At 69.8% G+C, this 48282-nt stretch carries 48 protein-coding genes; 23 read left to right on the plus strand and 25 right to left on the minus strand.

Going from position 1 to position 48282, the window contains the following annotated elements:
• Positions 1–225 precede the first annotated feature (225 nt).
• On the minus strand, positions 226–2160 hold the full coding sequence (gene acs / locus ASG73_RS17050; protein WP_055998297.1) for an acetate--CoA ligase: 1935 nt from the start codon (positions 2158–2160) through the stop codon (positions 226–228).
• A gap of 305 nt (positions 2161–2465) precedes the next feature.
• Here acs and ASG73_RS17055 point away from each other — a divergent pair, with 305 nt between their 5' ends.
• Together ASG73_RS17055 and ASG73_RS18015 are read left to right on the plus strand one after the other, a co-directional pair.
• Positions 2466–3356, plus strand: coding sequence for a phenylalanine 4-monooxygenase (locus ASG73_RS17055; protein WP_235499502.1), 891 nt, complete (start codon positions 2466–2468; stop codon positions 3354–3356).
• 65 nt (positions 3357–3421) lie between these two features.
• A complete protein-coding gene (locus tag ASG73_RS18015; RefSeq protein ID WP_156466374.1) occupies positions 3422–4129 on the plus strand; it encodes a hypothetical protein in 708 nt (235 codons plus the stop codon).
• A 61-nt stretch (positions 4130–4190) separates the two neighbouring features.
• On the opposite strand, the gene ASG73_RS17065 is transcribed toward ASG73_RS18015, so the two are convergent.
• Positions 4191–4769, minus strand: coding sequence for a TetR/AcrR family transcriptional regulator C-terminal domain-containing protein (locus ASG73_RS17065; protein ID WP_055998307.1), 579 nt, complete (start codon positions 4767–4769; stop codon positions 4191–4193).
• Positions 4770–4920: 151 nt separating this feature from the next.
• On the opposite strand from ASG73_RS17065, the gene bioB reads away from it, so the two are divergent.
• Complete coding sequence (gene bioB, locus ASG73_RS17070; protein ID WP_055998310.1) at positions 4921–5982, plus strand: biotin synthase BioB; 1062 nt, start codon at positions 4921–4923, stop codon at positions 5980–5982.
• A gap of 81 nt (positions 5983–6063) precedes the next feature.
• Here the strand turns inward: bioB and ASG73_RS17075 are convergent, their stop codons facing one another.
• From ASG73_RS17075 to ASG73_RS17100, 6 genes are all read right to left on the minus strand, one after another.
• Complete coding sequence (locus ASG73_RS17075) at positions 6064–7671, minus strand: solute symporter family protein (protein WP_055998314.1); 1608 nt, start codon at positions 7669–7671, stop codon at positions 6064–6066.
• Positions 7671–8018 carry a DUF485 domain-containing protein gene (locus ASG73_RS17080; RefSeq protein WP_055998317.1) on the minus strand — a complete coding sequence of 116 codons (348 nt, stop codon included), beginning with the start codon at positions 8016–8018 and terminating at the stop codon, positions 7671–7673. The genes ASG73_RS17075 and ASG73_RS17080 overlap by 1 nt, the downstream gene beginning before the upstream one ends.
• A gap of 208 nt (positions 8019–8226) precedes the next feature.
• Positions 8227–9750 (minus strand): sodium/solute symporter, encoded by a 1524-nt coding sequence (locus ASG73_RS17085; RefSeq protein WP_055998320.1) that lies wholly within the window; start codon positions 9748–9750, stop codon positions 8227–8229.
• Positions 9747–10118, minus strand: a complete 372-nt coding sequence (locus ASG73_RS17090; protein WP_055998323.1) for a hypothetical protein — start codon at positions 10116–10118, stop codon at positions 9747–9749. Before ASG73_RS17090 ends, ASG73_RS17085 begins: the two co-directional genes overlap by 4 nt.
• On the minus strand, positions 10115–10879 hold the full coding sequence (locus tag ASG73_RS17095) for a LytR/AlgR family response regulator transcription factor (RefSeq protein WP_055998431.1): 765 nt from the start codon (positions 10877–10879) through the stop codon (positions 10115–10117). The genes ASG73_RS17090 and ASG73_RS17095 overlap by 4 nt, the downstream gene beginning before the upstream one ends.
• 10 nt (positions 10880–10889) lie before the next feature.
• On the minus strand, positions 10890–12089 hold the full coding sequence (locus ASG73_RS17100) for a histidine kinase (protein WP_200946943.1): 1200 nt from the start codon (positions 12087–12089) through the stop codon (positions 10890–10892).
• A gap of 32 nt (positions 12090–12121) precedes the next feature.
• Here ASG73_RS17100 and ASG73_RS17105 point away from each other — a divergent pair, with 32 nt between their 5' ends.
• From ASG73_RS17105 to ASG73_RS17125, 5 genes are all read left to right on the plus strand, one after another.
• Positions 12122–12976: a Fic family protein gene (locus tag ASG73_RS17105; protein ID WP_055998326.1), complete on the plus strand. Its 855-nt coding sequence runs from the start codon at positions 12122–12124 to the stop codon at positions 12974–12976.
• Between the two features lie 297 nt (positions 12977–13273).
• Positions 13274–13990, plus strand: a complete 717-nt coding sequence (locus ASG73_RS17110) for a hypothetical protein (RefSeq protein WP_055998329.1) — start codon at positions 13274–13276, stop codon at positions 13988–13990.
• A complete protein-coding gene (locus tag ASG73_RS17115) occupies positions 13987–15024 on the plus strand; it encodes a TadA family conjugal transfer-associated ATPase (RefSeq protein WP_055998333.1) in 1038 nt (345 codons plus the stop codon). The genes ASG73_RS17110 and ASG73_RS17115 overlap by 4 nt, the downstream gene beginning before the upstream one ends.
• The gene (locus tag ASG73_RS17120) at positions 15021–15698 is read left to right on the plus strand and encodes a type II secretion system F family protein (RefSeq protein ID WP_055998336.1); all 678 of its coding nucleotides are present in this window, start codon (positions 15021–15023) and stop codon (positions 15696–15698) included. The genes ASG73_RS17115 and ASG73_RS17120 overlap by 4 nt, the downstream gene beginning before the upstream one ends.
• A complete protein-coding gene (locus tag ASG73_RS17125) occupies positions 15695–16246 on the plus strand; it encodes a type II secretion system F family protein (protein ID WP_156466375.1) in 552 nt (183 codons plus the stop codon). Before ASG73_RS17120 ends, ASG73_RS17125 begins: the two co-directional genes overlap by 4 nt.
• Here the strand turns inward: ASG73_RS17125 and ASG73_RS17130 are convergent.
• Positions 16234–16716 (minus strand): polyketide cyclase, encoded by a 483-nt coding sequence (locus ASG73_RS17130; RefSeq protein ID WP_055998342.1) that lies wholly within the window; start codon positions 16714–16716, stop codon positions 16234–16236. The two genes, ASG73_RS17125 and ASG73_RS17130, sit on opposite strands and share 13 nt — an antisense overlap.
• 150 nt (positions 16717–16866) lie before the next feature.
• On the opposite strand from ASG73_RS17130, the gene ASG73_RS17135 reads away from it, so the two are divergent.
• From ASG73_RS17135 to ASG73_RS17145, 3 genes are read left to right on the plus strand one after another with little or no spacing between them, the layout of a single operon-like run.
• A complete protein-coding gene (locus tag ASG73_RS17135) occupies positions 16867–17058 on the plus strand; it encodes a DUF4244 domain-containing protein (RefSeq protein WP_055998345.1) in 192 nt (63 codons plus the stop codon).
• A gap of 19 nt (positions 17059–17077) precedes the next feature.
• The gene (locus ASG73_RS17140) at positions 17078–17410 is read left to right on the plus strand and encodes a TadE family type IV pilus minor pilin (protein ID WP_055998348.1); all 333 of its coding nucleotides are present in this window, start codon (positions 17078–17080) and stop codon (positions 17408–17410) included.
• The gene (locus ASG73_RS17145; RefSeq protein ID WP_055998351.1) at positions 17397–17768 is read left to right on the plus strand and encodes an Rv3654c family TadE-like protein; all 372 of its coding nucleotides are present in this window, start codon (positions 17397–17399) and stop codon (positions 17766–17768) included. Before ASG73_RS17140 ends, ASG73_RS17145 begins: the two co-directional genes overlap by 14 nt.
• Positions 17769–17783: 15 nt before the next feature.
• Here ASG73_RS17145 and ASG73_RS17150 read toward each other — a convergent pair whose 3' ends face one another.
• From ASG73_RS17150 to ASG73_RS17170, 5 genes are read right to left on the minus strand one after another with little or no spacing between them, the layout of a single operon-like run.
• The gene (locus tag ASG73_RS17150; protein ID WP_162253997.1) at positions 17784–18503 is read right to left on the minus strand and encodes a GAF and ANTAR domain-containing protein; all 720 of its coding nucleotides are present in this window, start codon (positions 18501–18503) and stop codon (positions 17784–17786) included.
• 16 nt (positions 18504–18519) lie between these two features.
• Complete coding sequence (locus ASG73_RS17155) at positions 18520–19230, minus strand: GAF and ANTAR domain-containing protein (RefSeq protein WP_055998357.1); 711 nt, start codon at positions 19228–19230, stop codon at positions 18520–18522.
• Complete coding sequence (locus ASG73_RS17160; RefSeq protein WP_055998360.1) at positions 19227–19940, minus strand: GAF and ANTAR domain-containing protein; 714 nt, start codon at positions 19938–19940, stop codon at positions 19227–19229. Before ASG73_RS17160 ends, ASG73_RS17155 begins: the two co-directional genes overlap by 4 nt.
• A 7-nt stretch (positions 19941–19947) precedes the next feature.
• The gene (locus ASG73_RS17165) at positions 19948–20451 is read right to left on the minus strand and encodes a hypothetical protein (RefSeq protein WP_055998363.1); all 504 of its coding nucleotides are present in this window, start codon (positions 20449–20451) and stop codon (positions 19948–19950) included.
• A gap of 19 nt (positions 20452–20470) precedes the next feature.
• Positions 20471–22795 carry a DEAD/DEAH box helicase gene (locus ASG73_RS17170; protein WP_055998365.1) on the minus strand — a complete coding sequence of 775 codons (2325 nt, stop codon included), beginning with the start codon at positions 22793–22795 and terminating at the stop codon, positions 20471–20473.
• A gap of 18 nt (positions 22796–22813) precedes the next feature.
• On the opposite strand from ASG73_RS17170, the gene ASG73_RS17175 reads away from it, so the two are divergent.
• The 5 genes from ASG73_RS17175 to ASG73_RS17195 all read left to right on the plus strand — a co-directional run bounded on the left by ASG73_RS17175 (position 22814) and on the right by ASG73_RS17195 (position 28874).
• Entirely contained in the window at positions 22814–23167 is a 354-nt protein-coding gene (locus ASG73_RS17175; protein WP_055998368.1) for an STAS domain-containing protein, read from the plus strand.
• A 72-nt stretch (positions 23168–23239) separates the two neighbouring features.
• Positions 23240–24208 carry a 2-hydroxyacid dehydrogenase gene (locus ASG73_RS17180; protein WP_055998371.1) on the plus strand — a complete coding sequence of 323 codons (969 nt, stop codon included), beginning with the start codon at positions 23240–23242 and terminating at the stop codon, positions 24206–24208.
• The gene (locus tag ASG73_RS17185) at positions 24205–24873 is read left to right on the plus strand and encodes a hypothetical protein (protein WP_055998374.1); all 669 of its coding nucleotides are present in this window, start codon (positions 24205–24207) and stop codon (positions 24871–24873) included. The genes ASG73_RS17180 and ASG73_RS17185 overlap by 4 nt, the downstream gene beginning before the upstream one ends.
• A 68-nt stretch (positions 24874–24941) precedes the next feature.
• A complete protein-coding gene (locus ASG73_RS17190; protein WP_055998377.1) occupies positions 24942–27278 on the plus strand; it encodes a sodium-translocating pyrophosphatase in 2337 nt (778 codons plus the stop codon).
• Positions 27279–27362: 84 nt separating this feature from the next.
• Positions 27363–28874: a DUF7059 domain-containing protein gene (locus ASG73_RS17195; RefSeq protein WP_055998380.1), complete on the plus strand. Its 1512-nt coding sequence runs from the start codon at positions 27363–27365 to the stop codon at positions 28872–28874.
• Positions 28875–28947: 73 nt separating this feature from the next.
• Here ASG73_RS17195 and ASG73_RS17200 read toward each other — a convergent pair whose 3' ends face one another.
• Positions 28948–29337, minus strand: a complete 390-nt coding sequence (locus ASG73_RS17200) for a DUF4878 domain-containing protein (RefSeq protein ID WP_055998383.1) — start codon at positions 29335–29337, stop codon at positions 28948–28950.
• A gap of 124 nt (positions 29338–29461) precedes the next feature.
• Complete coding sequence (locus tag ASG73_RS17205; RefSeq protein ID WP_055998386.1) at positions 29462–30247, minus strand: dioxygenase family protein; 786 nt, start codon at positions 30245–30247, stop codon at positions 29462–29464.
• A 167-nt stretch (positions 30248–30414) separates the two neighbouring features.
• Between ASG73_RS17205 and topA the strand changes: the two genes are divergently transcribed.
• From topA to ASG73_RS17225, 4 genes are all read left to right on the plus strand, one after another.
• Complete coding sequence (gene topA, locus ASG73_RS17210) at positions 30415–33195, plus strand: type I DNA topoisomerase (RefSeq protein WP_055998389.1); 2781 nt, start codon at positions 30415–30417, stop codon at positions 33193–33195.
• An 88-nt stretch (positions 33196–33283) separates the two neighbouring features.
• A complete protein-coding gene (locus ASG73_RS17215) occupies positions 33284–33736 on the plus strand; it encodes an SCP2 sterol-binding domain-containing protein (protein WP_055998392.1) in 453 nt (150 codons plus the stop codon).
• 8 nt (positions 33737–33744) lie between these two features.
• Positions 33745–35313, plus strand: coding sequence for an AMP-binding protein (locus ASG73_RS17220; RefSeq protein ID WP_055998395.1), 1569 nt, complete (start codon positions 33745–33747; stop codon positions 35311–35313).
• A gap of 293 nt (positions 35314–35606) precedes the next feature.
• Positions 35607–36044 carry a pyrimidine dimer DNA glycosylase/endonuclease V gene (locus ASG73_RS17225; protein ID WP_055998398.1) on the plus strand — a complete coding sequence of 146 codons (438 nt, stop codon included), beginning with the start codon at positions 35607–35609 and terminating at the stop codon, positions 36042–36044.
• Between the two features lie 30 nt (positions 36045–36074).
• Here the strand turns inward: ASG73_RS17225 and ASG73_RS17230 are convergent, their stop codons facing one another.
• From ASG73_RS17230 to ASG73_RS17250, 5 genes are read right to left on the minus strand one after another with little or no spacing between them, the layout of a single operon-like run.
• Positions 36075–37415, minus strand: coding sequence for a serine hydrolase domain-containing protein (locus ASG73_RS17230; RefSeq protein WP_055998401.1), 1341 nt, complete (start codon positions 37413–37415; stop codon positions 36075–36077).
• Between the two features lie 42 nt (positions 37416–37457).
• The gene (locus ASG73_RS17235) at positions 37458–38465 is read right to left on the minus strand and encodes a glycine betaine ABC transporter substrate-binding protein (protein WP_055998403.1); all 1008 of its coding nucleotides are present in this window, start codon (positions 38463–38465) and stop codon (positions 37458–37460) included.
• The gene (locus ASG73_RS17240) at positions 38465–39244 is read right to left on the minus strand and encodes an ABC transporter permease (protein WP_082567368.1); all 780 of its coding nucleotides are present in this window, start codon (positions 39242–39244) and stop codon (positions 38465–38467) included. Before ASG73_RS17240 ends, ASG73_RS17235 begins: the two co-directional genes overlap by 1 nt.
• Positions 39241–40428 (minus strand): ABC transporter ATP-binding protein, encoded by a 1188-nt coding sequence (locus tag ASG73_RS17245; RefSeq protein ID WP_055998405.1) that lies wholly within the window; start codon positions 40426–40428, stop codon positions 39241–39243. Before ASG73_RS17245 ends, ASG73_RS17240 begins: the two co-directional genes overlap by 4 nt.
• Complete coding sequence (locus ASG73_RS17250; protein WP_055998408.1) at positions 40428–41069, minus strand: ABC transporter permease; 642 nt, start codon at positions 41067–41069, stop codon at positions 40428–40430. Before ASG73_RS17250 ends, ASG73_RS17245 begins: the two co-directional genes overlap by 1 nt.
• Before the next feature lie 141 nt (positions 41070–41210).
• Between ASG73_RS17250 and tmk the strand changes: the two genes are divergently transcribed.
• The 3 genes from tmk (at position 41211) to ASG73_RS17265 (ending at position 44616) form a co-directional block, all read left to right on the plus strand.
• On the plus strand, positions 41211–41828 hold the full coding sequence (gene tmk, locus ASG73_RS17255; RefSeq protein WP_055998411.1) for a dTMP kinase: 618 nt from the start codon (positions 41211–41213) through the stop codon (positions 41826–41828).
• A complete protein-coding gene (locus tag ASG73_RS17260) occupies positions 41825–42997 on the plus strand; it encodes a DNA polymerase III subunit delta' (protein ID WP_055998414.1) in 1173 nt (390 codons plus the stop codon). The genes tmk and ASG73_RS17260 overlap by 4 nt, the downstream gene beginning before the upstream one ends.
• Before the next feature lie 86 nt (positions 42998–43083).
• Positions 43084–44616 (plus strand): alpha/beta hydrolase, encoded by a 1533-nt coding sequence (locus tag ASG73_RS17265; RefSeq protein WP_055998418.1) that lies wholly within the window; start codon positions 43084–43086, stop codon positions 44614–44616.
• A gap of 68 nt (positions 44617–44684) precedes the next feature.
• Here ASG73_RS17265 and ASG73_RS17270 read toward each other — a convergent pair whose 3' ends face one another.
• From ASG73_RS17270 to ASG73_RS17285, 4 genes are read right to left on the minus strand one after another with little or no spacing between them, the layout of a single operon-like run.
• Positions 44685–45242 carry a MarR family winged helix-turn-helix transcriptional regulator gene (locus tag ASG73_RS17270; RefSeq protein ID WP_055998421.1) on the minus strand — a complete coding sequence of 186 codons (558 nt, stop codon included), beginning with the start codon at positions 45240–45242 and terminating at the stop codon, positions 44685–44687.
• A 34-nt stretch (positions 45243–45276) separates the two neighbouring features.
• Positions 45277–46131, minus strand: a complete 855-nt coding sequence (locus ASG73_RS17275) for an ABC transporter permease (RefSeq protein ID WP_055998424.1) — start codon at positions 46129–46131, stop codon at positions 45277–45279.
• A 14-nt stretch (positions 46132–46145) separates the two neighbouring features.
• Complete coding sequence (locus ASG73_RS17280) at positions 46146–46961, minus strand: ABC transporter ATP-binding protein (RefSeq protein WP_235499503.1); 816 nt, start codon at positions 46959–46961, stop codon at positions 46146–46148.
• Entirely contained in the window at positions 46958–48010 is a 1053-nt protein-coding gene (locus ASG73_RS17285) for an ABC transporter substrate-binding protein (RefSeq protein ID WP_055998428.1), read from the minus strand. Before ASG73_RS17285 ends, ASG73_RS17280 begins: the two co-directional genes overlap by 4 nt.
• Between the last annotated feature and the right edge of the window lie 272 nt (positions 48011–48282).

A 48282-nucleotide genomic window follows, 5' to 3' on the forward strand; every position in this document is an offset into this window, starting at 1 on the left:
CACTGGGAACGGTGTGGGAGAGTAGGACGCAGCCGGACAACCATTGAGCCGAGAGCCCCCAACGAGTCGTTGGGGGCTCTCGCGCGTTCCACGACAAAAGTGTTGCCATGTGTGGTCTGGATGATCCCTGGCATCTGTGTCGGGGATCTGCAGTGAATGCAATCGGACTCAAGAATGGGCCCCGCCGATTACCGGTGGGGCCCATTCTGTGTTGCCGTCGTGAGGTCAGTCCTCGGCCGGCTTGTTCATGCCGTCCTGGATGAAGTTCATGACGGACGAGTCGGCAAGCGTGGTGACATCGCCGATCTCGCGGTTCTCAGCGACGTCTTTCAGCAGCCGGCGCATGATCTTGCCCGAGCGGGTTTTGGGCAGCTCGTCGACGACCATGATCGAGCGGGGCTTGGCGATCGGGCCGATCTGCTGCCCGACGTGGTTGCGCAGCTCCTGGACGAGCTCGTCTCCTGCGGAGCCGCCCTCAGCGCCGTCTTCGCGCAGGATGACGAAGGCGACGACAGCCTGGCCGGTCGTCTCGTCCGCGGCGCCGACCACTGCTGCCTCGGCCACCCGCGGGTGGGAGACCAGAGCTGACTCGATCTCGGCAGTGGACAGACGGTGGCCAGAGACGTTCATGACGTCGTCGACGCGTCCGAGGATCCAGATGTTGCCCTTGTCGTCGTACTTGGCGCCGTCGCCAGCGAAGTAGTACTCGGGGCCGAAGCGACTCCAGTAGGTGTCCTTGTACCGCTCCGGGTCGCCCCACACTCCGCGGAGCATGGCCGGCCAGGGCTTGGTGAGCACGAGATAGCCCACCTGCTCGGGCTCGGTGAGCGGCTTGCCCTCGTCGTCGAGGATCTCGGCGGAGATGCCGGGGATCGGCTTCTGCGAGCTGCCGGGCTCGAGGTCCGTGACACCGGGCAGGGGGGAGTTCATGATGGCTCCCGTCTCGGTCTGCCACCAGGTGTCGACGATGGGAGTGGTTCCGGCACCGATGTGCTCGCGGTACCAGCGCCAGGCCTCCGGGTTGATCGGCTCACCGACCGAGCCGAGGACGCGCAGCGAGCTGAGGTCGAACTTGGCCGGGATGTCGGCACCCCACTTCATGAAGGTGCGGATGGCCGTGGGCGCTGTGTAGAGGATCGAGACCTTGTACTTCTCGATGATCTCCCAGAAGATCCCCTGGTGCGGGCTGTCGGGAGTGCCCTCGAAGAGCACCTGGGTCGCGCCATTGGCCAGTGGTCCGTAGACGATGTAGCTGTGGCCCGTCACCCAGCCGATGTCGGCGGTGCACCAGTAGACATCGGTCTCGGGGTGGAGGTCGTGGACGACGGCGTTGGTGTAGGCGTTCTGCACCAGGTAGCCGCCGGTGGTGTGCAGGATGCCCTTGGGCTTACCGGTGGTCCCGGACGTGTAGAGGATGAAGAGCGGGTGCTCGCTGTCGTGCGGCTGCGCCTCGTGCTGGTCGGACGCGGAGTCGACGGCCTCGTGCCACCACACATCACGCTGGTCGTCCCACGCGACGTCGATGCCCGTGCGCTGGACGACGAGCACCTTGTTCGCGGTCGTCCCCACCACGGCCTGGTCGACCGCGGTCTTGAGCGGCATCGCCTTGCCCTTGCGGAACTGGCCATCACTGGTGATGACGAGCTTGGCCTCGCCGTCCTCGATCCGTGCCTTGAGCGCCTCTGAGGAGAATCCACCGAAGACGACGGAGTGCGGGGCGCCGATGCGGGCACAGGCAAGCATGGCGATGACGGCCTCGGGGATCATCGGCATGTAGATGGCGACGCGGTCGCCCTTGGCCACACCGAGGGCCTCGATGGCGTTGGCTGCCTTGGAGACCTCGCGCAGCAGGTCGGAGTAGGTGATGGCTCGGCCTTCACCATTGGTGTCGACCGCGTGGATCGCCACGCGGTCGCCGTTGCCGGCCTCGACGTGCCGGTCGACGCAGTTGTACGCGGCGTTGAGCTGTCCACCGCCGTACCACTTGGCGAAGGGGGCATCGCTCCAGTCGAGCGTGGTGTCGAAGTCGGTGCTCCAGGTGACGTACTCCCTGGCCCGGGCGGCCCAGAAGGCCTCATGGTCAGCGGCGGCCTCGTCGTAGAGCTCGGCCTTGCCGATCGCCTGCTCGGTGAACGCGGGGGTGGGGGCGTAGTCCGTCACATGTCCTCCTCGTCGAGTGTCGCGCGTCGTCGCGCGAACCTGTGTCGGCACCCACCTTTCACCCATGTCGTCTCGAGCACAACGGCGGGGTCCCCCTTCGTCGCCGGGCGAGGGACGCGGGGCGACGAGCGGTCTGCGACAGGCCTGGGCACAGTGCACAGCGATGCGCCGCCAGGGCCGCTCGAAGGTTGCGCAGTCTGATCAGTGATCGGCCCATCCGTGGTGCTGATCACCGAGATCTGGGACGGTGGGATGACCACAAGGAGGTGGTTTTCGTGTTCACCGAGGGGCAGTTGTACTCACCCGTGACCACACACGAGGACGGCACCGTCGAGGTGCACCTCGCCGACACGCACCCGGGTCGTGACGATGCGCGGTACCTGCGCCGTCGTGGCGAGATCGCCGGGGCGGCTCTGGCCTGGACGCGGGGGAGCGAGGCCGTGCCCCACATCGAGTACACCTCGCAGGAGCACTCGGTGTGGAGTCGCGTCAGCGATGAGCTCGCGCCACTCCACGCGCGGTTCGCACACCGTGAGTACCTGGACGCCAAGGAGCGCCTTAACCTCCCGACCGAGCACGTGCCCCAGCTCGCCGAGGTGACCGAGCGGCTCCTCCCGCTCACCGGCTGGAGCTATGTGTGCGCGCCGGGGCTGGTCCCCCTTCGCGACTTCTACGCGGACCTCGGCAGCCGCACCTTCAACTCCACCCAGTACCTGCGTCACGGTTCCCAGCCGCTCTACACGCCGGAGCCGGACATCATCCACGAGGTCATCGGGCACGCCAACCAGCTGGCCAGCCCGCGCCTTGCCGCGATCACCGAGGCCGCCGGGCGGGCCTCGCTGCGCCTCGAGACCGAGGAGGCGATGAAGCTCGTCGCCGACATCTTCTGGTTCTCCATCGAGTTCGGCGTCATGTACGAAGGCACGGATCTGAAGGCCTACGGCGCGGGGATCCTGTCGAGCTATGGGGAGATCCAGGAGTTTGCCCACATGGAGATCCGCGATCTCGACCTGGCCGCCATGGGCACGCTCAACTACGACATCACCGCCTACCAGCCGGTGCTCTTCGCCGCGCGATCGATGACCCACCTCGAGGACGTCGTCGGAGCCTTCTTCGCCACCGTCGACGACGATGCGGCGGCTGCCCTGCGAGCCGAGGCGGGCCGACGGGGACTGCTCCCCATGGCCCCGCACTGACGTCGCTCATAGGCTCCCCGACAGGGGAGGAGGAGGTCTTCCTCGCGACACGAGGGGAGACCATCATGACCAGTCGACGCATGAGCATCGCCGGCCTGCTGACGGGTGCGGCGCTCGCACTGTCCGCCTGCGGCGGGTCCGGGGCGGACACGACGACCACGGACACGAGCAGCACGTCCACGTCCAGCACATCCGAGGCCAGCGCGTCCGAGAGTGCCGGCACCACGACCTCGACGACCGAGACACCGACCGAGGAGTCCACCGCGTCCGCGTCCGACGGCGACGCCGAGGGGGGCGATGCTCCCGCCGGTCTGACCGACCCGGGCACCGAGCTCGCCATCGGCAAGACTGCGACGCTCCCGCAGGGGAAGGACGACGCCACCGTGACGGTGGCCGTCACCAAGATCACCAAGGGTTCATCGGCTGACCTGGCCAAGCTCAAGGACGCCAGCAAGTACGCGGAGTACACGCCCGTCTACGTGCAGTACGAGATGACGGGAACCGACAGCTCGAGCGAGCTCGGTGGCGACCTCCTCGACGACGTCGATCCGATCCTCGCCAACGGCAGCAAGGCGTCCACGCTCGCCATCATCGGCACCTCGCCCTTCACGAAGTGCGACCGCAACTCCATCCCCGAGGACTTCGCTCCCGGCGACACCGAGACCACCTGCCAGGTGGCCATGGTTCGCTCCGGCCAAGAGGTCACGGGTGCGCAGTACGCGCCCTACGAGGGGGACTACTCAGATGACGGTGCGGTCGTCTGGACCTCGTGACACCCAGGGGACGAAGGGGGGAGGGCTGCGGCCCTGCCCCCTTCGTCATGACGTCGGTGGTTCAGCGCCGGAGCTGGTCCGCGATGCCCGTGACGACGATCTGGAGGCCGGTGCCGAAGTCGCTCGGTGTGCGCTGTGCGGTGGTGATCCCTGAGCGGGTCGCGTGGGCGTGCGACTGCTCGTCGTAGGCATGGCCGTAGACGAAGTGCAGGAGCGTGCGGGCGGCGGTCGGCACGATGTCCTCGGGCAGTCCCGCGCCGGTCAGCACGCTGCGCAGCTCCTCGAAGGGGGCCTGCGCGCCCATCCCGAAGGCCCACATGCTCATGACGAGGTCGGCTCCGTCCGGGTAGCCGGTCACCGCGGCGTGGAGGTCCTCGCAGTGCAGGCGGACCCGCTCCTGCCAGGCCATGTCGTGGCTCGGTGTCCGCGGCCCGCGGGCAAGGATCTCGTCGGCGACGGAGCCGAGCAGGGCCTGCTTGTTGGCGTAGTGGTGGTACAGCGCGCTCTGCTGCACGCCGAGGTCGGTGCCGATGGCCCGCATCGTGAGGTCGGGCAGGCCGACCCGGGCGAGGATCTTCAGCGCAGTGTCGACGACCTGCTCGCGGGTGAGGGGGGAGCGGGGGTTGCGCGGGGGTGGCACAGGAGCTCCCTTCGAGGTGGTGGGCCGAGCGGTTTGACCCTACCTGCCGCCCCATCTAACCTGAACTTCGTTCACCTACTGAACGGCGTTCAGTAGCCACGGCCCGGCTGGTGCTCCACCCAGCCACCGACACCGCCCACCGGAGGAACCCATGACCGCCCACGACCAGCTCGTCGATCGTGTCCTCGCGGGCGAGGACGCCACCGCGCAGGATGCGCTCACCGTCTTGCGCACCCCCGACGACGAGGTGATGAGCCTCGTTGCGGCGGTCTCCCGGCTGCGGCGAGAGCACTTCGGCATGTCGGTCAAGGTCAACTACCTCGTCAACCTCAAGTCAGGTCTGTGCCCCGAGGACTGCGGGTACTGCTCGCAGGCGCTCGGCTCGACGAGCGAGATCCTGCGCTACACCTGGCTCAAGGCTGACGAGGCCCTCGCCCAGGCCCGGGCGGGGCTGCGCGGTGGCGCGACCCGCGTCTGCATGGTGGCGAGTGGCCGCGGGCCGAGCGACCGCGACATCGACCGGGTCGCCGGGATGGTGGATGCGATCAAGGGCGAGCACCCACAGGTCGAGGTCTGCGCCTGCCTCGGGCTGCTGAAGGACGGGCAGGCCGAGCGGTTGCGCGAGGCGGGCGTCGACGCCTACAACCACAACATCAACACGGCGGAGTCCCACCACGACTCGATCGTCACGACGCACACCTACGAGGACCGGGTGCGCACGGTGGCCAAGGCGCAGGGCGCCGGGCTGTCCGCCTGCAGCGGCCTGATCGCCGGGCTGGGGGAGAGCGACGACCAGCTCGTCGAGGCACTGGTCGCCCTGCGCGAGCTGGGCTCGGAGTCGATCCCGATCAACTTCCTCATCCCCTTCGACGGGACGCCCAAGCAGCAGACCTGGGAGCTGTCGCCCCTGCGGTGCATCAAGATCCTTGCCACGGCTCGGGTGCTCGCCCCGACCGCGGAGATCCGCATCGCTGCCGGACGGGAGATGCACCTGCGCAGCCTGCAGGCCATGGCCCTGCACCTCGCCAACTCGATCTTCCTCGGTGACTACCTCACCGCAGAGGGGCAGGCGGCGCAGGACGACCTGATGATGTTGGCGGACAACGGCTTCGTCGTGCTGGGGTCGCAGGAGCCTGATGGCTCGACACCCCGGGAGGACCATCCCGTGATCCGTCGCCGCGGAGCGGGCACGGCCGCCCCGGCCAACGCCTGACGGCAGGATGTCTGAGGCCTGAGGACATGACGAAGGGGGCAGAGCCGCGGCTCTCCCCCCTTCGTCATGCCGTGCGGACGATCAGTGATCGACTGTCTCGGCGACACCGTGACCGGTGAGGCTGCGCACCTCCATCTCGGCGTACTTCGCGCGGTTGAACTCCTTGCTCGTCACCGAGCCGAGCCAGCCGAGGAAGAAGCCCAGCGGGATGGAGATCAGGCCGGGGTTGGCCAGCGGGAAGATCGAGAAGTCAGCGCCCGGGATCATCGCGGTCTCGGACCCGGAGACGACCGGCGAGAGGGCGATGAGGACGAGCGCCGAACCGAGACCGCCGTACATCGACCACAGTGCACCACGGGTGTTGAAGCGCTTCCAGAAGAGGCTGTAGAGGATGGTCGGCAGGTTGGCGCTCGCCGCGACGGCGAAGGCCAGCGCCACGAGGAAGGCGATGTTCTGGTCCTTGGCGAACATGCCGCCGAAGATCGCCACCAGACCGATACCGACCACGGCGTACCGCGAGACCTTCACCTCTTCCTCCTGGGTGGCTTCGCCGTTCCTGAAGACCTGGTTGTACAGGTCGTGAGCGAAGCTGGCACTGGCGGTGATCGTCAGGCCGGCGACGACCGCGAGGATCGTCGCGAAGGCGATTCCGGAGACGATGCCGAGCAGCCACGATCCGCCGAGCTCGAAGGCGAGCAGCGGGGCGGCCGCGTTCGCCTTGCCGGGCGCTGCGTTGATCGCGTCCGCGCCGACGAGGGCGCCGGCACCGTAGCCGATGACCAGGGTCAGCAGGTAGAAGCCACCGATGAGCCAGATGGCCCACTCAACGGACTTGCGAGCCTGCTTGCTCGTCGGGACGGTGTAGAAGCGCTGCAGGACGTGGGGGAGTCCTGCGGTACCGAGGACGAGCGCGAGGCTGAGCGAGATGAAGTCGATCTGGGTCGTGAGGCTCTTGCCGTACTTCAGGCCCGGCTCGAGGAGCTTGTCGCCGGCTGCGGGGTTCTTGTCGACGGCGCCCTGCATGAGGCTCGAGAGGTTCATCCCGAACTGCGCGAGCACCATGACCGTCATGAGTGCCACGGCGAAGATCAGCAGGACGGCCTTGATCATCTGGACCCAGGTGGTGCCCTTCATGCCGCCGATCATCACGTAGGCCACCATGACGACGCCGACGACGGCGATGACGATGTTTTGCGCCGCGGCGCCGTCAACGCCGAGGAGGAGTGAGACCAGACCACCGGCGCCGGCCATCTGGGCCAGGAGGTAGAAGAAGGAGACCGCCAGCACAGAAGTGGCCGTGGCAATGCGCATCGGGCGCTGCTTGAGGCGGTAGGACAGCACGTCCGCGAGCGTGAAACGGCCGGTGTTGCGGAAGAGCTCCGCGACGAGGAGCAGGGCCACGAGCCAGGCGACGAGGAAGCCGATGGAGTAGAGGAAGCCGTCGTACCCCTGAAGGGCGATGGCGCCGGCGATGCCGAGGAAGCTCGCGGCCGAGAGGTAGTCGCCGGCGATGGCCAGTCCGTTCTGCCGGCCGGAGAAGGCGGCGCCGCCGGTGTACATCTGGCTGGCGGTCTTCTTGCCGCCGGCCACCTTGATGACGATCGCCAGCGTCGCGACGACGAAGACGACGAAGATCGTGATGTTGAGTGCGGGCGAACCAGTGGAGGTCGCTGCAGCGAGGGTGGTCATCAGTCCTTCGCCTCCGGGGTGTCGATGGTGGTGATCGTCGCGGCCAGGGCCTCAGCCTTGGGGTCGAAGGACTTCGCGGCCCAGCGGACGTAGATGATCGTGATGGCGAAGGTCGTCACGAACTGACCCAGGCCCATGATGAGGCCGATGTTGATGTTGCCGAAGACCTTGGTGCCCATGAAGTCGGACGCAAAGATCGACAGCAGGACATACAGGAAGTACCACGCGAGGAAGAACGCGGTGACAGGGAAGACGAAGCCGCGGAAGGTGCGGCGCAGATCGCCGAACTCCTCGGATTCCTGGACGGCGATGTAGCGCTCGCCGAGCGGTTGAGCATCGTTGCTCATGGCTCACCTCCGGGTTGTGGTGGGCCCGGACAGCATTGGCCGGACCCGCTACAGAGTGGCCCGGATCACCCACGGCCAACGGGTGCGCCGTGCGTGGCGCGGTCGGCGGGTGCTGCCGTCGCTGTGCGGGTCGCCCGGACGCGACGAGCGGCAGGTTGTGCAGGACGAGCGGTCGGCGGCCGGTGGCTGTCGTGCCCGACCTCGCAGGTCAGGTGCCGTCGACGAGCACGTCCTCGGGGGTGTGCAGCCTCGTCATCGTCCGGGCCCAGCGTCGTGGCCGGGAGGCGGGCGTGAGCAGCGAGACGATGATCGTCACGGCGAAGGCCAGGGGTGTCGCCCACGCCGTGGGCGCCGCGACCAGTGCCCCCGGCCAGCCGGCAGGGGCGAGGTCCATGACGGACACGATCGCGGCCGCGGTCGTGGTCAGCCCACCCACCGCCACTCCAGCGGCTGCTCCCTTCGCCGTCAGTCGGGTCCACCAGACACCGAGGATGAGCAGCGGCGCGAAGGTCGCGGCCGCGATGGCGAAGGCATGCCCGACCGCGGAGGAGATGCCGATCGGCTCGGCCGTGCAGGCGGCGACGAAGGGGGCCAGTACACCGACGAGAGCAGCGAGGCGGAAGGAGGTGGCTGGGGCGACCTCGCCCCGGGACAGCCGGGCAGTGAGTGGCCGCAGGACGTCCTGGTCGATGGCGCCGGCGACCGACATCGCCACACCGGAGGCGGTGGCGAGGAAGGCGGCGAAGGCGCCGCCGGCGATCAGCGCGGTGAGCAGCTGACCGTCGAGCCCGGAGAGCATGGCGCCGGGGAGGGCGAGGACGACGGTGCGGCTGGCATCGCCCCCGACGTCACCGTGGTCGAGGTAGGCCCGGCCGAGGTAGCCGTAGACCGGCGGGAAGACGTAGAAGATGCTCAGCAGCGCCAGCACCGAGACGGTCGTGCGGCGGGCGGCGACGCCATCGGGGTTGGTGTAGAAGCGCACGGCGATGTGGGGCAGGCCCATCGTGCCCAGGCACAGTGCGGCGAGGGTGCTGTAGGTCGTGAAGAGCGCGCGGCTCGTCGGTCCGTCGCTCGTGAGCGGCTCCCACCAGGACGCGGCGGCCTGCGGGGTGGGCCCGCCGGAGCGCTGCCACACCAGGAGCAGGACGAAGGCGGGGACGGCGATCGCCGTGAGCTTGATCCAGTACTGCACGGACTGGACCAGGGTGACCGAGCGCATGCCACCGGCGGCGACGTTGAGGACGACGATCACCGTGAGCACGGTGGCCCCGACCCAGGTGGGCAGGCCGCTGACGTGACGAAGGGCGAGGCCGGCGCCCTGCATCTGCGGCAGCAGGTAGAGCCAGCCGATCCCGACGACGAGCAGGGCGCAGCCACGTCGCAGGGTGCGCGACTCCAGTCGGGACTCAGCGAAGTCGGGGAGCGTGTACGCGCCGGAGCGCCGGAGGGGAGCGGCGATGAGGATGAGCAGGACGAGGTAGCCGACGGTGTAGCCGATCGGCATCCACAGCATGTCGATGCCGCGGTCGTAGACGAGACCGGCCACACCCAGGTAGCTCGCGGCAGAGAGGTACTCGCCGCTGATGGCGCTCGCGTTGCGCCATGGCGTGATGGCACGTCCCGCGACGTAGAAGTCGCTGGTGCCCTTGGCCAGGCGCAGGCCGAGAGCCCCGAGGGTGAGGGTGGTGAAGCAGACGAGGGCGATCGCCAGGACGCTGAGCGGCTGGCTCACCGGCGGCCCACGAGGTCGCCGAACTCCGCCTCGATCCGCTCGCTGGAGCGGGTGTACCACTGGGCGGTGAGGACGACTCCCGGGTAGACGAGGACTCCGAGGACGATCCACGGGAGGGGCAGGTCGAAGAGGCTGGACCGACGTGTCGCCGGGACGAGGGCGAAGAGGAGGGGGAGCGCGCCGAGAGTCACGACGCCGAAGGCCAGGGTGGTCAGGGACAGCTGCAGCTGGGCACGCACCAGTGAGCTGACATAGGCGGTGCCCAGCGGGGAGTTGCCAGCGATCTCGTCGCGGACGGTGCGGGGGCGGTCGCGACGGCTGGGACGTCGGGTGCGGGTGACGCGCACGCGCACGGGCGGGGTGCTCATCCGTCGTCGGTGGCGGTGCGCGGCCGCAGCAGGGTGCCGCGCAGATGCCGGGTGTGGCGCCGGCTGACCTGAAGCTCGATGTCGTCGACGATGACCGTGCACCGCCCGCCGTCGTTGTGGATCTCGCTGATGTGACGTGTGGAGACGAGTGTCGAGCGGTGGATGCGCACGAACCCCGCGTCGGCCCACTGCTCCTCGAGGGTCGCCAGGGGGATCCGGACGAGGTGTGACCCCGTGGGGGTGTGCAGTCGGGCGTAGTCACCCTGGGCCTGGACCCAGCGGATGTCGCTGCGGGGGACGAAGCGAGTGACGCCGCCGAGCTCGACGGGGATCGTCTCGTCGTCCTCGGGAGTGGCGGAGGCCGGGGTGTCGCGCTCGCTGGAGGCCAGGCACCGGCGCACGGCCTCACCGATCCGCTCCGGGCGGACCGGCTTCATGATGTAGTCGACGGCATCGAGGTCGAAGGCGTCGACCGCGTGGGTGTCGTGCGCGGTGACGAAGACGACCTGCGGTCGCTCGGTGAAGCGCCGGATGACCCGGGCCAGCTGCATGCCGTCCAGACCGGGCATCGAGATGTCGCTGAAGACCACGTCGATGGGCTCACGCTCGAGTGCGGCAAGGGCGGCTGTGCCGCTCGACGCGGTGAGGACTCGCCCCACGCGCTCGTCCTGGTCGAGCAGCCAGGCAACTTCGTTGCGTGCTGGCGCCTCGTCATCGACGACGAGCACGGTGAGCGCTGCGGGCTGGGGCGGACGCGGCATGGCCACCAGACTAGGCCGGTTCCTCGAGCGCGGGGGAGTACTTGGGTACCCGGAAGGAGACCCTCATCCCTGCACCCGGTGCCGTGTCGACGACCAGACCGAACTCTTCGCCGTAGACCTGACGCAGCCGGGCGTCGACATTGCCCAGTCCCACGGAGTCGGCGCGCGACTGGCCGTCGAGGATCTTGCGGATCGCTTCGGGTCGGGCTCCGACTCCGTCGTCGTCGACGCTGATCTCGGCTTCGTTGCCGTGGTCGGTCGCGCTCAGCGTGACGTGGCCCGGCCCTTCCTTGGGTGCGAGCCCGTGGCGCACCGCGTTCTCGACGAGTGGCTGGATGGCGAGGTAGGGGACCCTCACGGACAGCACCTCCGGAGCGATCTTGAGCGTGATGGCGAGCCGGTCACCGAAGCGCGCCTGCTCCAGAACGAGGTAGCGCTCGACATTGCGCAGCTCCTCGCTGACGGTGGTGAAGGCGCCGCCGCGGCGCAGCGCATAGCGGGTGAAGTCGGCGAACTCGAGTAGCAGCTCGCGGGCCCGGGCGGGGTCGGTGCGCACGAAGGAGGCGATCGCTGCGAGCGAGTTGTAGATGAAGTGCGGGGAGATCTGGGCTCGCAGGGCCCGCAGCTCGGCCTCCATCGCGCGGGTCCGCTCGTAGCCGAGATCAGCCAGCTCGACCTGGGTGGCCACCCAGGACGCGACCTCCTCCGCTGCCCGGGCCAGACCGGCGGACACGGCCGGGCCGTAGCCGGCGATGGCCCCGATGACCCGGTCGTCGACGACCACGGGGGCGATGACGGCGGCCCGGATCGGGCAGTCGGTGCTGGTGCAGGTCACGACATCCGGCCCGAGGACCACGGTCTGCCCTGAGGCGAGGACCTGCGCTGCCTGGTCCATGACGACAGGCAGGTGGTGCCTCCCTTCGCCCTCCCAGACGATGACGCTGGAGGCATCGCAGATCGCCAGACCGGGGGTCGCGAGCATCGCCTTGAGATAGGGGGCCGCGCGCTCGCAGCCGTCGTCGGTGAAGCCGTCGGCGAGGTGTCTGGCGGCCTCGGAGGCGGTGTGCAGGGTCTCGTAGGTCGCTTGGTCGGTGACCGAGATGAAGCCGGGGCGGGCCCGGCGCCACCGCACGAGGGTGACGACCAGCCAGAGCGCGAGGAAGGCGCCCGTGACCACCACCACAGTGGGGAGGTGCAGGCCGGCAGTCATGGCGGCACCCTAGTGCGGCCTACGCTGGGAAGGTGTCTGACTCCAGCCCTCTCGTTGCCGCACTGACCCAGCTCGCCGCCCTGCCCGAGGTGGCGGCGGCCTCCGATCACGCCCGAGAGGTGTGTACCCAGCTGCGCTGGCACGAGGCACTACGCCGGCGGATCCCCGAGGCCTCGGCCGAGTCACGGGTGCGCGGCGCCTGGGCGAGCGCGGAGCTCGACGGCGCGCGCTCGACCGCGTCGATCGTGCGCGAGATCATGATGGGGAGCCGGGAGCGCAGTGCCGACCCGGACCCGGCAGAGCGCGTGATCCACGGCGCGATCGCGGCCACGGCCGAGAGCGAGCACCTGCGTGATCTGGTGACGCGGTCACCCGGTCAGGCACTGGCGCGTCTGCACACCGCCGCCGCCGCGCAGCTCGTGGGCGATCGCGACCAGCTCGGCCGGCCGCGGATCGAGGGGGAGGGGTGCGAGGAGTTCGCCGACCTCGGTCCTGCGCCGACGGGAGCCGAGCTGCGACGGCGTCTCGACGGGATCATCGAGCTGATGCGCTCGGCCAGCGAGGCTCCTGCCCTCGTGGTCGCGTCGATCGTCCACGCCGAGATCGCGACCGTCCGTCCCTTCGTCGTCGGCAACGGTCTCGTCGCCCGCGCCGTCGAGCGCACGCTCATCGCCGCCACGGGACTGGACCCGACCGGTGTCGCGGTGCCCGAGGCCGGCCACGGGCACGAAGGGGGGCCGGCCTACCTCGGCTCGCTCAACGGGTACGTGCACGGCGGGTCTCCGGGGGTCTCGCTGTGGCTGAAGCATTGCGGCGACTCGCTCGTGGCGGGTGCCGAGGAGGGCTGGCGGGTGGCCGAGTCGGTCCGGGCCGGGCGGCTCGGCTGAGGCTGGACGCGTCCTGAGAGCGCGTCGAATTGCGCTCACAGAAATCACGATTAGAGTTCTTCTCAGTTGCTCCCTTCGGGTTGAGCAGCCAACGCACGGCTCCCTCCCCCCCGGAGTCCGCGCGTTGACGGCCCCGGCGCTCCCCCGCCGGGGCCGTCCCCTTTTCCGGCCGCGGTGCTCCGGTGTCCGACCACGGTGGTCCGGTGCTCGTCCACAGGCGCTGCGGGACGAAGGGGGTTGTCCCCAGTCGTGTGACCAGCCAGCCGGAGGGCCGGGCGGCGCGGCAGGGTCGCGGGCATGCATCCAGTCGTCGTCATCACCGCAGCCTCGGGTGGGCTGGGCGTCTCCACCCTCGCGGCCGTCACCGCCACCGTGCTCGCCCGGGACTCCTCGCCGACCCTCGTCGATGGCGCCTTCGGTGCCGGAGGGCTGGACGCCACGGTCGCCGCGGAGCACGTCGAGGGACTGCGCTGGGGAGATCTCGCCGAGCACGAGGGCACGGTCGACGCCGCGCGTCTACGAGAGGCGCTGCCCCGGGGAGCGGTGCCGACGCTCGCGGTCCGAGGGCCGCGGCCGACGCCTGCGACCGTGCGTGATGTCGTCACCGGGCTCGCAGGACTGGGGCCCGTGGTCGTGGACCTGCCCTGCTCGGGTCGGGTGCCGCCGGTCTGGGCAGAGCTCGCGGACGTCGTGGTCGTCCTGGTCGGGCTGCGACCGCGCTGGTTGCGCGACGGGGAGGCCTGGGCCGCGGCGCTGGGGGAGCGACGGGAGTCCGCGCTGCTGGTCACCCGTGGCCCGCGACGGGCGCAGCGGGTCTCCGAGCGGGCCGCGGACCACCTCGGGGTGCCCCTGCTCGACCATCTCGCAGACGACGCCGGGGTGCTGCGCGACGAGGCGCGCGGGCGCGGGCCGCGGCCCAAGGGGCCGGTCGGGGAGGTCGCCCGCACTCTCGCCGCGGCGCTGCCGACCTCGACCGGTCCCTTGGTCGAGCACGTGCTGGGGCTGGCCTCATGAAGTGGTCGAGTGCCATCGACGCGCACGTGCAGGCCGGTCGCGCTCCCGACGAGCGGGTGATCGAGGAGGTTGCCCGCTCGGAGGGGGTGCGGCTGGGCGGCTCCGGAGCGTTGCGCAGGTCGGGTGAGCTGCGGGCCGACCTCATGGGTCTGGGCGCGCTCGAGCCGCTCGTCCGTGACGAGCGGGTCACGGACGTGCTCGTCAACGGAGACGGGTCGGTGTGGGTCGACCGGGGCTGCGGGGTCACCCGCGCCGATGTCGAGGTGGGCGACGAGGAGGCCGTGCGGCGCTTGGCGACCCGACTGTCCGCGCTCGCGGGTCGCCGGCTCGACGACGCCCAGCCGTGGGTGGACGGGCTGCTGCCGCGAGGGATCCGCCTGCACGCGGTCCTGCCGCCCCTGGTCGCTGGCGGGGCACATGTCAGCCTGCGCATCCCACGGCACCGGGGTGGCGGGCTGTCCGCGCTCGTGGACCTGCAGATGGCGACCCCCGAGCAGGCGGAGCAGCTGCGCGCGATCGTGCGCGAGCGGCAGGCCTATGTCGTGACCGGTGGGACCGGGACGGGCAAGACGACCCTGCTGGCCGCCTTGCTCGCCGAGGTCCCCGCGGACGAGCGGCTGGTCGTCGTCGAGGACGTCGGTGAGATCCAGGTCGGGCACCCGCACGTCGTGCGGCTGCAGGCTCGCTCGGCCAACACGGAGGGCGCGGGCGAGGTGACGATGGTCCACCTCGTGCGGCAGGCACTGCGGATGCGGCCGGACCGGCTCGTGGTCGGCGAGGTGCGCGGCGCCGAGGTGAGGGACCTGCTGCTCGCGCTCAACACCGGGCACGAAGGGGGCTGCGGCACCCTCCACGCCAATCGCGCGGAGGATGTGCCCAGCCGGCTCGAGGCTCTCGGGGCGCTGGCGGGGATGAGCCGTGAGGCGGTGCGAGCCCAGGTCGCCAGTGCGCTGGAGGTCGTTGTGCACCTGAGGCGGGTGGGCGGCCGGCGAGTTGTCGACTCGATCGGCCCGCTGCCGAGGGTGGCCTCGTGACGCTCGTGGTCGTGGGTCTCGTGCTGGTGGCGGCACTCGTGTGGCCGGGGCGGTCTGCGGGCATCGGGCTGGGGGGCCGAGACGTGCCGGCATGGCATCCGTGGCGCCGCCCGGAAGCCGGCCGGCTGCAGGACCTGGAGTCGCTGGCCGGGGTGGCCGACCTGCTCGCCATGGCCCTGCGGTCAGGCGCAACACCGGTCGCCGCTGTGCACGTCGTCTCGGCGGAGGCACCACGGCCCTGGCAGCCGGTCCTCGAGGAGGTGCACGAGCAGCTGTCGACGGGTGGCTCAGCGGGGCAGGTGTGGCGCAGGCACGCGCAGGACCATCCGGAGCTCGGTGCGGTCGCAGGCGCGTGGGCGCTCAGCGAGGACCTCGGCGTGGCCCTGGCGCCGTCGATGGCGACGAGTGCCCAGGTCCTGCGGGCCAGGGTGCAGGCGCGGCGACGGTTGGAGGCCTCGACCGCGGGCGCGAGGGCGACCATGCGGATGCTCACGCTGCTGCCCCTGGTGGGACTGCTCGCCGGCTTCGCCTTCGGTCTCACCCCGTGGGAGGTCTACGGGCACAGCGCGGTGACGATGGCCTGCGCTGTGCTCGGCCTCGTGCTCACGGCGATCGGGTGGTGCATCTGCCGCTGGGTGCTGGCGCGGGCCGTCGCGCCCACGGTGCACCGGTGAGCCTGCTCGTCGTCGCCCTCGTGGTCGTGGCGGTGGGGATGTGGCCCGGGCAAGCCGCCCGCGTGCGGTGGCTGCGTCGTGAGGTGCAGGTCCAGGGCGACCCGCCGGTCTCTGCCCTGACCGTCGACGAGGTGGCCGATGCGAGCGTGCTGCTGGCCCTGGCGCTGCAGTCGGGCCGAGGCATGGTCCAGGCGCTGGAGGAGGTCGCCGGCGTCTCTGCGGAGGGGGCCGGGGAGGACCTGCGACGGGTGGCGGCCGCTCTGCGTTGGGGCCGCTCCATGAGCCAGGCGTGGACCTACGCCCGCAGGGTGTGGGGGCCCACGGCCACGGCCTTCGTCGTCGCCGATGCCGTGGGAGCACCGTCGGCCAGTGTGCTCCTGGACGCCGCAGCGAGCCTGCGCGACGCGGAGGCTCGCCGTCTGGAGGAGGCCGGGGGCAAGGCGGCCGTGATGCTCGTCCTCCCCCTGGGGCTGTGCTTCCTGCCGGCCTTCATCGCCACGGCCGTGATCCCGGTCGTGGCCGTCCTCGTGGGCACTCAGCTCTCCTGAGTGGGGTGGGGGTACCCCCGGAGGACGGCGCGCTCGAGGATGCCCAGGGACGCGCGCAGGGCCTTGTCGTCGATGACAGGGAAGATCCGCTTCCACTTCTCCGCGGCCTGCGACCAGTCGCAGTAGGAGGTGACCCGGGTTCCCGACGGGACGGCGACGAGCTCGTAGCCGTAGACGTGCCCGATCGGCGGCTTGATGGTGCCGTGGATCGTCCACTCCACCAGGGCATCCGTCTCGAGCCGGGTGAAGACGACCTCGACGTCGTAGCGGCCCATCGGCAGGTCTCCGAGGGCCTCCCTGTCCATGTGGACGACGAAGGTGTCGCCCACCTCGCTGGGGGGCTGGCCGTGCGCCGACTGGAGCATGCCGCTCGAGTCGATGGCCACGTGGCCATCGGGGTCGGTGAGGACGGCGAAGATCGCCTCTGCACCGGCAGGGATGAGGCGGGTGGCCGAGATGCGTTCGCTCATGCACCGGACCCTACGACCAGCCGTCCACATCCGACGAGGGTTGGGGCCTCTCGTGCACAGCCAGCCGAGGGACCTGTCGAGGGTGGGTGCCAGCGCCAAGGCTGGATCCACTGCGGCACATCGGGTGCCGCCCAAGGGGAGGAGCTTCCCATGAAGAGGTCCATCGTCCGGTGGGGTCATCGGGCTCGGTTGTCGTGCGAGGCGGGGATGACCACCGCGGAGTACGCGGTCGGCACCCTGGCAGCGTGCACCTTCGCGATCGTCCTGCTGGCAGTCGTGAAGTCGGGGACGATCGAGACGGGCCTGTCGGGTGTCATCCTCGAGGCGCTCGGCATCCGCTAGGGCCGACGGCGATGCGGGGATGGTGACGGCCGAGCTGGCCCTCACCTTCCCCGCGGTCGTCGTCGTCCTCGTCCTGTGCCTGTCAGCACTGTCGTGGGGAGTCGACCACGTGCGGTGCGTCGATGCAGCCAGGGTCGCGGTCCGGGAGCTGGCCCGAGGGGAGTCGGCTGCGCAGGCGATCGATCGAGCGCGGCGCACTGCGCCGCAGGGCGCGGGGTTCGAGACCAGTCGCAGCGGTCACGACGTGAGCGTGACGGTGTCGAGCCCGGCTCCGCCGGCGCTGTCCTTCACTGCCGCGGAGACCTCGTGCTCGTCCACGGCCAGGATGGAGTCGATCGATGCGGCATCGTGAGCTGTGGGACGAGCGCGGTTCGTCCACGGTGCTGGCCGTGGGTCTCATCGTCGCCATGCTCAGCGTGACCTTGGCGGCGTCGGCCGTCCTCAGCGCCGTGCGGTCGGCCCACGTCGCCCGCTCGGCAGCCGACCTGGCCGCGCTGGCGGCGGCGATCCAGCTCCAGGAGTCACCTGACCCACGCGGCGCGTGCGGGGAGGCCGCACGGGTCGCCACCCGCCACGATGCCCGGGTGCTCTCCTGCGACGTCGGTACCTCGGGAGTCGTCACGGTCACCGTCGCGACGTCGATCCCCCTGCGTCTGGCGGGCGTGGGACCCGATCACGCCGAGGGCAGGGCTCGCGCCGGTCCTGGTTGAACCGACCATGCGGACTCAGCGCAGCCGGTGCGGGCGGCTGTCGACGACGTGGGAGGCCGCGGTCTCCATGCTGATCTGCTCGTCCACGGCGATGCGGGCCAGCGTCTCCCATGCCTGCTGACCACCGATCGCGTACCGCTCCATCAGGATGCCCTCCGCGTGGCCGATCATCACCTTGTCGGCCAGCGCCGAGTGGGCATCCTGCAGGTCCCGCTGCCCGGCCAGGGCGATCGACACGTGCGCGGCGAGGGCGAACCCCATGGTGGCGTCGGTCTGGGTGAAGGCCGAGGTCCGGTCACCGTAGAGGTTCAGCGCGCCCAGGTTGTCGCGGCTGGTGAAGAGCTGGAAGCACAGCATCGACCGGATGCCGAGCTCGTCGGCCGCGAGCGGACCCCACGTGCTCCAGCGTGACTCGGTGGTCAGGTCGCTGCTGTGCACGGTCTCCTCGGTCCAGATGGCATCGAGGCAGGGACCCTCCTGCAGTCGGTACTGAAGGTCATCCCCTCGCCGGGCGATCTCATCGGTGAAGGCGGGGGTGTCGATCCGGTGGCTGCGGTGCACCAGCGACACGCACGCGTGGTCGCACCCGGAGAAGAGCTCCACTGCAGCCTCGACAGCCCGGTGCAGCGTGTCCTGCACGCCGTGCTCGGCGTGCAGCCGCTGCACCACGGCGTCGAAGCGGTCATCGGCCTGCCGGCCGACGTTGCTGCGTGGGTCGTCCGACGGACCTGTCACGAGTCGCACGCACCTGTCACGACGGGCGGCCGGCTCGCCGGGCCTGCGCGATGACCTGCTCGGCGAGGCTGGTCACGCTGATCCCCGCGGACGCGGAGCGGTCCACAAGGGCGCGGTAGGCGGTGGCCAGGTCGATGCCCTCGGTGTGGGCGAGGACGCCCTTGGCCTGCTCGACGACGATTCGCTCGCGCAGTGCGGCCTCGGACCGCTCGTACACCTCGGCCAGGCTCACGGAGGGCACCTGCACCAGTGCCAGGGTGGCCACGTCGGCGAATGCGACCGCCCACTCGGCCTCGCTCCTGGACAACGGGACGGCCCGGGACCTGAAGATGTTCAGACCGCCGAGGGACTCACCACGCCAGAGCAGTGGCTGGGCGTGCGCCGTGACGAACCCGGCCTCGACGATGGAACCGCCGACCGAGGGCCAGCGCGAGCGCAGGTCCTCGCTCCCGACGGCGGTGATCACCTGACCGCTGTGGATGCTCTCGATGCAGGGACCGTCGGCCTGCTCCACCTGGAAGATCTCCAGCTCGGCTGCACGGTGGGACGTGGCCGCGAGCAGCTCCAGGTCCTCGACGCCGGTGGTCACCACCAGACCGACCGCGTCCGCGGCGACCGCCCGGGCACAGTCGTCCACCAGGCGGGTGAGCACGTCCAGCGTGTCGTGATCGGCGACCAGCGCCGAGGTGGCGTCGGCCAACGACTGGGAGGCAGTGCGCGAGGTCATTCGTCCTCATTTCCGGGGATGTCGATCTGGCTGAAGTCGAGCTCTCGGCTGAGCACGCGTTGGGCGATCACCATCAGGGCGACCCCTTCGGTGTGGGCGTGGGCCCGCAGCAGGGCCAGTGCGTCATCGGGGCCTACGCCGAGCTGAGCGATCACCATGCCGGTCGCCTGGTGGATCGGTGCGCGGCTCGCCCACGCCCCACCCTGGACTCCGCTGTCCCACGCGGGGTCCCGCAGCAGCGCGGCGCCAACCGCGTCGGCAAGGTACTGCGCCCGCCGACGGTCGATGGCGGCGGAGGGGTCCTGGCCGCTCTGGTGGACGGTGACGACACCCATCATCCGTCCGCCGGGCCGCATCGGCAGCACGAGGATCCGCATGGGCCCCAGCTCGCTGCGCGCGGCCTGGGCCAGCACGGGCCACCGGGACCGGCTCTCGAGGTCCCCCTCGATCGGCGTGCCCTCGCGGTAGACATCGGCCGCCGGACCCTCACCGATGACGTCCTGCAGCTGCATGAGTCGGGCCGACGCGTCGTCAGCCGTCGCCACCGTCAGCCGGTCCTGCTCGTCGAACCCCACGGTCAGGGCCGCCCCGTCCGCGTGCAGGATCTCGGCGCAGGCGGACGCGAGGCGCTGGACCAGCGGGGCATCGGCCCGCTCGCTGGCCAGGGCCCTGGCCAGCTGGGAGAGCACCACAGCCCGGTCGTCGTCCATCACATGATCATGCCGTGCTGTCGGGACGTCTCACCGTGCCCGTGGAGTCCTGGGGGACGGGTCGGGTCGCATCGTCGCGCGTCCCGGTCTGCAGGGGCCGGGTCCGAAGGGACGGGTCATGGCGCTCGGCGGCCTCGGCCCGCTCGCGGGCGATCTCGGTGGACGTGCGCTGGTCCTCGAGCTCGCGCTCACGCTGCGCGATGTCTTCCTGGTGCTCCGCCTCGAGACGGGCCTGGCGCTCGCGGGACTCGGCTGCCTGCTCCTTGCGCAGTCGGCGCTGCTTCGCCTTGCGGGTCAGCGCCGCCTTGATGAGGACCAGACCCAGCCACAGCAGGAGCATCGTCAGCATGCCGACGACCACCAGGGTCAGCGGGTTGAGGTTGATCGTCACGGTGTCCAGGAGTCGGATGTCGACGTCCTGCCCGGAGACCTCGGGCGCGGAGGTGCCCATGAGCAGCGCGGCTCCGAGAGCGAGGGCGAGGAGCACGAGGATGAGGCCGAGGATGACCATGACAAACCTTCCGGGTACGTCAGCCGGCGGTCGCCGACGGAGCTTCTCCGCTCACTGTATGACCGAGAGAGTCCAGCAGCAGGTCAAGCAGCGCAACGGCGCCCGGCGCGTCGAGCGGTTCGTTGCCGTTGCCACACTTGGGGGACACCACGCAGGCCGGGCAGCCGCTGCGTGCGCAGCCGCAGGACGCGATCGTCTCGCGGGTCATCGCCAGCCACTGGCGGATCCGCTCGTGCGCGCGAGCAGCAAATCCTGCGCCCCCGGGGTGCCCGTCGTAGACCATGATCGTGGGGAGTCCCGTCTGCGGGTGCAGGTCCGTCGAGACGCCACCGATGTCCCACCGGTCGCAGGTCGCCAGCAGGGGCAGCATGCCGATCGCGGCGTGCTCGGCAGCATGGGCGGCACCCGGGATGGCGGCCTCGAAGACCCCTGCCGCAGCCAGGGACTCAGGCGTCATCGTCCACCAGACGGCGCGCGTCGACAGGGTCCGCTCGGGCAGATCGAGGTCGTGCCGGCCGATGACCTCGCCGCTCGGCAGGCGTCGAAGGAATCCCGTCACCTGACGTCGCACGTCGACGCGACCGAAGGAGACCCGCACCGGGCCGTGGTCGATGCCCGACTCCTCCGCGACGATGTCGAAGGAGGAGACCGACTGGGCGTGCGTCGACCAGCCCGGGTCTCCCTGGGTCACGGTCGCCGTCGACTGCTCCAGGTCGAGGTCGGTGACGACGAAGGTGCGTCCTTGGTGCACGTGCACCGCGCCCGTGTGAACCTGGGCGTGCGCCGAGCCCTCGTCGATCGTCCCCAGGACGCGACCGGACCTCCCTTCGACGATGCTCACCACGTCACCGATGCCGCGAAGGGAGACGTGCTCACCGGGTCGGTCCGGTCGGGTCCAGAACCACCCGCCCGGCCTGGACCGGAGGATCCCGCGCGCCACCAGGACCTCGAGGACTCCCGCGAGGCCGTCGCCGAACCACTGGGTGTCGTCCATCGTCACCGGGATCTCGGCCGCCGCGCACGCCACGTGCGGGACGAGGACGTGGATGTTGCGTGGGTCGAGCACGCTCGTCTCGACCGGAGCCTCGAAGATGGCCTCCGGGTGCTCGACCACCCACGTGTCGAGAGGGTCATCGGCGGCGAGCAGCACTGCGAGAGCGTCTTGCCCGTCACGACCGGCGCGCCCCGCCTGTTGCCAGACCGACGCCAGTCGACCCGGCCACCCCGCCATGAGCACGACGTCCAGACCGGCGATGTCGATGCCCAGCTCGAGGGCATTGGTCGCCGCGAGGCCGAGCAGGTCGCGATCACGCAGGCGCCGCTCGATGATGCGCCGCTCCTCCGGCAGGTACCCGCCGCGATAGGCCGCGATCCTCCCTTCGTCCACGATGCTCACCTGCCGTGACGCGGAGGAGGCCAGCGCCTCGACCCCGGCCCGGGAGCGGGCGAAGGCGAGCGTCTGCACATCGCGCCCCACGAGCTGAGCCATGAGCTCGGCGGCCTCGGTCGTGGGGGAGCGGCGGCTCCCTTCGTCATCCTCCGGGGGCTGCCACAGGGCAAAGGTGAGCGCGCCGCGCGGGGACCCGTCATGGGTCACTGCGAGCACGTCGTCGCCGATGAGCCGCGAGGCGTGGCCGCCGGGGTCGCCGACGGTCGCCGAGGCGAGGACGAAGACCGGGTCGGCCCCGTAGCGCCGCGCCACCCGCCGCAGCCGGCGCAGAAGAAGTGCGACGTGCGAGCCGAAGACTCCCCGGTAGACATGGCACTCGTCGATGACGACATAGCGCAGCCGCCGCAGCACGTGCGCCCAGTGCTCGTGCCCGGGCAGCAGGGAGTGGTGGATGAGATCGGGGTTGGTGAGGATCACGTCGGCGTGGTCGCGGATCCAGCGCCGCTCATCCGTCGGGGTGTCCCCGTCGTAGGTCGCCGCCCTGATACCCGGCACCGCCCACGACTGGATGCGGGCCAGCTGGTCGGCCGCCAGCGCCTTGGTCGGCGAGAGGTAGAGAGCGGTCGCGCCGCGCCCGTTGGCCGCCGACCTCCCGTCGAGCACCGCGGTGAGCGAAGGGAGGAGGTAGCCCAGCGACTTGCCGGAGGCCGTGCCCGTGGAGAGCACCACGTGCTGCCCGTCGTGGGCCGCCTGCGCGGCCTGCTCCTGGTGCGACCACAGCCGGTCGATGCCCGCCCCGGCCAGCGCCTGACGCAGTGGAGGCGCCACCCAGTCCGGGAGCTCGGCGTGCTCCGCGAGGCGTGCCGGGATGTGCTCCACGTGGCGCACCCGGTCCTCGCGACCGGCCGACAGGGCGGCGAGCAACTCGGGAGCCTGCGGACGTGGGTGGGACATGTGATCTACGGTAGGCGGATGCCGATCTCCGTCACGACCAGCGAGGCCGGAGAGGTCAACATCGTCCACGTCAGTGGTGAGATCGATGTGACCTCTGCCGCCGTGCTGCGGGATGCCCTCGAGGCGCTCATCGCCGATGGACGCCGCCGCCTGACCCTCGACCTCGGTGGAGTCACCTTCATGGACTCCACCGGTCTGGGCATCGTCGTCGGCCGACTGAAGAAGCTGACCCGCCACGGCGGGACGCTGACCGTCGTCGTCTCCCACGAGCGGGTGCTGCGCGTCTTCAACATCACCGGGCTCGACCGGCTCATCGACATCCACCCCGACCTCGAGGGTGCCGTCCGGGCGGCCGGAGCCGTCAGCGCCTGACGCAACCCATCGTCCACGTCGCGCGTCTGGATCTCACAACACCAAGGTCGACGACGAGGAGGGACGGTTGACGTGAAGGACAGAGTTGTCGTTCTCAGCCGAGCCGGGGAGAGGTCCATCCCCGGGGAGCACATCGAGCGCATCCGCGAGCGGGCGGACACGGTCTTCGTCGTGCGAAGGGAGGCCCCGACGCCCGCTGAGGCCGTCGAGCTGCTGCGCGGCGCGACCGTCCTCGCCACGACCAATGTCACGCTGCCGCTGCTGGACGACGCCCTGCTCGCGCGGCTGCCGCGCCTGCGCTCGATCGTCCTCTACGCCACCGGGTACGAGCACGTCGACGTCGACCTGCTGGAGCGGCACGGTGTGCTGCTCCAGACCCTGCCGACGTACGCGACCACGGCTGTCGCCGAGCACGCGCTGGCGCTCATGCTCAGCCTCGCGACCCGCGCCCACCTGGCCAACGACAAGGCCCGCGGACAGGCCCACCCAAGGACCTCGTTGCGCGGCGTCGAGCTGGGCGGACGCACCCTCGGCATCATCGGCGTCGGGCGGATCGGCACCCACCTCGCCCGGATCGGCGGCGGCCTGGGCATGCGCGTCCTGGGCAGCGACACGGATCGGTGTGCCGCCGCGGCAGCCGCCGAGCGCGGGATGGAGATGGCATCGACCGACGAGGTCATCGCCCGTGCCGACGTGGTCGCACTGTGTGCCTCGACCGACCGTCACGAGCCGATGATCATCGACGCCGAGCGGGTACGCGCCCTCGACGAGGGGGCCTTCCTCGTCAACATCGGACGCCCCGGGCTCGTCGACACCCACGCCGTCGTCGACGCCCTGCGCGCCGGCCGGCTGCGCGGCTACGCCGTCGACGACATCGTGCTGGACCCCGTGGCGCACAGCGACCTCATCAGCGAGGGCCGGGTGCTGCAGACCGCGCACAGCGCCTGGTGGCGTGACGAGGTGCTCGAGCGAGGCGCGGACCTCTTCGGGCTGGCCGTGCTCGAGTCCCTCGACCTCGCCGCGAAGGGGCGCGTCGCGTGACCCGTCGTCACCGCCTCGCCGTGCTCGGAGCCCTCACCGTCGCGGGCGTGCTCGTCCCGAGCCTGCTCTTCGTCGCGCAGTACCCGCAGTGGTGGGTGTGGATCGCCCAGGAGCAGGTACCGATGACGTGGTTCCAGTCGGTGACCCTCGTGGTCGCCGGCATGGTCAGCCTCTGCGCGTGGTTCGTCTGCCGCACCGTGCGCCGCGTGCCGCGGGCGGGGTATGCGCTGCTCGCCCTGGGATTCGCGGCGCTCGCCTTCGACGAACGCTTCGCCGTGCACGAGCGCATCCGCGACGGCGTGCTCGCACCCCGCGGCATCAGCCTGCCGCTCCTGACGTGGATCGCCCCGGGCGACTTCCTGCTCCTGCTCGTCGCGATCGTCGGCCTGGTCCTCCTGCCGACCGTGCTGAGGCCCATCCGGTCCGACCGCTGGGCGCTGACCCCCTTCGTCATCGGGGTGACGCTCTCGCTGCTCGCCGTCGGCACCGACTCCATCGACCCGAGCACCTGGTCGCTCCAGGGCGAGCGCGTCCAGCAGACGCTCGAGGAGTGCGTCGAGCTGTGGGCCGGACTGGCCTACCTCGCCGCCGTGACGAACAGCTTGATGACCCTCCTCGAGGAGTACTTGGTCCGGCCCCCTTCACAGGAGACGACTGAGCAGTAGTGTGAGCCAACGGTCGTGCCGCCACGACGACGGTCCGGCCGTGACCCGCGTCCATCAAGGAGGATGGCATGGCAGGCACGCACGCGACCGTGGTCAGCGCTTCGGCGATCGATCTGGGCGGAACCAACCTGGGGCTGGTCGGCGGCGTCGCCGTCATCGGTCTCATCGCCCTCGTGCTGGGGGTGGTCCTGCGGGGGCAGGTGCTCGCCGCCGGAGCCGGCACCGAACGCATGCAGGAGATCGCCGGAGCGGTCGAGGAGGGTGCACATGCCTACCTGCGACGACAGTTCCGCACCCTGGTCGTCTTCGTGGCCCTCGTCTTCGTCCTGCTCCTCCTGCTCCCGGCCGACTCGCAGGCCGTGCGATGGGGACGCTCCGGGTTCTTCATCCTCGGCGCGGCCTTCTCCGCGGCCATCGGCTACCTCGGGATGTCCCTCGCGGTGAAGGCCAATGTCCGTGTGGCAGAGGCGGCTCGCTCGACCGGGCGTGACGACGGGATGCGCATCGCCTTCCGCACCGGAGGCACCGTCGGCATGTTCACCGTCGGGCTCGGGCTGATCGGCGCCGCAGTCGTCGTCCTCGTCTACCGGGGCGACGCGCCCAAGGTCCTCGAAGGATTCGGCTTCGGCGCTGCGCTGCTCGCGATGTTCATGCGCGTGGGTGGCGGCATCTTCACCAAGGCCGCGGATGTCGGCGCCGATCTCGTGGGCAAGGTCGAGGCAGGGATCCCCGAGGACGACCCGCGCAATGCCGCGACCATCGCCGACAACGTGGGCGACAACGTCGGTGACTGCGCGGGCATGGCGGCAGACCTCTTCGAGTCCTACGCCGTCATGCTCGTCGCCGCCCTCATCCTCGGCTCCGCAGCATTCGGCGCCTACGGGCTCGTCTTCCCGCTCCTCATCCCTGCCATCGGCGCGGTGACAGCGATGATCGGCATCTTCATCACCAAGGCCAAGGCCGGTGAGTCCGCCCTGGATGCCATCAACCGGGGCTTCTACATCTCGGCGGTCATCTCCGCAGTGCTCTGCGCGGCCGCTGCCTACCTCTACCTGCCGAGTGCATACGCCGACCTCGGCTCCACGGACGAGGCGGTCTCCCAGCTCGTGGGCGACCCACGCCGGGCCGCCCTCCTCGCCGTGCTCCTCGGTATCGTCCTCGCGGCAGTCATCCTGCGGATGACCGGCTACTACACCGGCACCGACAAGCGGCCGACGATGGACGTCGCGCGCACCACCGAGACCGGTGCCGCCACCGTCATCCTCTCCGGCATCAGCCTCGGCCTCGAGTCGGCCGTGTACAAGGTGGTGACGATCGCCGTCGTCATCTATCTCGCCTTTCTCCTCGGTGGTTCGTCAGTGGTCCTGGGTCTGTTCTTCATCGCCCTGGCCGGTTGTGGACTGCTGACCACGGTCGGTGTCATCGTCGCGATGGACACCTTCGGCCCCGTCTCGGACAACGCGCAGGGCATCGCCGAGATGTCCGGCGACGTCGACGAGGAGGCCGCACAGATCCTCACCGAGCTCGACGCGGTCGGCAACACGACCAAGGCGATCACCAAGGGCATCGCCATCGCCACGGCCGTGCTCGCCGCCACGGCACTCTTCGGCAGCTACACGGATGCCTGGCGTTCGGCGCTCTCCGGGGTCGGTGCGGGCACGGTCAGCCCGGAGCGGATCGCCGACCTCGAGGTCATGGTCAACACCCAGATCGTCTCGCCCAGCGTCCTCGTCGGCGTCCTCCTCGGTGGCGCCGTCGTCTTCCTCTTCTCCGGTCTGGCGATCAACGCCGTCACCGTCGCGGCGGGGTCGATCGTCCACGAGGTGCGGCGACAGTTCCGCGAGCACCCCGGGATCATGGCGGGGACCGAGAAGCCCGAGTACGCCCGCGTCGTCGACATCTGCACCCGCGACTCGCTGAGCAAGCTCGCAACCCCGGGACTGCTCGCTGCGCTCACACCGATCATCGTCGGCTTCGGGTTGGGCATCGGCGCGCTCGCCGGGTTCCTTGCCGGCGCGATCGCCTGCGGTGCGCTCATGGCTGTCTTCCTCGCCAACTCCGGTGGTGCCTGGGACAACGCGAAGAAGATCGTCGAGGACGGCAGGCACGGGGGCAAGGGCTCGCCAGGTCACGAGGCGGCGATCATCGGTGACACCGTCGGCGATCCCTTCAAGGACACCGCCGGCCCGGCCATCAACCCCCTCATCAAGGTGATGAACCTGGTCGCCGTCCTCATCGCGCCCGCCATCATCACGCTCTACCTCGGGGACAGCACCGACCAGCTGATCCGCTGGGGCATCGCGCTGGCGGCACTGCTGATCATCGTCGTCGCCCTGGTCATCACCAAGCGCGACGACGTGGCGATGAGCAGCACCGAGGGGGAGCCCGCGGTCGAGCGGGTCTGAGACCGGCACGACCTCAAGGAGATGCGGTGGGCGGGTGACGAAGGGGGAGGGACCAGAAGGTGCACCCGCACTAGGCTCGGCATCGTGACCTCCACGGCGACCCCGCGCACCGACCCTGCCCTGCTCGACTCCCTCCGGCAGGACCTCGCCGATGCCCCCTTCGGCGTCGACGACGTCCGGGCCCGACTGGGGGACCTGGCCGCCAACGCGCTGGGGCGTGAGCAGACGCTGCCGGCCCGACGTGCGGTCGCCGGCGCGCGGGATGCGCTGGGGGTGCTCATCGGGTGCTTCGGGCTCGGGCTGCCCACGGCCGCAGACGACCTCGCGAAGGCGCTGCCGCGCACCGGGGTCACGGGTGCGGTCACGCTCGGCATCGTCGAGCCCCACGGCGCACACGTCGTCGCGACCTGCGACCTGCGCCCCTACGGCGACGACGAGGGGCGCTCGTGGTGGGTGGCCTCCGACCCGACCGACCACACCCGGACCGGCCCGCTGCCCGTCGACCACGTCCTGGGCATCGGCGGGGCCTCCTCGACCCTCGCCTCGTGGACCCCACGCACCCGGGCGACCCGGGCGCTCGACGTCGGGACCGGGTGCGGAGTCCAGGCCCTGCACCTCTCCGGTCACGCGGACGAGGTCGTCGCGACCGACCTCTCGCGACGGGCCCTGGGGTTCGCGGCCTTCAACGCCGCGCTCAACCAGGCCGACTGGGATCTGCGCGAAGGCTCCTTCCTCGAGCCGGTCGCCGGAGAGTCCTTCGACCTCGTCGTGAGCAATCCCCCCTTCGTCATCACGCCTCGGTCCGCAGGCGTACCGCTGTACGAGTACCGCGACGGCGGTGCCGCTGGCGATGCCGTCGTGGAGGCCCTGACCAAGGGTGTCGGTGCTCACCTCGCCCCCGGCGGAGTGGCTCAGCTCCTGGGCAACTGGGAGACCGCGGGCGGGCAGGACTGGCGCGAGCGACTGGGGGAGTGGGTAGCGGCGAGCGGGCTCGACGCCTGGGTCGTGCAGCGCGATGTGCAGGACCCGGCGGAGTACGCCGAGCTGTGGTCCCGCGACGGCGGCCACCTGCCCGGGACCAGCGAGTACGAGGCGCTCGTCGGTGCGTGGCTCGACGACTTCGCGGCGCGTGGGGTGGAGCAGATCGGCTTTGGCATCATCACGCTGCACCGGCCGACGACCCAGCGGGCCCCCTTCGTCGACCTCGTCGAGATCACCGGACCGGTCGCCTCCCCGATGGGTCCGACCATCGTGGCCGGGCTTGCCGCCCGCGACCGGCTCGCCGGCATGGACGACGACGCGGTCCTGGACACCGCCTGGACCTGCGCCGGGGACGTGACGACCGAGACCCACGCGGCCCCGGGTGCGACCGACCCCAATGTCATCGTCCTCCGCCAGGGCGGCGGGCTCGCCCGCTCGATCCGGCTCGACACCCTCGACGCTGCCCTCGTGTCGGTGAGCGACGGTGAGCTGACCGCACGCCAGTCGCTCACGGCCATCTCGGCGCTGCTCGACCTGCCGACCGGGGAGTCGCTCGCGGCCGGGGCCACTCTCGTGCGGCGGCTTGCGGCGGACGGGCTGCTGCTGCCGGGGTGAGACACGACGAAGGGCGGCCGGAGTCCGGCCGCCCTTCGTCAACAGGCTCGAGATGCACGAGCCGGTCAGGTCATCAGAAGGTGATCTTCCAGGAGTCTTCGACCTTCTTGAGCTTGATGTCCTGCTCCTTGTCGTCCTTGTTCTTGACGGTGACCGTGGCGGTCTTCTCGTCCTCGGCGATCTCGGACTTGACGATGTTGATCTCGTCGTCCTCGCCGATCTCGCCGGTCAGCTCGTCCTCGCTGGCCTTCATGGCGTCGGCACAGGACTGGCCGTCGGGGGAGCCGGCCTCGATGGTCTTGACCAGCTCGGGGTCGATGGTGTCGCAGACGGTCTTGAAGTCCTTGTCCTTGAGCGCCTGACCAAAGGTCTCGACGGTCTTCTCCGCGTCGTTGCCGCCGCCGCAGCCGGCGAGACCGATGGTCAGCGCGCTGGCGGCGATGATGGTGGCGATCTTCTTCATGTCGTGTGTCCTCCCTGATGTGCCCGGCCGTGCGCCGGGCGGTGCTGGCACGACCCTAACGATGACTCCGACGTCAGGCGATGGGGAGGACTACCCACGGGGGGTGTCCCCACTCACACCGCGATCAGCTGAACTGCCAGGAGCGCTTGGACAATCCGAACCAGAAGCCGTCGACCGGCGTCGTCCGCTCGGTCGCGCCGGAGGCCTCCGCGGCACCTGCCGCGACGTAGAGCGGGGCCCAGTGCTCCGTGCGCGGGTGGGCCTCGTGGGCTGCTGGTGCGACCTCGAGCATGCGCTCGAGCGCGTCGAGGTCACCGGCCCCGACGGTCTCGGCGGCCCAGTGGTCGAACTCGCTGGACGCGGCCGGCGGGGCGGCGTCCGCACCGGCGCGCGGGTTGAACCACCGCAGGTTGTGGGTGGTGAAGCCCGACCCGACGATGAGCGTGCCCTGGTCCCGCAGGGGCGCGAGGGCGCGGCCGAGGTCGAGCAGCGCATGCGGGTCGAGGGTCGGCATCGACATCTGCAGGACCGGGATGTCGGCCTCCGGGTACATCTCGACGAGCGGCACGTAGGCGCCGTGGTCCAGACCCCGGGCCTCGTCGTGCTGGACGTCGACCCCCTTCGCCTTGAGCAGGCCGGACACCTCGGAGGCCAGGTCCGGAGCCAGGGGGGCGTCGTACCGGACGTCGTAGTAGTGCTGCGGGAAGCCCCAGAAGTCGTAGGTCAGCGGGACCTTGCGCTGCGTGGGGCTGACCGTGACGGGCGCGTCCTCCCAGTGCGCCGAGATCATCAGGATGTTCTTCGGCGCCTCGAAGGAGCCCGACCAGCGGGCCAGCTCGGCGGTCCAGCGGGCGTCGTCGGCCAACGGGGGAGCGCCGTGGGACAGGAAGAGCACGGGGGGAGTCGTCATGTCAGCGATAATACTTGTATCTACAATCAAAATCAAGAGGGCCGGTGCTGCCGCATGACAAGGCGTTGCGAAGGGGGGCGGACTCTCGTAGTACGGTCGCGCCAGATGCACCCCGACGTCGAAGCAGCGACGAATCCGCTGCACGTGGGGTCAGGAATGAGGCACACATGACCACCAAGCTCGTCATCGTGGAGTCACCCGCCAAGGCCAAGACCATCGCCGGGTACCTCGGCGCGGACTACGTCGTCGAGGCGTCGGTCGGACACATCCGCGACATCCCGACGCCCTCCGAGATGCCCGCGGAGATGAAGAAGGGCCCCTTCGGCCGCTTCGGGATCAACATCGAGGAGGGCTTCGAGCCCTTCTACGTGGTCGACCCGGACAAGAAGAAGAAGGTCGCCGAGCTCAAGCGACTGCTCAAGGACGCCGACACCCTCTATCTCGCAACAGATGAGGACCGCGAGGGCGAGGCCATCGCCTGGCACCTCCTCGAGACCCTCAAGCCCAAGGTCCCCGTCAAGCGGATGGTCTTCCACGAGATCACCAAGGAGGCCATCCAGCGCGCTGTCGAGGAGACCCGCGAGCTGGACATCGACCTGGTCAACGCCCAGGAGACCCGCCGCATCCTCGACCGCCTGTACGGCTACGAGGTCTCGCCGGTCCTGTGGCGCAAGGTCAAGGCAGGCCTGTCCGCCGGTCGCGTCCAGTCCGTCGCGACCCGCATCGTCGTCGAGCGCGAGCGCGAGCGGATGGCCTTCAAGGTTGCCTCCTACTGGAGCGTCGAGGGCACGTTCAGCTCGACCTCCGCTCCCTTCGCCGCCCGGCTGGCCTCCCTCGACGGGACCAAGGTCGCCACCGGCAGCGACTTCGACGACACCGGCTCTCTCAAGGGCAACGCTCGCCAGCTGGACGAGCGGGCGGCCACGGCGGTCGCCGAGGCGACGATCGCCTCCGCCGTCACGGTCTCCTCCGTCACGGAGAAGCCCTACACCCGCCGGCCGTACGCCCCCTTCACCACGTCGACGCTGCAGCAGGAGGCCGGCCGCAAGCTCGGCCTCGGCGCCAAGGCGGCCATGGGTGTCGCGCAGAAGCTGTACGAAAACGGGTACATCACCTACATGCGTACCGACAGCACCAACCTGTCGGGCTCCGCCATCGCCGCCGCCCGTGGCCAGGCCCGGGACATGTACGGCGCGGACTTCGTCCCCGAGTCGCCGCGTGTCTACGGCAAGAAGTCCAAGAACGCCCAGGAGGCGCACGAGGCGATCCGCCCCGCCGGCGACCGCTTCCGCACGCCCGCCCAGGTGGCCGGCGAGCTGCGCGGTGACCAGTTCAAGCTCTACGAGCTGATCTGGAAGCGCACCATCGCCTCGCAGATGGCCGACGCCAAGGGCTCGACCGCCACGATCAAGCTGGGTGCCGATCTCGGCGGCTGCGAGGTCGCCAAGGCGGCCGAGTACTCCGCCTCGGGCACCGTCATCACCTTCAAGGGCTTCCTCGCGGCCTACGAGGAGGGCACCGACGAGCCGCGCGAGTCCAAGAAGGACGGGGATGCGCGCCTGCCGAAGCTCTCCGAGGGGGCTGCGGTCGACGTCGTCGACGCCAACGCCTCGGGCCACGAGACCTCGCCGCCGGCGCGCTACACCGAGGCCTCGCTCGTGAAGAAGATGGAAGAGCTCGGCATCGGCCGACCCTCCACGTACGCCTCGACGATCAGCACCATCCAGGACCGCGGGTACGTCCGCAAGAAGGGGAGCGCCCTGGCCCCGACGTGGCTCGCCTTCGCCGTCACCCGGCTCATGGAGGTCCACTTCAGCCGCCTCGTCGACTACCGCTTCACCGCCTCGATGGAGGAGGACCTCGACGAGATCGCCTCCGGCTCCGCCGAGCGGGTGGCCTGGCTGCAGCGCTTCTACTACGGCGACGGCCAGGGCAGCGAAGGGCTGGCCGCCCTCGTCTCGGACCTGGGCGACATCGACGCCCGCGCCATCTCGACGATCGACATCGGTGACGGCATCGTCGTCCGGGTCGGTCGTTATGGCCCGTACGTCGAAGAGGTCGTGCCGAAGGGGGTCGACCCCGGCACCGGTGAGGTCACCGACGACACCAAGACGACCCCGGCGCCCAAGAGGGCGACGATCAACGACGACGTGGCCCCGGACGAGCTGACGCCCGCGATGGCCCGCGAGTTCCTCGTGGCGGCTGCCGACGACGGTCGTGTGCTCGGTCAGGACCCCGAGACCGGCCGGGATGTCATCGTGAAGACCGGTCGCTACGGACCCTTCGTCACCGAGGTGCTCGAGGAGGCTGCTGACGAGAAGCCCAAGCGTGGCAAGGCCAAGGTCAAGCCCCGTACGGCCTCCCTCTTCAAGAGCATGGACCCGGCGACCGTCGACCTGGAGCAGGCGCTGCGCCTCCTCTCCCTTCCTCGCACCATCGGTACGGCCACCGAGACGACGACCAAGGAGGACGGCACCGAGACCCAGGTCGAGGTGCCGATCACGGCGCAGAACGGCCGCTACGGCCCGTACCTGAAGAAGGGGACGGACTCGCGCTCGATCGAGACCGAGGAGCAGATCTTCGCGATGACGCTCGAGGAAGCGCTCGCGATCTATGCCCAGCCCAAGCAGCGCGGCCGGGCCGCCGCCAAGCCTCCGCTCGCCGAGTTCGGTGAGGACCCGGTGAGTGGCAAGAAGGTCGTCGTCAAGGACGGTCGGTTCGGTCCCTACGTCACCGACGGTGAGACAAATGCCACGCTGCGCCGTGACGACGAGCCGGAGACCCTCACGGCCGAGCGGGCCTACGAGCTGATCGCGGAGAAGCGGGCCAAGGGGCCCAGCACCCGCAAGAAGTCGGCGAAGAAGACGACCAAGAAGGCTGCCAAGAAGACGGTGAAGAAGACCGCGGCGAAGAAGACCGCCACGAAGACGGCGGCCAAGAAGTCCTGACCCCGAGGGTGGCCCGGCAGCGGGTGGCGTTGCCGGGCTCGTTACCCGTGGGTATGGTCGCCTCGACCGCGCACCAGAGGAGCTGCACATGGACCTGGACCCGTCGACATTCGAGTCGATGACTCCGCAGGAGTTCGCCCGGACCGTCACGTCGATGTCCGACAAGGAGATCGCCGAGGTGATGCGCGGCGTGCACCGTGTGCCGCTCCTGGACGCGATCTTCGGACGTTTTCCCGAGCTCTTCCGCGCGGACAAGGCGGGGGCGCTGAGCGCCACCGTCCAGTTCCGCATCACCGGTGGCCCCGACGAGCGCCCGCACGACACCTACGAGGTCGTCGTCGACGATGGTGCCTGCTCGGTCTCTGATGTCCCCGGCGAGCAGTTCGATGCGTCGCTGATGATGGCGCCGCCGGAGTTCACCAAGATCGCGACCGGTCGAGGCAACCCGACGATGCTCGTCATGCGCGGCAAGATCAAGGTCAAGGGCGACATCGCCGTGGCCGCCAAGTTCCCCACCCTCTTCGACATCCCGAAGGCCTGATGCACGCAATGAATCCTCTGATCATCGCCAAGACCATGGCCAAGCGCGGCATGCTCAACCCCGGGCCCCCCGTCGCCCAGGTCAAGCAGCTCACCGCCTTGAAGAAGTGGGGCTTCGGCCTGGCCGGCGAGCTTCGCCAGGCCGCCAACCGCTCCCCGGAGACGGTCGCCGTCATCGACGAGACCCGCGGCGAGACGACCTACGCGCAGCTGCTGGCCAACTCCGAGAAGATTGCCGTCATCCTGCGTGAGATGGGCTTCGGCGCCGGTGACCGCATCGGTCTGCTGGCCCGCAACCACGTGCAGGCCATCGAGGTCATGACCGCCACCTCGGCCGTCGGGATCGACCTGGTCCTGGGCAACACCGGCCTGGCCGGCCCGCAGCTCGCGGTCGTCGTGGAGCAGCAGGCGATCAAGGCGCTCATCCACGACGACGAGTTCGCCGAGGCCGTCTCGCACCTCCCGGCGTCGATGCCCAAGATCACCGAGACCGAGCTGGCCCGCCGCGTCGAGCAGACCGCGCGGCCCGACTCCCTGCCCGTCCCGGCGAAGGGGGGCCGCACGGTCATCCTCACGTCCGGCACCACCGGTACGCCGAAGGGCGCGGCCCGCAAGACTCCCGGCGGCTTCGGTCCGCTCATCTCGATCATCGACCGGATCCCGCTCAGGGCGCACGACCGGATCCTCATCTCCGCGCCGATCTTCCACACGTGGGGCTACGCCGCGATGCAGCTGTCGATGGCTCTGCGCGCCACGATCATCCTGCAGCGCCGCTTCCAGCCCGAGGCCGCCCGCACGGCCCTCGCCGAGCTCCAGCCCGACGTGATGTTCGCCATCCCCGTCATGCTCCAGCGGATGATGGAGCTGCCGAGCGACCCTGCGGCCCGCTCGCGGCGCACGCTCCGCGTCGTGGCGACCTCGGGCTCGGCCTACCCGTCCGGGTTCACGACGAAGTTCATGGACGAGTACGGCGACGTCCTCTACAACCTCTACGGGTCCACCGAGGCCTCCTGGGTCTGCATCGCGACCCCGGAGCACATGCGGCGTGACGCCAACACCGCGGGCACGCCTCCCCTGGGCACCGTCGTCAAGATCCTCGACGAGGACGGGCGCGAGGTCGCCCCGGGCGAGAAGGGCCGGATCTTCTGCAGCAACGAGCTCGTCTTCGACGGGTACACCAACGGCAACACCAAGGACTTCATCGACGGGCTCGTCTCCACCGGCGACGTGGGGCACGTCGAGGGCGACCTGTACTTCGTCGACGGTCGGGACGACGACATGATCGTCAGTGGCGGCGAAAACGTGTACCCCATCGAGGTCGAGGGGCTGCTCGCCGAGCACCCCGCCGTCCGCGAGATCTCGGTCATCGGCGTCCCGGACCCCGACTTCGGCCAGCGGCTCGCGGCCTTCGTCGCGCTCAACGACGGGCACGAGCTCTCGGCCGACGAGGTCAAGGACCACGTGCGCGCGCACCGGGCACGTCACTGCATCCCTCGCGAGGTCGTCTTCATGGACGAGCTGCCGCGCAACGCGACCGGCAAGATCCTCAACCGGGAGCTGCGCAAGCACTTCGCGTGAGGTGAGCTCCTCTTCGGTCTCGCTGGTTGCGGGCGAAGAGGTGCTGTCGGCCCTAGGACTCAGGCCGGGACGTTGGTCGGGCGCCTCGCCTGATCGACAGCCCGGCCTGAGTCTTGAGTCGGGCCGACAGCACCACTTCGCCCGCGCTTGTGTATCGCCACGTGACTCGCGGGTACGACGACACGGTGGGACCTGCGGTCGTTGCTGGCCCGCGGGTTCTGCGGGGTCGGGGCCCCGAGGTGTGGCTACCGTGTCGTCGTACCCGCGCGTAACAACCACGGAAGGGAGCGGCGATGCGTTTGTGGAGCCTGGATCCGGGTCAGCTGGACCGGGCGGCGCTGGTCTCGGGCTGGCGAGAGGGCCTGCTCGCGCAGGCCGTGCTGCTCGGGCGGACGAAGGGGTACGTCCGCCACCCGCAGCTCGAGCGATTCCGCGAGCTCGACGAACCCGTGACGGGTGTCGTCACCTGGCTGTCAGGGCTCGCGGACGAGGCAGACCGGCGGAGCTATCGCTTCGACCGCACACGACTCGTGGGGGAGCCTGACCGCTCGCTGCGGATGACCCTCACCGACGGCCAGCTCGCGCTGGAGCACGAGCACCTGCTCACCAAGTGTGACCAGCGCGCGCCCGAGTGGGCAGCGCGGCTGCGGGCGGAGCCAGCGCGGGCGCACCCGATCTTCGAGGTCGTCGACGGCCCGATCGCCTCGTGGGAGCGGGCCGTCCTGCCCTGAGCCCGGCCATGCGCGCGGCCCGCGCCCGCCTCAGAGCCAGGCGCCGAAGGCGAGCGGCTCGCGGGTGAAGCGGTAGGTCGCCCAGTTGAAATGGCTGACCCCACCCGACTCGTCTCGCTGCACCCGCAGCAGCTCGCCGCTCTCGCGACCGGAGACCGTGCGGTACCGGTCGGCGCCCTCGGCCTCGAGCACCGACGGCGGCTGCTCCTTGGGCTGGCCAGCGACGCGGGCCTCGAGCTTGCCCTCCCGCACCGACAGCACGAAGTGGGATCCCTCCGAGTACCAGTGCCCGAGGAGCGGGACGAGGTCCTCGGGGACCGTGGTGCCGGGCTGCCACGGCTCGGGGACGACGGGTTCGCGCTCGATCGCGATGGTGCCGAGGTCGATCGCGGCGGCACCCGGCGCGACGGGCGCGGAGTTGTTCATGAAGATCAGGCCCGTCGTGGCAGAGGAGCGCTCGGTGAATACCCCGGTGATCGAGCCGGGCCAACCGCCCGTGTGACCGACCCAGGTGCGCCCCTCGTGCCGGACGAGCTGCAGTCCCAGGCCCCAGGCTGAGGTCCAGCCGATCGTGTCCGACACGACCTGCGGCTGGCACATCTCCTCGAGAGTGTCGGGGGAGAGGATCTCCTCCACGGGGGACGCGATGAAGCCGCCCCACCGGGCCATGTCGGTCAGGGTGGATCGCAGCCCGCCGGCCGGGTCCATGGCGCGCGCCTCGAAGACCGGCTCCTCGAGCGGCACATCGGCGAAGGGGGGCACGTAGTACCCCTTCGCCCGGCGACCGGTAGGGGCGGTCCCGGTGCGCGTCATCTCGAGGGGGTCGAGGATGCGGCGTCGGATCGACTCCTCCCAGGGGCAGTCGTCGAGGCGGGAGATGATCTCGCCGAGGAGGGAGAAGCCGAGGTTGGAGTAGTGCCACCGGTCGTGCGGTCGGCCGACCCGCTCGGCCCGGGACCACCCCGCGAGCAGCTCCTCGCGGGTGGGCATGACCATCGTGTCGAAGACGTCGCCGATCGGCTCGCGCTGCATCCCGGAGGTGTGCGAGAGCAGCTGGCGGATGGTCACGCGGGCGTGCGAGCTGTCGGACAGGTGGGTCTCGACGGTGTCGTCGAGGTCGAGCCGGCCCTCGTCGCGCAGGGCCATGACGGCGACGGCGGTGAAGGTCTTGGAGTTGCTGGCGACCGCGTACTGGGTGTCGTCGTCAGGCGCGTCGCCGGGGGAGGCGAGGTCGATCGTCCCGATCCCGGTGGACCACTCCAGAGCTCCTGCACGCGCCACGCCGGCGGCGAGGCCCGGGACCCGACCATCGGTCTGGGCGGTCAGGGCGCGGATGGTGAGGGCTCGGCCGGTCTCGTCGCTGAAACTCATGAGGATCAACGTATCCCCGTGGAGCGAGCACGCGCCCAGCGGTCACTTCTGGATGAAGCCCTCGCTCCGTAGCCACCCGATGGCGACATCGGCCGGGTCCTTGCCCTCGACGTCGACCTGGGCGTTGAGCTCGATGAGGACGCCGTCGGTGAGCTTGGCGGTCACGGGGTTGAAGAGGTCGGCCACGGCGGGGAAGGACTCCATGACGGCCTCGGTCACGACGGGTGCGACGTTGTACTTCGGGAAGAAGGCCTTGTCGTCCTCGAGCACCGTGAGGTCGAGGGCCTTGATCCGGCCGTCGGTGGTGAAGACCTCACCGAAGGTGCAGGTGCCGTTGTCCGTCGCGGAGTAGATCGCTCCGGTGTCGAGGACCTTGACATTGCTGTCCGGGAAGTCCTTGCCCTTGGTCAGCCCATAGGTCTTGAGCATTGGCACGAAGCCGTCGTTGCGGTTGTTGAACTCGGACTCCACGCAGAAGGTCAGGTCCTTCTTGGGCACCTCCGACAGCTGCGACAGCTTGGTGATCCCGAGCTTCTTGATCGTCTCGCTCGGGCCGGCGAAGCCGTAGGTGTTGTTCATCGGCGCCGGCGGGAGCCAGATGAGGTCGTTGTCCTTCTTGTCCCGGTCGCGCACGGCCTCGTACTGCTTCTGCTCGTCCGGGATCGGCGTCGTCTCGCCGAGGTAGGCGATCCAGGCGGTGCCGGTGTACTCCCACTGCATCTGGACCTGGTTCTCGAGCATCGCCTGGCGGGCGCTGGAGGAGCCGGGGATGTTGGTCAGGTCGGGTGCGTCCGCGCCGGCGGCGCGCAGCACGATGACCGCCATCTTGCCCAGCACCAGCTGTTCGGTGAAGTTCTTGGAGCCGACGGCGATCTTGGCCCCGGAGAGGTCCACGTCGGCGATCGGGCCGGCGAGCTGCCCGGACGGGACGAAGCCGCCACTCGTACCCAGTCCGCACCCGGAGAGGCTCAGACCGAGCAGGCCTGCCCCGCCGAGGACCAGTGAGCGACGGGAGGGGCCGCTGGACGAAGGGAGCAGGTGTCGACTCATCACGTGGTCCCCTTCGGGGTGAGCAGCACTTCGAGCACGCGACCGGCCCAGTCCACGAGCAACGCGACGACCGCGATGATGACGGCGCCGCTGACGAGGATGGAGTACCGGAAGAGGTTGATACCCGTGGTGATGAGCGCGCCCAGCCCGCCGGCGTTGATGAAGGTCGCGAAGGCCGCTGCGCCCACCACCAGCACGAGGGCGGTACGCACGCCGGCCATGATGACCGGCATGGCGAGGGGCAGCTCGACTCGTCGGAGCACGTCGACAGCCGACATGCCCATCCCCCTGGCCGCCTCGACCAGGGTCTGGTCGACCTGCTGCAGTCCGACGATCGTGTTGCGCAGCACGGGCAGGAAGCCGTAGATGGCCAGGCTGAGCACCGCGGTCCTGGTGTTGAAGCCGAGCCAGATGGCCAGCAGGACGATGAGCCCGATCACGGGCGCCGCCTGGCCGGCGTTGGCGAAGCCCGTGACGAAGCCGGAGTACCGGCGGAAGGAGCCGCGGGTGAGCAGGATTCCGGCGGGGATCGCGGTGACGAGGACGACCGCGGTGGTGATCAGGGTGAGGACGATGTGCTGACGGGTGAGCTCCAATATCGTGCCCCACGCGAGCTGACGGGCCTCGATGTCGTCGAGGTCGGCGGTCTGCCGCCAGATGCTCCACCCACCGAGGATCACCGCGCACAGCAGGGGGAGGCCGATGAGCAGCCGGATCGTCGTCTTGCGGTCCTCGACACCGGTGTCGACCGTGCTGACCTGCCGGGTGGCGTCGCTCATGACGGCGAGCTCTCGGACGTCGAGCGGATGTGCTCGGTGACCGCGGTGAAGGTCACGACGCCGAGGAACTCGTCGCGGCGACCGGTGACGAGCACGCCGCCGTGCGAGCTGGCGAGCATGGAGTCGAGTGCGTCGTTGATCGTCGCGCGACGGTCGACGACGGAGATGTCCTCGTGCGACTCCTGCGGTAGCCGACTCATCCGGGTGGCCTCTCCGAGGCTGTACCACCCGACAGGGCGTCGTCGGGCGTCCAGCACGATGACGTCCTTCTGCCCGGCGGCCCGCGCTGCTGCGGCGGCGGCACTCCCTTCGTCCCCGACCGAGGCGATCACCGGCTGCTGCAGCTCCAGCTCGTCGACGCGCGAGAGGCTCAGCTGCTTGAGCGAGGAGCCGGAGCCGACGAAGTCCTCGACGAACTCGTCGGCGGGGTTGGACAGGATCTCCTGCGGGGTGTCGTACTGCGCGACGTGCGCGCCCTCGCTCAGCAGGAGGATGCGATCGCCGAGCTTGATGGCCTCGTCGATGTCGTGGGTGACGCAGACGATCGTCTTCTGCAGCTCCTCCTGGATGCTCATCAGCTCGTCCTGCAGGCGCTGCCGGGTGATCGGGTCGACGGCGCCGAAGGGTTCGTCCATGAGCAGGACCGGCGGGTCGGCGGCGAGACCGCGGGCGACGCCCACGCGCTGCTGCTGACCGCCGGAGAGCTCCTTGGGGTAGCGGTTGCGGTATCGCGAGGGGTCGAGTCCGACGAGCTCGAGCAGGTCCTCCACGCGAGCGGCGATGTCCTTCTTGTCCCACTTGAGCAGGCCGGGCACGAGGGCGATGTTCTCCTCGACGGTCATGTGCGGGAAGAGCGAGCCACCCTGGATGACGTAGCCGATGGTGCGTCGCAGCTCGGTCGCGTTCTTGCTGCGGATGTCCTCGCCGTCGATGGTGATCGTCCCGGAGGTCGGTTCGTGCAGCCGGTTGATCATCTTCAGGGTGGTCGTCTTGCCGCAGCCCGAGGGGCCGATGAACATGACGATCTTGCCTGCCGGGACGGTGAGGGAGAGGTTGTCGACCGCTGGGGTGCTCTGCCCCGGATAGGTCTTGACGACATTGTCGAAGACGATCTCGGCCCCGCTGACCGCGCTGGTCGGGGAGTCCTTCTCCGGTGCGGGCTGACCGCTCGTGGTGGTGGACATCAGACGCGGATCCCCTTCGAGGTGGTGAGTCTGCTGACGAGCAGCAGGACGGCGTCGAGCAGGAGTGCCAGGATCACGACACCGAAGGTGCCGACGAGGGCGTAGTTGAGGGCATTGGCGCCACCGATCTGGGCGAGGCCGGTGAAGATGTAGGTGCCCAGGCCGGGCCCCAGGACGTAGGCGGCGATGGCCGCGACACCCATCGACATCTGGGTGGAGACGCGCAGTCCGGCCATGATCACGGGCCAGGCCATCGGGAGCTGGACTCGCCGGAACCGGGTCAGCGACCCCATGCCCATGCCCTTCGCCGACTCCAGGAGCGTGGGACTGACTCCCGAGAGCCCGACGACGGCATTGCGCAGGATCGGCAGGGTGGCGTAGAAGGTGACGGCGATGACTGGGGGCAGCGTGCCGATGCCGACGAGCGGTACGAGCAGGCCGAGGAGGGCGAGCGACGGGATGGTCAGGCCGATGGCGCTGATCATGTTGGCGGCGGACCGCAGCCGTGGGATCTGCGTGACGAGCACGGCCAGAGCGATGGCGATGATCGTGGCGAGCAGGACGGACTGAACGACCAGTGAGACGTGCTGGTAGGAGCGAAACAGGATGTCCTGCCACTTGTCCGCGATGAAGTCGACCACGATCAGTCCTCCCGCACCCGACGCTCGGGTTCACCCTCACCCAACCCCTGTACGGCTCGGGGTGACGAGGCCCGGCTCCACCGCAACCCACTTGTGACCATCCGCCATCGGCTGTCATCCCCGTGGCTTAAGGTCGACGACGTGACGGACAGTGGGTACTTCATCGCCTTCGAGGGTGGCGACGGCGCGGGCAAGTCGACGCAGGTGCGTCACCTCGTGGCGGCGCTCGAGGAGGCTGGGCGCGAGGCCGTCGTGACCCGCCAGCCGGGCGGCACGACACTGGGCTTAGCGCTCCGCGACCTGGTGCTGCACGGTCAGGCAGTCTCGCCTCGGGCAGAGGCGCTGATCTTCGCCGCGGACAAGGCCCAGCACGTGCAGGAGGTGGTCCTCCCTGCGCTCGCCCGCGGAGCGGTGGTCGTCACCGACCGCTACACGGACTCGTCGGTCGCCTACCAGGGTGCGGGCCGTTCGCTGGGCGCTCAGGAGGTCGCTGACCTCCAGGGGTGGGCCGTGGGCGGTCTGACCCCGCACCTCACCGTGCTCGTCGACGTCGACCCTGCCGAAGGGCGGCGACGTCGCGGCGGTACGCACGACCGGATGGAGTCGGAGGCCGACGCCTTCCACACTGCCGTCCGTGAGCACTTCCTTGCGATGGCGAAGGGGGACCCCGCTCGCTATCTCGTCGTCGACGGCACCACCCCGCCGCAGGAGATCGCCGAGCAGGTCCGGCAACGACTGGTGCACGAGGGCCTGCTGTGAGCGTCCCGGTCGCCCAGCAGCAGCCCCCGATCTGGCGTGACGTCGTCGGTCAGCCAGACACCATCGAGACCTTGCAGCGGGCCGTGACCGATCCGGCCGCGATGACCCACGCCTGGCTCTTCACCGGGCCTCCCGGGTCCGGGCGCTCCACGGCGGCTCGGGCCTTCGCCGGAGCGCTGTTGTGCCCCGACGGCGGGTGCAGCGAGTGCCGCGAGTGCCGGACGGCGCTCGACGGGACGCACGCCGATGTCGACCTGCTGGCCACGGAGGCCCTGTCGATCGGGGTCGCGGCCACCCGCGGTCTCGTCCAGCTGGCCGGCCGATCACCGAGCGTCGGCCGGTACCGCATCATCCTCATCGAGGACGCCGACCGCCTGACCGAGCAGTCGGCCAACGCGCTGCTCAAGGCGCTCGAGGAGCCGACGCCCCGGACCGTGTGGCTGCTGTGCGCCCCGAGCCTCGAGGACGTGCTCATCACCGTGCGCTCGCGTTCGCGGCACGTGCGGCTGCGCACGCCACCCGTCGCTGAGGTCGCCAAGCTGCTGCAGCGTCGTGACGGCATCGACCCCGGCATGGCGACCTACGCGGCCCGGGCGGCGCAGAGCCACATCGGGCTGGCCAAGCGCCTGGCCACCGACGAGGGCGCGCGCATCCGGCGGCGCGACACGATCACCATGGCCGCGCGCATCCGCGGGGTCTCTGATGCCGTCGGGGCCGCTGCCGACCTGCTGCAGATCGCCGAGCAGGAGCGCGACCGCACCCTCGAGACCCGCGGTGCCGCGGAGAAGCAGCGGCTGCTCGAGACGCTCGGCGCCGACCCGAGTGCCCGGACCCAGCCGCCGCACGTGCGCGCGCAGGTCAGTGCGCTGGAGAAGGAGCACAAGACGCGGGCCACCCGCTTCACCCGGGACATGATCGACCGTGCTCTGGTCGACCTGCTGTCGGTCTACCGCGACGCCCTGGTCCTGCACGCCGGGTCTCCCGTCGCCCTGGTCAACGAGGACGCCCGGCCCGTCGTCGAGGAGGTCGCGCGCTCCTTCAGCGGCGAGGGCCTGCTCGTCGCGATGGAGTCCATCGCCACCGCCCGCGACCGCATCGCGGCCAATGTCGCGCCGCTGCTCGCGCTCGAGGCCATGGCGGTCTCACTGCAGCTGCCCTCTGCTCGGTAGAACTCGCTCGGGTGCGTCGGCTCGGCCCGTCACCAAGGGCGGCCGGCGGCCCAGCAGGCGCTGAGGAGGCAGGTAGCGTCTGCCCAATGAGTCTTCGAGCGCGCCGCCCCCTTCGTGTCGTGGCCGTTGCGGTGGCGTTCCTCCTGTCGATGTCGGGATGCTCCCTGCTCGAGCCGGACGTCGCGCCGACGGGGCTGACGACCGGGGACAAGAAGCCGCCCAAGGGGTCGAAGGGCCTGGAGCCCTTCTACGAGCAGGCGCTCCAGTGGGGCGACTGCGACACCGGCTCGGGGGAGTGCGCAAAGCTCACGGTCCCCATGGACTACGACAACCCGGGCGGCAAGACGATCGAGATCGCCGTGCTGCGGATGAAGGCCAAGAAGAAGGCCGCCGGCTCCCTCGTCGTCAACCCCGGCGGGCCGGGCGGCTCGGGCGTCGACTACGCGGCTGCGGCCGACAACATCGTCAGTGCTCAGATCCGGCGGCACTTCGATGTCGTGGGCTTCGACCCGCGGGGTGTCGGGCGCTCGGCCCCCATCGACTGCCTGAGCGACTCCGACCTGGACGCCTACCTGGCGAAGGACCCGACCCCTGACACCGCCGAGGAGCGGACGGCGGACGACGCGGACCAAGCAGCCTTCGCCGACGGGTGCAAGGCCAAGAGCGGGGAGCTCCTGGGCCATGTCTCGACGGCGGAGGCGGCGCGCGACATGGACGTGCTCCGGGCGGCACTCGGCGACGGCAAGCTGACCTATCTCGGGAAGTCCTACGGCACCTATCTCGGCGCGACCTACGCAGACCTCTTCCCCGACCGCGCTGGCCGTCTCGTGCTCGACGGGGTAATGCCCCCCGACCTGTCGGCGGAGGAGTCCGTCATCGGCCAGGCCACAGGCTTCGACACCGCGACCAGGTCGTGGGCGCGCAGCTGCGTCGACAACGACTGCCCGCTCGGCAACAGCGTGGACGAGGTCGTCAAGAACGTGCAGGACCAGCTGGTGCAGCTCGACCAGAACCCGCTGCCGGCGTCGGCAGGCATCGAGCTGACGGAGGGGTGGGCGACCTATGGCATCGCGCAGGCTCTCTACGACCAGGGGATGTGGTCGCAGCTGACCGATGCCCTCGTCAGTGCGCAGGACGGCGACGGTAGTCCGCTCGCCCAGCTCGGACGCGCCTACGCGGGTCGCGACGCGAACGGCCGCTACGCGACGAACCTCTTGGAGGCGCTCCCTGCCGTCAACTGCCTTGACCGCACCGAGGAGGGCAATGACCAGCAGGCGCTCATCGACAAGGCCGTCGCGGCGGCACCGATCTGGGGCCGCGCGCTGGCCTGGGAGTCCCCGTGCCCCCAGTGGCCGGTCGACGCCACCAACACCCCTCACGAGGTCGCCGCGAAGGGGGCCGACCCGATCCTCGTCGTCGGCACCACCCGCGACCCGGCCACGCCGTACGAGTGGGCCGTCCGCCTGCACGAGCAGCTCGCGGACTCGGCTCTCATCACCCACGAGGGCGACGGCCACACCGCCTACATGCGGCAGAACGACTGCGTCGACAAGGCGGTGGACCAGTACTGGCTCACCGGCAAGACACCTGAGGGCGACGAGCTGACCTGCAAGGAGTGAGTTCGTCACGTGTGCTCTTGAGATCGAGCCGCGGACGGGACCCGCACGGAGTGTGCGGCCGGGTCGGGTCAGAGCGCCGGGCTCGCTTCCTCGATGCCGATCGGCGCCGATCGCACCTCGTCCTCGTGTGCGCGCATCGACTCCTCGACCTTGCGCAGGAGGGGCTCCAGTGCGGCGAGGTCCTCGCTGCTGAGGTCCGCCAAGAGTCGTGACTGGGCCTGCACGTGGTGCGGATGGATGCTCTCGATGAGCTGGCGCCCTGCGCCCGTGAGGCTGACGAAGACGATCCGACGGTCCTCGCTGCTGCGGGCGCGGGTCACCTTGCCGTCCTTCTCGAGGCGGTCGATGCGCATGCTCACGGCGCCGAGCGTGAGCAGCGACGTGCTCGCGATCTCGCCCGCGCTGAGGGTGTGTCCCGGGGCGCGGCTGAGGGTCGCGAGCACGTCGAAGTCGCTCAGGGTCAGCCCGGCGAGATCGTGACGGCGGTTGAAGATCGCCCGCTGCCCCATGACGATGCGCGAGAGCCGGCCGAAGAGGGCCATGGCCACGAAGTTCTCGTCGGGGCGCTGCTGCTCCCACTCCGCGACGGCGCGATCGACGGAGTCTGCATGGGCGTCTCTGGTCATGGGCTGACCCTACGGCCGTGACAGAGGGCGGGCCTCACAGCGAGCCTGCAGCCTCGAAGGACCTTCCGCTGCGGCTACCCCGGACGAGGACGCGTTCGAGGACGCTCACGATCGCGAAGAGAGCGAGACCGATGATCGAGAGGAATCCGATTCCGGCGAAGACGGTGACGGTGTCGAGGTTGCCTCTGGCCTGGGTGATGACCACACCCAGGCCGTTGTCGGCGCCGACAAACTCCGCGACGACCGCACCGACGACGGCTAGGGTGATCGCGACCTTGGCGCCGGCGAAGATGCTCGGTAGCGCCCATGGGAAACGGACCTTCCAGAAGGCCTGCCACCTGCTGGCCCCCATCGACCGGACGAGCATGAGGCTCTCGGGCCGCGCCGCCTGGAACCCGACGACGGCGTCCACCACGAGCGGGAAGAAGGCGATCAGCACGACCATGAAGACCTTCGGCGCGGTGCCGAAGCCGAACCAGATGATGAACAGCGGCGCCAGCGCGACCTTGGGGACGACCTGGGACAGCACGAGCAGGGGGTAAATGGCCCTCTGAAGCAGCGGACTGTAGACCATCCCGATGGCGATGGGGAGCGCGATGAGGATCGAGATGACGAACCCGACGATGATCGCCGTGAGCGTCGGGATCGAGGCTGTCCAGAAGAGGCCGGCGTCGCTCACCATGGCCTTGGCGATGTCCCACGGGGCGGGCAGCACATACTGCTCGACGAGGCCCGCGCTCGAGATCGCCTGCCACGCGGCGAGCATCACGCAGATCAGGGCGATCGCCGGCCACACGCCGCGAAGAGCCACCAGCCCATGGCCGAGGAGGCGCTGCGGCCGGGGTGCCACGCCTCGCGGTCGGGTGATCTTGTCTTTCGTTGCGGCCATCTGAGTCACTCCACTCACCTGCTGACGGGGTCGCGGTCGGAAAAGATCCCGAGCTTGCCGAACTCGTCGCGGATCTCGTTGACATAGGCCGTGAACTCCGCGGAACCGCGGTCGGCGACGTGCCTGGGCCGCGGCAGGTCCACACGGATGTCCGCGGCGATGGTGGCTGGGCGGGGGGACAGGACGATGACCCGGTCAGCGAGGAAGACGGCTTCCTCAATGCTGTGGGTGATGAACATGACCGTCCGACGGGACTTCAGCCACAGATTCTGCAGATCCATCTGGACCTGGTCGCGGGTGATTGCGTCCAGGGCACCGAAGGGCTCGTCCATGAGCAAGATCGACGGGTCGTGCAGGAGCGCCCGGCACAGCGAGACTCGCTGCTGCATCCCGCCCGAGAGCTCGTCCGGGTAGTGGTCCTCGAAGCCAGCCAGCCCGACATCCGCGAGCAGCTGACGGGCCCGCTCCGTCAGCGACCCCTTGGGCAACTTGCGCACCTCGGCCTGGAGGAGCACGTTCTCCAGCGCTGTGCGCCACGGGAGCAACTCGGCGTTCTGGAAGACGACACCTGCCTCGGTCACTGGACCTGCGATCGTGCGCCCCTTCAGACTGACGGTTCCGTTGGTCGGGGTGGTCAGGCCGGCGAGCGCCAAGAGCAGGGTGCTCTTGCCGCACCCGCTTGGGCCGACGATGGCGAGAAAGTCCCCTTCGTCCACGGTCAGCGACAGGGCTTCGATCGCGGCGACTTTCCCCCCCTTCGTTGCGAAGCTCTTCTCGACCTCGTCGAATTCGACATAGGACCGCAACGCAGCCGTGTCGTTCGGGGTCACTTGTCACTCCCGAGATCGTCCGTGCATTCCCCGGGCAGGTACTGGTTGGTTGCGGAGTCGGCAACGGTGGCCGAACCCTCGGCGACGTCGCCGAACTTCTCCATCATCCCGATGGTCTCCTCCCAGTCCTTCTTGGCCGTGCAGCCGACTCCCTGACCCTTCGTGCTACCGGTGTGGAGCAGTTTGCTGGAGTTCTTCCACTGGTCGGCGACTTGCTCGGGCTTGAGCTTGCTGTCCTTGTCGACCTTGAAGAAGGCGTCGACGGCTGCATCGGTGTCCTTGTTGGCGAACTCCACGGACTCCACGAGAGCCGCGAGGAACTTCTTGGTGGTCTCGGGGTTCTTCTTCAGGAAGTCGTCGCCGACGACGATGCCCGAGCTCAGCGTGTTGACCCCGGCGTCGGCGTAGGTGAAGGTCTCCAACTCGCAGTCGCAGGCCAGCTTAAGGTTGGGCAGGCTGACATTGGTCAGGCCGAACGTGAAGTCGGTTTTGCCGCCGAGGAAGAGCTGGGTCCGCGTCGGGATGTCGACATTGCGGAAGGTCACCTTGCTGTCGTCTATCCCCACCGCCTCCGCATAGGCCGGGAAGAGTCGCTCGGCTGCCGAGCCCGGCGTGTAGCCGGCGGTCTTGCCCTCGAGGTCGGCGGGCTTTTTGATGTCGGAGTCCTTGAAGGCGATGATCGTCATCGGTGACTCTTGGACCATTCCGGCGACCATGGTGACGTCCATGCCCTGCCCCACGGACTGGACCATCGTGGCCGCGTCGGCGTAGCCCATGTCGTCCGAGCCGTTGGCGACGGTCTGGATGGTGGTCGCCGATCCCGTGCCCTCCTTGAGGTCGACCTTGAGGCCGTGCTTCTCGAAGATCCCGGTCTGGACGCCGGCGACGAGGGGGAGCACAGCGCCCGTGTAGTAGACGTCCGTGCGGATGGTCACCGAGTCGGTGTTCTCCTTTGCTCCGGAGTCAGACTCACCGCACGCGGTGAGCAGAGCAACGGACGTGGTGGCGGCGAGGGCTCCCGCGAGAGCGCGGTGGTGGCGAATGGACACAGAGGGTCTCCTTTGACACGTGACTGTGAGATGAGAAGACCAGAATGTCATTCAGCAATTAAAAGTCAAGCGCTGAAGGAAATTTCTGAGACACGACTGGGGCGGCCTCGCCTACATGGCGTCGGCCGCCCCAGTGCGTGGCGTTGGTCTGCTCAGCGGGTGACGCCGTGCATGTCCGAGGTCTCGGGGTAGGTGGGCAGCTGCGGCTTCTTGGTGCCGATGATGACGCAGAAGAGAGCATCCTCGTCGGTGGTGTTGGCCAGGCTGCGCGG

Origin of the sequence: Janibacter sp. Soil728, from assembly GCF_001428305.1 — a bacterium.
Taxonomy (GTDB): domain Bacteria; phylum Actinomycetota; class Actinomycetes; order Actinomycetales; family Dermatophilaceae; genus Janibacter.

Excerpts from the sequence above, each read along its gene's own strand:
- ASG73_RS17230 (WP_055998401.1), bottom strand. The coding sequence starts at position 37,415 with ATGAGTTTCAGCGACGAGACCGGCCGAGCCCTCACCATCCGCGCCCTG.
- ASG73_RS17100 (WP_200946943.1), bottom strand. The coding sequence starts at position 12,089 with ATGACTGCCGGCCTGCACCTCCCCACTGTGGTGGTGGTCACGGGCGCC.
- ASG73_RS17175 (WP_055998368.1), top strand. The coding sequence starts at position 22,814 with ATGCCGATCTCCGTCACGACCAGCGAGGCCGGAGAGGTCAACATCGTC.
- ASG73_RS17115 (WP_055998333.1), top strand. The coding sequence starts at position 13,987 with ATGAAGTGGTCGAGTGCCATCGACGCGCACGTGCAGGCCGGTCGCGCT.
- ASG73_RS17155 (WP_055998357.1), bottom strand. The coding sequence starts at position 19,230 with ATGACCTCGCGCACTGCCTCCCAGTCGTTGGCCGACGCCACCTCGGCG.
- ASG73_RS17160 (WP_055998360.1), bottom strand. The coding sequence starts at position 19,940 with ATGGACGACGACCGGGCTGTGGTGCTCTCCCAGCTGGCCAGGGCCCTG.
- topA (WP_055998389.1), top strand. The coding sequence starts at position 30,415 with ATGACCACCAAGCTCGTCATCGTGGAGTCACCCGCCAAGGCCAAGACC.
- ASG73_RS17140 (WP_055998348.1), top strand. The coding sequence starts at position 17,078 with ATGGTGACGGCCGAGCTGGCCCTCACCTTCCCCGCGGTCGTCGTCGTC.
- ASG73_RS17220 (WP_055998395.1), top strand. The coding sequence starts at position 33,745 with ATGAATCCTCTGATCATCGCCAAGACCATGGCCAAGCGCGGCATGCTC.
- ASG73_RS17215 (WP_055998392.1), top strand. The coding sequence starts at position 33,284 with ATGGACCTGGACCCGTCGACATTCGAGTCGATGACTCCGCAGGAGTTC.
- ASG73_RS17110 (WP_055998329.1), top strand. The coding sequence starts at position 13,274 with ATGCATCCAGTCGTCGTCATCACCGCAGCCTCGGGTGGGCTGGGCGTC.
- ASG73_RS17275 (WP_055998424.1), bottom strand. The coding sequence starts at position 46,131 with ATGGCCGCAACGAAAGACAAGATCACCCGACCGCGAGGCGTGGCACCC.
- ASG73_RS17135 (WP_055998345.1), top strand. The coding sequence starts at position 16,867 with ATGAAGAGGTCCATCGTCCGGTGGGGTCATCGGGCTCGGTTGTCGTGC.
- ASG73_RS17130 (WP_055998342.1), bottom strand. The coding sequence starts at position 16,716 with ATGAGCGAACGCATCTCGGCCACCCGCCTCATCCCTGCCGGTGCAGAG.
- ASG73_RS17200 (WP_055998383.1), bottom strand. The coding sequence starts at position 29,337 with ATGAAGAAGATCGCCACCATCATCGCCGCCAGCGCGCTGACCATCGGT.
- ASG73_RS17080 (WP_055998317.1), bottom strand. The coding sequence starts at position 8,018 with ATGAGCAACGATGCTCAACCGCTCGGCGAGCGCTACATCGCCGTCCAG.
- ASG73_RS17205 (WP_055998386.1), bottom strand. The coding sequence starts at position 30,247 with ATGACGACTCCCCCCGTGCTCTTCCTGTCCCACGGCGCTCCCCCGTTG.
- ASG73_RS17235 (WP_055998403.1), bottom strand. The coding sequence starts at position 38,465 with ATGAGTCGACACCTGCTCCCTTCGTCCAGCGGCCCCTCCCGTCGCTCA.
- ASG73_RS17265 (WP_055998418.1), top strand. The coding sequence starts at position 43,084 with ATGAGTCTTCGAGCGCGCCGCCCCCTTCGTGTCGTGGCCGTTGCGGTG.
- ASG73_RS17270 (WP_055998421.1), bottom strand. The coding sequence starts at position 45,242 with ATGACCAGAGACGCCCATGCAGACTCCGTCGATCGCGCCGTCGCGGAG.
- ASG73_RS17170 (WP_055998365.1), bottom strand. The coding sequence starts at position 22,795 with ATGTCCCACCCACGTCCGCAGGCTCCCGAGTTGCTCGCCGCCCTGTCG.
- ASG73_RS17190 (WP_055998377.1), top strand. The coding sequence starts at position 24,942 with ATGGCAGGCACGCACGCGACCGTGGTCAGCGCTTCGGCGATCGATCTG.
- ASG73_RS17245 (WP_055998405.1), bottom strand. The coding sequence starts at position 40,428 with ATGTCCACCACCACGAGCGGTCAGCCCGCACCGGAGAAGGACTCCCCG.
- ASG73_RS18015 (WP_156466374.1), top strand. The coding sequence starts at position 3,422 with ATGACCAGTCGACGCATGAGCATCGCCGGCCTGCTGACGGGTGCGGCG.
- ASG73_RS17095 (WP_055998431.1), bottom strand. The coding sequence starts at position 10,879 with ATGCCGCGTCCGCCCCAGCCCGCAGCGCTCACCGTGCTCGTCGTCGAT.
- ASG73_RS17145 (WP_055998351.1), top strand. The coding sequence starts at position 17,397 with ATGCGGCATCGTGAGCTGTGGGACGAGCGCGGTTCGTCCACGGTGCTG.
- bioB (WP_055998310.1), top strand. The coding sequence starts at position 4,921 with ATGACCGCCCACGACCAGCTCGTCGATCGTGTCCTCGCGGGCGAGGAC.
- ASG73_RS17075 (WP_055998314.1), bottom strand. The coding sequence starts at position 7,671 with ATGACCACCCTCGCTGCAGCGACCTCCACTGGTTCGCCCGCACTCAAC.
- ASG73_RS17090 (WP_055998323.1), bottom strand. The coding sequence starts at position 10,118 with ATGAGCACCCCGCCCGTGCGCGTGCGCGTCACCCGCACCCGACGTCCC.
- ASG73_RS17225 (WP_055998398.1), top strand. The coding sequence starts at position 35,607 with ATGCGTTTGTGGAGCCTGGATCCGGGTCAGCTGGACCGGGCGGCGCTG.
- ASG73_RS17240 (WP_082567368.1), bottom strand. The coding sequence starts at position 39,244 with ATGAGCGACGCCACCCGGCAGGTCAGCACGGTCGACACCGGTGTCGAG.
- ASG73_RS17165 (WP_055998363.1), bottom strand. The coding sequence starts at position 20,451 with ATGGTCATCCTCGGCCTCATCCTCGTGCTCCTCGCCCTCGCTCTCGGA.